This is a genomic window from Geomicrobium sp. JCM 19039, from assembly GCF_000698145.1.
GTDB lineage: Bacteria > Bacillota > Bacilli > Bacillales > Marinococcaceae > Geomicrobium_A.
Genome location: NZ_BAXB01000015.1, coordinates 57,672 through 106,758 on the forward strand (window position 1 = coordinate 57,672; position 49,087 = coordinate 106,758).

At 42.6% G+C, this 49,087-nt stretch carries 42 protein-coding genes, 1 tRNA gene, 12 pseudogenes and 2 riboswitches; of the genes and pseudogenes, 44 read left to right on the top strand and 11 right to left on the bottom strand.

Translation table 11 applies throughout. The features are described 5' to 3' along the window. Window positions 1-417: 417 nt before the first annotated feature. The 8 genes from JCM19039_RS14260 (at window position 418) to JCM19039_RS14285 (ending at window position 5,898) form a co-directional block, all read left to right on the top strand. The gene (locus tag JCM19039_RS14260) at window positions 418-1,350 is read left to right on the top strand and encodes a hypothetical protein (RefSeq protein WP_042428326.1); all 933 of its coding nucleotides are present in this window, start codon (window positions 418-420) and stop codon (window positions 1,348-1,350) included. Then, complete coding sequence (locus tag JCM19039_RS22280; RefSeq protein WP_052398826.1) at window positions 1,347-2,093, top strand: hypothetical protein; 747 nt, start codon at window positions 1,347-1,349, stop codon at window positions 2,091-2,093. Before JCM19039_RS14260 ends, JCM19039_RS22280 begins: the two co-directional genes overlap by 4 nt. A 520-nt stretch (window positions 2,094-2,613) precedes the next feature. Further along, window positions 2,614-3,159: an HAD-IIIA family hydrolase gene (locus tag JCM19039_RS14270; protein ID WP_042428328.1), complete on the top strand. Its 546-nt coding sequence runs from the start codon at window positions 2,614-2,616 to the stop codon at window positions 3,157-3,159. Beyond that, window positions 3,160-3,609: a bifunctional 2-polyprenyl-6-hydroxyphenol methylase/3-demethylubiquinol 3-O-methyltransferase UbiG gene (locus JCM19039_RS25720; RefSeq protein WP_238545068.1), complete on the top strand. Its 450-nt coding sequence runs from the start codon at window positions 3,160-3,162 to the stop codon at window positions 3,607-3,609. Next, window positions 3,576-3,875 (top strand): hypothetical protein, encoded by a 300-nt coding sequence (locus JCM19039_RS25725; protein WP_238545069.1) that lies wholly within the window; start codon window positions 3,576-3,578, stop codon window positions 3,873-3,875. Before JCM19039_RS25720 ends, JCM19039_RS25725 begins: the two co-directional genes overlap by 34 nt. Before the next feature lie 292 nt (window positions 3,876-4,167). Continuing rightward, complete coding sequence (locus tag JCM19039_RS24495; protein WP_193744252.1) at window positions 4,168-4,338, top strand: NUDIX domain-containing protein; 171 nt, start codon at window positions 4,168-4,170, stop codon at window positions 4,336-4,338. Between the two features lie 75 nt (window positions 4,339-4,413). After that, window positions 4,414-4,605 (top strand): hypothetical protein, encoded by a 192-nt coding sequence (locus JCM19039_RS14280; protein WP_042428330.1) that lies wholly within the window; start codon window positions 4,414-4,416, stop codon window positions 4,603-4,605. 201 nt (window positions 4,606-4,806) lie between these two features. Next, window positions 4,807-5,898 (top strand): hypothetical protein, encoded by a 1,092-nt coding sequence (locus tag JCM19039_RS14285; protein WP_042428333.1) that lies wholly within the window; start codon window positions 4,807-4,809, stop codon window positions 5,896-5,898. A 663-nt stretch (window positions 5,899-6,561) separates the two neighbouring features. On the opposite strand, the gene JCM19039_RS14290 is transcribed toward JCM19039_RS14285, so the two are convergent. Then, window positions 6,562-6,864, bottom strand: a complete 303-nt coding sequence (locus JCM19039_RS14290; RefSeq protein WP_042428335.1) for a hypothetical protein — start codon at window positions 6,862-6,864, stop codon at window positions 6,562-6,564. 226 nt (window positions 6,865-7,090) lie between these two features. On the opposite strand from JCM19039_RS14290, the gene JCM19039_RS22285 reads away from it, so the two are divergent. The 4 genes and pseudogenes from JCM19039_RS22285 to JCM19039_RS14310 all read left to right on the top strand — a co-directional run bounded on the left by JCM19039_RS22285 (window position 7,091) and on the right by JCM19039_RS14310 (window position 10,616). After that, window positions 7,091-7,672 carry a GNAT family N-acetyltransferase gene (locus JCM19039_RS22285; protein ID WP_052398827.1) on the top strand — a complete coding sequence of 194 codons (582 nt, stop codon included), beginning with the start codon at window positions 7,091-7,093 and terminating at the stop codon, window positions 7,670-7,672. A 127-nt stretch (window positions 7,673-7,799) separates the two neighbouring features. Further along, a pseudogene (locus JCM19039_RS14300) lies at window positions 7,800-8,425 on the top strand (DsbA family oxidoreductase). A gap of 108 nt (window positions 8,426-8,533) precedes the next feature. Beyond that, window positions 8,534-8,637, top strand: a riboswitch (purine riboswitch). 80 nt (window positions 8,638-8,717) lie between these two features. Beyond that, window positions 8,718-10,024 (top strand): annotated as a pseudogene (locus JCM19039_RS14305) (NCS2 family permease). 121 nt (window positions 10,025-10,145) lie between these two features. After that, on the top strand, window positions 10,146-10,616 hold the full coding sequence (locus tag JCM19039_RS14310; RefSeq protein ID WP_193744253.1) for a superoxide dismutase family protein: 471 nt from the start codon (window positions 10,146-10,148) through the stop codon (window positions 10,614-10,616). 115 nt (window positions 10,617-10,731) lie between these two features. Here the strand turns inward: JCM19039_RS14310 and JCM19039_RS23900 are convergent, their stop codons facing one another. The 6 genes and pseudogenes from JCM19039_RS23900 to JCM19039_RS24500 form a co-directional block, all read right to left on the bottom strand. Next, window positions 10,732-11,358: a serine hydrolase gene (locus tag JCM19039_RS23900; protein WP_152550225.1), complete on the bottom strand. Its 627-nt coding sequence runs from the start codon at window positions 11,356-11,358 to the stop codon at window positions 10,732-10,734. A 71-nt stretch (window positions 11,359-11,429) separates the two neighbouring features. Continuing rightward, window positions 11,430-12,712, bottom strand: a pseudogene (locus JCM19039_RS25730) (serine hydrolase domain-containing protein); the annotation flags it as partial. A gap of 430 nt (window positions 12,713-13,142) precedes the next feature. Beyond that, a complete protein-coding gene (locus JCM19039_RS14320) occupies window positions 13,143-13,475 on the bottom strand; it encodes a tRNA-binding protein (protein WP_042399891.1) in 333 nt (110 codons plus the stop codon). A gap of 91 nt (window positions 13,476-13,566) precedes the next feature. Next, a tRNA-Ala gene (locus JCM19039_RS14325) sits at window positions 13,567-13,641 on the bottom strand. An 83-nt stretch (window positions 13,642-13,724) separates the two neighbouring features. After that, a complete protein-coding gene (locus tag JCM19039_RS14330) occupies window positions 13,725-14,015 on the bottom strand; it encodes a hypothetical protein (RefSeq protein ID WP_052398831.1) in 291 nt (96 codons plus the stop codon). Next, window positions 14,015-14,164: a hypothetical protein gene (locus tag JCM19039_RS24500; RefSeq protein ID WP_193744254.1), complete on the bottom strand. Its 150-nt coding sequence runs from the start codon at window positions 14,162-14,164 to the stop codon at window positions 14,015-14,017. Before JCM19039_RS24500 ends, JCM19039_RS14330 begins: the two co-directional genes overlap by 1 nt. Before the next feature lie 74 nt (window positions 14,165-14,238). Here JCM19039_RS24500 and JCM19039_RS14335 point away from each other — a divergent pair, with 74 nt between their 5' ends. Further along, complete coding sequence (locus tag JCM19039_RS14335) at window positions 14,239-14,841, top strand: FMN-binding negative transcriptional regulator (protein WP_042428340.1); 603 nt, start codon at window positions 14,239-14,241, stop codon at window positions 14,839-14,841. A 15-nt stretch (window positions 14,842-14,856) separates the two neighbouring features. Here JCM19039_RS14335 and JCM19039_RS14340 read toward each other — a convergent pair whose 3' ends face one another. Next, a complete protein-coding gene (locus JCM19039_RS14340) occupies window positions 14,857-15,627 on the bottom strand; it encodes a methyltransferase domain-containing protein (RefSeq protein ID WP_042428343.1) in 771 nt (256 codons plus the stop codon). Between the two features lie 159 nt (window positions 15,628-15,786). On the opposite strand from JCM19039_RS14340, the gene JCM19039_RS14345 reads away from it, so the two are divergent. The 5 genes and pseudogenes from JCM19039_RS14345 (at window position 15,787) to queF (ending at window position 18,554) form a co-directional block, all read left to right on the top strand. Beyond that, a complete protein-coding gene (locus JCM19039_RS14345) occupies window positions 15,787-16,122 on the top strand; it encodes a hypothetical protein (protein WP_042428345.1) in 336 nt (111 codons plus the stop codon). 112 nt (window positions 16,123-16,234) lie between these two features. Continuing rightward, on the top strand, window positions 16,235-16,897 hold the full coding sequence (gene queC, locus JCM19039_RS14350; RefSeq protein WP_042428348.1) for a 7-cyano-7-deazaguanine synthase QueC: 663 nt from the start codon (window positions 16,235-16,237) through the stop codon (window positions 16,895-16,897). Continuing rightward, the gene (gene queD / locus JCM19039_RS14355) at window positions 16,897-17,322 is read left to right on the top strand and encodes a 6-carboxytetrahydropterin synthase QueD (protein WP_042399902.1); all 426 of its coding nucleotides are present in this window, start codon (window positions 16,897-16,899) and stop codon (window positions 17,320-17,322) included. The genes queC and queD overlap by 1 nt, the downstream gene beginning before the upstream one ends. Further along, entirely contained in the window at window positions 17,319-18,035 is a 717-nt protein-coding gene (gene queE, locus JCM19039_RS14360; RefSeq protein WP_042428351.1) for a 7-carboxy-7-deazaguanine synthase QueE, read from the top strand. The genes queD and queE overlap by 4 nt, the downstream gene beginning before the upstream one ends. A gap of 22 nt (window positions 18,036-18,057) precedes the next feature. Further along, window positions 18,058-18,554: pseudogene (gene queF, locus JCM19039_RS14365) on the top strand (preQ(1) synthase). A 1,068-nt stretch (window positions 18,555-19,622) separates the two neighbouring features. Here the strand turns inward: queF and JCM19039_RS14375 are convergent. After that, window positions 19,623-20,399 carry a polysaccharide deacetylase family protein gene (locus tag JCM19039_RS14375; RefSeq protein WP_052398832.1) on the bottom strand — a complete coding sequence of 259 codons (777 nt, stop codon included), beginning with the start codon at window positions 20,397-20,399 and terminating at the stop codon, window positions 19,623-19,625. A gap of 336 nt (window positions 20,400-20,735) precedes the next feature. On the opposite strand from JCM19039_RS14375, the gene JCM19039_RS24505 reads away from it, so the two are divergent. From JCM19039_RS24505 to JCM19039_RS25735, 19 genes and pseudogenes are all read left to right on the top strand, one after another. Further along, window positions 20,736-21,026 carry a hypothetical protein gene (locus tag JCM19039_RS24505; protein ID WP_052398833.1) on the top strand — a complete coding sequence of 97 codons (291 nt, stop codon included), beginning with the start codon at window positions 20,736-20,738 and terminating at the stop codon, window positions 21,024-21,026. Window positions 21,027-21,140: 114 nt separating this feature from the next. Beyond that, window positions 21,141-22,210 (top strand): annotated as a pseudogene (locus JCM19039_RS14385) (type III polyketide synthase). Between the two features lie 45 nt (window positions 22,211-22,255). Beyond that, entirely contained in the window at window positions 22,256-22,720 is a 465-nt protein-coding gene (locus tag JCM19039_RS14390) for an isoprenylcysteine carboxyl methyltransferase family protein (protein ID WP_042428355.1), read from the top strand. A gap of 105 nt (window positions 22,721-22,825) precedes the next feature. Continuing rightward, window positions 22,826-23,362: a DUF2179 domain-containing protein gene (locus tag JCM19039_RS14395; RefSeq protein ID WP_042428357.1), complete on the top strand. Its 537-nt coding sequence runs from the start codon at window positions 22,826-22,828 to the stop codon at window positions 23,360-23,362. Next, complete coding sequence (locus JCM19039_RS14400; protein WP_042428359.1) at window positions 23,363-23,548, top strand: NETI motif-containing protein; 186 nt, start codon at window positions 23,363-23,365, stop codon at window positions 23,546-23,548. A gap of 123 nt (window positions 23,549-23,671) precedes the next feature. Further along, window positions 23,672-24,211: a dihydrofolate reductase family protein gene (locus JCM19039_RS14405; RefSeq protein ID WP_042428361.1), complete on the top strand. Its 540-nt coding sequence runs from the start codon at window positions 23,672-23,674 to the stop codon at window positions 24,209-24,211. 710 nt (window positions 24,212-24,921) lie between these two features. Next, a riboswitch (purine riboswitch) is annotated at window positions 24,922-25,023 on the top strand. An 88-nt stretch (window positions 25,024-25,111) separates the two neighbouring features. Then, window positions 25,112-25,600, top strand: coding sequence for a 5-(carboxyamino)imidazole ribonucleotide mutase (purE, locus tag JCM19039_RS14410; RefSeq protein WP_042428364.1), 489 nt, complete (start codon window positions 25,112-25,114; stop codon window positions 25,598-25,600). Further along, window positions 25,597-26,736, top strand: a complete 1,140-nt coding sequence (gene purK, locus JCM19039_RS14415) for a 5-(carboxyamino)imidazole ribonucleotide synthase (protein ID WP_042428367.1) — start codon at window positions 25,597-25,599, stop codon at window positions 26,734-26,736. Before purE ends, purK begins: the two co-directional genes overlap by 4 nt. Beyond that, window positions 26,733-28,025: an adenylosuccinate lyase gene (purB, locus tag JCM19039_RS14420; RefSeq protein WP_042428372.1), complete on the top strand. Its 1,293-nt coding sequence runs from the start codon at window positions 26,733-26,735 to the stop codon at window positions 28,023-28,025. The genes purK and purB overlap by 4 nt, the downstream gene beginning before the upstream one ends. A 30-nt stretch (window positions 28,026-28,055) precedes the next feature. Next, window positions 28,056-28,766, top strand: a complete 711-nt coding sequence (gene purC / locus JCM19039_RS14425; RefSeq protein WP_042428375.1) for a phosphoribosylaminoimidazolesuccinocarboxamide synthase — start codon at window positions 28,056-28,058, stop codon at window positions 28,764-28,766. Continuing rightward, entirely contained in the window at window positions 28,759-29,010 is a 252-nt protein-coding gene (gene purS, locus JCM19039_RS14430; protein WP_042399924.1) for a phosphoribosylformylglycinamidine synthase subunit PurS, read from the top strand. Before purC ends, purS begins: the two co-directional genes overlap by 8 nt. Next, window positions 29,007-29,693 (top strand): phosphoribosylformylglycinamidine synthase subunit PurQ, encoded by a 687-nt coding sequence (purQ, locus tag JCM19039_RS14435; protein ID WP_042428378.1) that lies wholly within the window; start codon window positions 29,007-29,009, stop codon window positions 29,691-29,693. Before purS ends, purQ begins: the two co-directional genes overlap by 4 nt. Then, window positions 29,677-31,901, top strand: a pseudogene (gene purL, locus JCM19039_RS14440) (phosphoribosylformylglycinamidine synthase subunit PurL). The gene purQ and the pseudogene purL overlap by 17 nt, the downstream one beginning before the upstream one ends. Beyond that, window positions 31,877-33,294, top strand: a pseudogene (gene purF, locus JCM19039_RS14445) (amidophosphoribosyltransferase). The pseudogenes purL and purF overlap by 25 nt, the downstream one beginning before the upstream one ends. 11 nt (window positions 33,295-33,305) lie before the next feature. Next, window positions 33,306-34,331, top strand: a complete 1,026-nt coding sequence (gene purM, locus JCM19039_RS14450) for a phosphoribosylformylglycinamidine cyclo-ligase (protein WP_042428381.1) — start codon at window positions 33,306-33,308, stop codon at window positions 34,329-34,331. Next, a pseudogene (gene purN, locus JCM19039_RS14455) lies at window positions 34,328-34,899 on the top strand (phosphoribosylglycinamide formyltransferase). Before purM ends, purN begins: the two are co-directional and overlap by 4 nt. A gap of 2 nt (window positions 34,900-34,901) precedes the next feature. Then, window positions 34,902-36,437 (top strand): bifunctional phosphoribosylaminoimidazolecarboxamide formyltransferase/IMP cyclohydrolase, encoded by a 1,536-nt coding sequence (purH, locus tag JCM19039_RS14460; protein WP_042428383.1) that lies wholly within the window; start codon window positions 34,902-34,904, stop codon window positions 36,435-36,437. A gap of 11 nt (window positions 36,438-36,448) precedes the next feature. Beyond that, window positions 36,449-37,686: pseudogene (gene purD / locus JCM19039_RS14465) on the top strand (phosphoribosylamine--glycine ligase). A 269-nt stretch (window positions 37,687-37,955) separates the two neighbouring features. Further along, window positions 37,956-38,708: pseudogene (locus JCM19039_RS25735) on the top strand (MBL fold metallo-hydrolase). Window positions 38,709-38,915: 207 nt separating this feature from the next. On the opposite strand, the pseudogene JCM19039_RS14475 reads toward JCM19039_RS25735, so the two are convergent. Continuing rightward, window positions 38,916-40,039, bottom strand: a pseudogene (locus tag JCM19039_RS14475) (DUF418 domain-containing protein). Between the two features lie 290 nt (window positions 40,040-40,329). Here JCM19039_RS14475 and JCM19039_RS14480 point away from each other — a divergent pair. The 4 genes from JCM19039_RS14480 to JCM19039_RS14495 all read left to right on the top strand — a co-directional run bounded on the left by JCM19039_RS14480 (window position 40,330) and on the right by JCM19039_RS14495 (window position 44,442). Beyond that, window positions 40,330-41,202 (top strand): Hsp33 family molecular chaperone HslO, encoded by an 873-nt coding sequence (locus JCM19039_RS14480; protein WP_042428387.1) that lies wholly within the window; start codon window positions 40,330-40,332, stop codon window positions 41,200-41,202. Next, window positions 41,195-41,929 (top strand): MerR family transcriptional regulator, encoded by a 735-nt coding sequence (locus tag JCM19039_RS22315; protein WP_052398836.1) that lies wholly within the window; start codon window positions 41,195-41,197, stop codon window positions 41,927-41,929. The genes JCM19039_RS14480 and JCM19039_RS22315 overlap by 8 nt, the downstream gene beginning before the upstream one ends. A gap of 524 nt (window positions 41,930-42,453) precedes the next feature. After that, complete coding sequence (locus JCM19039_RS14490; protein WP_042428389.1) at window positions 42,454-43,878, top strand: aldehyde dehydrogenase family protein; 1,425 nt, start codon at window positions 42,454-42,456, stop codon at window positions 43,876-43,878. Window positions 43,879-43,929: 51 nt separating this feature from the next. Continuing rightward, window positions 43,930-44,442 carry a hypothetical protein gene (locus JCM19039_RS14495; RefSeq protein ID WP_042428391.1) on the top strand — a complete coding sequence of 171 codons (513 nt, stop codon included), beginning with the start codon at window positions 43,930-43,932 and terminating at the stop codon, window positions 44,440-44,442. 37 nt (window positions 44,443-44,479) lie between these two features. Here the strand turns inward: JCM19039_RS14495 and JCM19039_RS14500 are convergent, their stop codons facing one another. Next, window positions 44,480-45,361 (bottom strand): glycine betaine ABC transporter substrate-binding protein, encoded by an 882-nt coding sequence (locus tag JCM19039_RS14500; protein ID WP_042428394.1) that lies wholly within the window; start codon window positions 45,359-45,361, stop codon window positions 44,480-44,482. Between the two features lie 192 nt (window positions 45,362-45,553). On the opposite strand from JCM19039_RS14500, the gene JCM19039_RS14505 reads away from it, so the two are divergent. From JCM19039_RS14505 to JCM19039_RS14515, 3 genes and pseudogenes are all read left to right on the top strand, one after another. Then, on the top strand, window positions 45,554-46,123 hold the full coding sequence (locus JCM19039_RS14505) for a GbsR/MarR family transcriptional regulator (RefSeq protein ID WP_042428396.1): 570 nt from the start codon (window positions 45,554-45,556) through the stop codon (window positions 46,121-46,123). 132 nt (window positions 46,124-46,255) lie between these two features. Continuing rightward, a pseudogene (gene betB / locus JCM19039_RS14510) lies at window positions 46,256-47,715 on the top strand (betaine-aldehyde dehydrogenase). 29 nt (window positions 47,716-47,744) lie between these two features. Then, window positions 47,745-48,953 (top strand): iron-containing alcohol dehydrogenase, encoded by a 1,209-nt coding sequence (locus JCM19039_RS14515; protein ID WP_042428400.1) that lies wholly within the window; start codon window positions 47,745-47,747, stop codon window positions 48,951-48,953. Window positions 48,954-49,087: the final 134 nt, after the last annotated feature.

Consider the following 49,087-nt stretch of genomic DNA (forward strand, 5'->3'; position numbering starts at 1 on the left):
GGAGTTCGGCTCTTTTTTATTTTCCAATTAAACTTTTGGGTTTATGCCTTTCAAGGTGTCCTTAGTAATGATTTTCCTGATAATACTCATAAATTCACTTTTCAGGTTCAAAGGAAACGTTATAAGTTAAAAGAAGATTTTTCGATAGTTTAAGCTTGCTACTTTTGCATATGAATCAGTTTGATACTATAAATACTTATTTTATAGAAATAATGGAAATGCATCAAAATACTATTTAATCGATTTTTCATAGCTTTATTTGTTGCCTAAAATTAATCTATTTAGTTTGACATACTATTCATTTCTTAATGAGTAATTATACCCTCATTACGGTCTGCAATTTTGCATAATACATAAAATGAGTTACTATATAACTAGGCAGAATAAAATGTTAATTACTTGACAGGGGGAGAAACTATGAATGTTTTTAAATTAAATATTATAGTCGATAACGCCCAAATAGAATTAGAGGGTCAAGGAGAATTAGTTTACAAAATTTTTCAAGAGCTAAAGGAAAATGGATTAGGTAAATTAACTCCACTAACTAAAGAGTACTCTTCGAATCCAGTACTTGCTAACAATAGTGAAGAAATCTCAAACGATGTTCCAAAAACTAAGACCACCGATAATTTAAAAGAAGATCCAAGTTTGGTAAAAAAAGATTTTCCTGCGTTACAAAATGTAGTACTGCAGGGTACGCCCCAAACAGAAAAAGATTGGTTACTGGTCTATGCCGCATATTGTTCTCAGCAAGGTGAATGTTCATTCACAAGAGATGACTTGCGAGCTAAATATGATGAAACTAATCGCAAGACTATACCACGAGAAAAAAACTTTTCAACAAATGTCAAATCTTTAATTAGTGACCAGTATATCTCTGCAATTAATGATACTGAATTTAGACTTGAGAAAACAGGGTTTGAAAGGGCAAAAGTGATTCTTTTAAGTTCACCAAATAAAAGAAAAACAAAACAAAATAGTTCATCTAGAAAGAAAAACACTCCAACAAGCTATAGCCTGTTAGAATTAGATTTGTCAGAAGAACAGCGAATTTCATTTAGAGATTTTTGGGAAAAGCATAAACATCCATCAAACATAGACAAGGCTGTAATTATTGCGAACTGGTTAAAGGTGGAAAAAGAAATTAATGATTATACACCAAACCATTTCTTTACGATGTTACGTACTATTGAAGAAAACACTAGTTTTAATATTGCAGCTGCAATTAAAAATGCAAAAAACACTAAGCATTTTTTTACTTATGATGCCGACAATAAAGTATATATCTTGACTCATATTGGTGAAGATCGCGTAAAAACACTAAAAACTGCTAGAAAGGAAGATGAATGAATAATCTAAGTTCTTTTTCTTTGCATATCCCCAATCTAAATAGACGAACTGCTAGTGACTTAATACCAATTTTTGCTTACTATCTGCAAGAAATCAAAGGAGTAACTCCGTTTTCAGCATCTGACATAGCTTCTTGTTTTAATGAATTGGCTATTAAACCTTACTCCAATATTTCATCATTTTTAAGTTCAAAGGCAAAAGGAAAGACAATAATATTCCTTAAACAGAAAAAAGGGTATACTTTGAGCAAGCAAGCAAAAGATTTATTGGCAAAAGAATTGTCAATGCCCGTTGATATACCTGTATCAAGTGCTTTAATTGATCTATTTATTATAGAGGGAACTCCTTACTATATTAAAGGAATTGCAAAACAAATGGCTCAATGTTATGAATGTGGGTTTTATGACGCAACTTTAGTCCTGATGCGTAAACTATTAGAAACATTAATAATTGAGAGCTTTGAGCGCTTTGGAGTTGACAGTGCTATTAAAGATAGCAAAGGAGATTTTCTTTATTTAAGTAATCTGATACCAAAATATTTAGAATCTGATAAATGGAATACCAGTAGAAATTTAAATAAGAATATTCTTAAGATCAAAAAATATGGTGATTTGAGTGCTCATAATAGACGATTTAAAGCGAAAAAGTCAGATATAGATGAATTTAAATTTGAACTACGTCAAGTATTACAAGAAGTAATACTTGCTATTGATTATTCTAGTTGGAACAGAGCTGCTAAATAATCGAAGGGATGATTGATAATTCTCACTAAGAAAAAATCAATGTTCAAAATAGAATTTATTTGTTATTTTTTGAGTTAACGTCATTACAAAAAGATATTTTTTAAAGGTGTTCAATTCTAAAAAGCCGAATTGATTTCTCATTTCTGCTTTGTGATTTATTTAAAATTCTGTGGCACACTTTATTATCAATTTTCATGTTTTTATTGTTTTTGATATTTCCCGAAATCCTATCATATCAATGATATTGCATTATATTGTATTGGCGAAGTATTGAGTGGGAATAGTAACAGATGCCCTGAAAACCTTGGTAAAACCGAGTTTTTAGGGCTTTTATATTTTTTTTGCATAGTTGTTGTATAAATTGAAGTTTGTTGAACAGCGGATAATTTCGTTAGATTAAGAATCAAAAAATTAATGATTCTCCAACTTACCGCTCAATGTGTATACTTATTTTAAAATGGATGGTCCAATTATTACGACGTTGTAAGAGAAATCGTGTGATTGTAATGGAGGAGGATGTATGTTCCAAGAGATACAAGCTGTATTCATTGATCGAGACGGGTCAATGGGTGGAACGGGTCATTTTATCCTCCCAATTGATTTTTCGCCGTATCCATTCACCCGTAAAGCGCTAAAAAAGCTAAAAGATCACGGCGTGAAGCTATTTGCTCTAACGAATCAGCACCGGATTAGTAAGGGCGAGGCAACAGTAGCGGACTTTCGAATGGAATTCGACGAGCTGGGCTTTAATGATTCGTTTATTTGTCCTCATAGTCCAATTGAACGGTGCGGATGTTATAAACCTGAGATTGGCTTGCTTTTAGAGGCTCAAGAAAAATATTATTTAGATCTTAAAAAGACCGTTATTATCGGAGATGTAGGTTCAACGGATATGTTAGCTTCACATAAAGTGGGTGCTTACAAGATAGTAGTGGCGACAGGTTGGGGCGAGCGCTCAAAAAGTGATTATCGTCAGACTTGGCTAGAGACAGAGGCTGACTATTATGCAGAGCACTTGCTTGATGCCGTAGATTGGATACTAAAGAAGGGAAAAGGTGCTAAGTAGATGATTCCACTCGTATATGATCAAATTAATCAGTGGGGAAAAGACGATGAATTCTTTTTACAGTTATTGAAAAAGGTACAGCCGAAGAACGTAGCCGATGTAGGCTGTGGCACAGGACGGTTTACAATCCACCTAGCAAGAGCTGGCTACGATGTAACCGCAATTGATCCGAATGCTGAAGCGATTGCTTTAGCGAAGGAGAAAGAACATGCCGCCGAAATAAGCTGGATGATTGGAGATAGCGCCACGCTACCATCAGAGAAGTTTGATGCTGTCATCATGACGGCAAATGTAGCCCAGGTCTTTTTGACGGATAAAAGCTGGCAACAAACCCTTACTGACGTGTACCGCTCTTTAAAACCAGGTGGACATTTTCTCTTTGATACGCGCAACCCGAGCGCAAAAACATGGGAAGTATGGGAACAAGACCAAACCCTGATCGGGCAGTAGACGAGGCTACAGGGGACCCGCTTGAAATATGGACAGCTTACGATGGTTTTGTTGACGGTGTGTATACGTTTTATGAAACGGTTAAACATGCAAAAACAGATGAAATTCTTGTGCATGAAAAAATGCAATTAATATTTCGCACGGAGGAAGAGATTACACATTCGCTAGAGCAAGCTGGTTTCGCACAGGTGCAAGTTTATGGTGACTTTGACTGGAAAGCAGCAGGAGTGGAAACGAAAGCGTTTGTTTTTCACAGCATAAAGTAGGGCTAAGATTCTAGCTAATCGACCATAATTTGTACTAGTAGGAATAATGAATTTGGTCATCAACATTTTCACAAACTCAGGTGTTGCCATAGAGATTACATCTAAAAAACCATCAATAACGAAGCAAACAATCTCACCATTTTTGTACTTTTTACTTACTTGTTCATTAGATAGCCTCCACTACGTCAGATCTAAGAAAGGGTATACATAAATTTAGCTCACTGACGTTCTATTCTTAACAGCCCCTGTCGTTGATTAGTTCAGAAAGCATTAGAAAGTAGAGGTGGTAGAAATGAAAACAGTAACGAAAACAACAGCTTATATTACGAGAAATAAAAAGAACAAGTTTCAATTACTAACGATGGTTGAAGAAGGTGTAGAGTCATACGGAATTCAAGTTCCAGGAGGAACGTTAGAAGACGATGAAACGTTGGAGCAGTGCCTAATGCGTGAGATTGATTAAGAGTCTAAATTAAAAGCGATTGAAATTAATAAATATTTAGGCTCTCATAAGTATTATTTAGCAACGAAACAGGCAATGATTACGAGACACTATTATTTACTCAATCTAACAGAAGATTGTCCTGATGAATTCTCTGTCGTCGTGGAAAGCGACGGTATTGATAGCGGTTGGCTATACCATTACAGATGGATTGATATTGAAGAAAATCAAAAGATTAAACTAGGTGGTGAGTTAGGAGAGTACCTTGGCCATCTTTACAATAAATAGCTGTCATGAAGAAATTAAAAAGGAGCAAACCTAATAGCATTCATAAAAGGATGATGCTCGTTAACTAATAAAGAATTTGTCATATTATGTCGCATTGTCTTTATTTTAAATGGAATATATCTAATTATTAAAAATATAATATATAATTACTATACATATGTTTGTGGATGATAATCTTCACCTTGAAAGGTTGTGGATGTAGTGACGAATGACCAATCTATTATAAAAGAAATTGGTGAATGGTTCCGCTTACTATCAAACTTTGACCTCCGTGGTGCAGCAGATAAACGAGTTGAAGTTTGCGACCTGTTGAGTAGTAAGGAAACTTCTAAGCAAGTAAAAGACTATTTTCATTTAGTCGATTTCAGACATAAGGTTACTACTGGTGAGATTATTCATCGACCAGTGAAGCAAAAAGAATTAAAAAGTATTTATGCAATTACTGAGACGGATCGTGTACTGGAGTACCTATACCATTATATGGAGGGCTTTATACACTTTAATCAAGACAATTATAAAATCGCACTAAAGCATTATCGAGTAGCAGAGAAGTCTTTGCATAAAGTAAATCGTTATGAGCAAGCTGAATTTTACTATAGGTTTGGAGCGAGTCTGTACCGAATAGACCAAAATATCATTGCAATGAACTATATTAACGAAGCGTACGAGATTTTTAAAACAAGTGATAACCATCAAAGAAGACGGACGAACTGCTTGGTTTTAATGGCGTGTATACAATCAGAGGCGAAATCATTTCATAAAGCGAGCCAATTGTTTGAACACACATTAGAACTTAGTGCTCCCTATCCTTATATGAACTCTTTAGTATTGAGAAATCGAGGGTTGCACGAATATAGGCAAGGTTTCTACGAGGTGGCTAAACACTCGTTTTATGATGCACTTCATACGGGTAACCAAAGTCAAACAATCGTAGGTGAAAAGACGAAATACAATTTAGCGAACATCTATTTAAAACTTGGGGATATAGAAAAAGGTTTGTTACTACTGAATGAAGTCGAGCAAGAATTCCGATCTTGTGATTTGAATGAATATATAGGCAGATGTATGGTTACAAGAGGACTATATGCATTTGAAGACATTAACATTGATCTTGTTGATAAAGGAATAGAAGTCTTTGATCAGAATAACTTGTATTTTCAAAAAGGAGAGGTGACTGAAGAAGTATCCAATCGATTCAACGATAAGAAAGCATACGATCAGGCATTGAAGTTCATGGAAATCTCTAAGAACACTAGTATTGAACAAACTTATATGGGAATAGTTAACATATGAAAAAAATAATTTATTGAATTAACGTTCGTGATATTAATTTTTACCGTCAATGATTTTGGTACAATCACATAGGTAAATAGTGGAGACTACGTTTCTCGTTACGTTAAAGGTGATATAGAGTAATACGATCAGATCGTTATCTACATTGAAAGAAGTTAAAGTTGGTGAGTTGTAGAATTCGGTATGGATGATGAGATGAAAAGAGAAAAATGATGCCAAAAAAGTAATGCGCGCAAACGTCGTTTTCCGTGGAGGGAGTGTTTAAATCCTACGGTGAAGGTGGCTAGCGCGCTTTTTCGTATTGATTATGGCGTGTACGACGCTAGAGCGGAACTTTGGAACTGAAGTTTATGAATTACATAGTTTATCCTAGTGTTGATTACATAAATACTAGGATAGGTATGCACGTTGAAAATAGAGGTTTAGGGATAATGGTCTTTCATTCAAGGCGCAAAATAAATGAACCATGCCTAAGAGAAGTGTTTATGTTTTGATAACGCGAGTGCATTGAATGCAAGCTAGTAGTGTATATGGTTGTTTAAAAGGCGGAGGGAATGGTCGGGAAGTTTGTAAAACATAAAGGGTACAAGTCGGGTATATCTGCTAATAATTCGATCTGCGCTGAATGCAGGAGTTTCTGTAAGAGTGTTTAGCTAACCCTCATCACTTCGCCGTTTGCTTCAACACTTTTGAAATGGCTTGTAGAGCAGCAGCGACGTTCTCATTACTCTCTTCTACGTGGAGCATACGGGCGTTCATGTCGAGTTGGGCAACTTCTACATTTCCAACACGTTTCGTAAGAGCGGTTTGTTCGTTTTCAATTCGGTCTAAGCGCTCTTCCACACGGTCGAATCTTTTGTCTATTTCCTCAAACTTCTTATGCATAAGATCAAATTGCGTGATCATCGTTGTTCGTGTGTCAGTCATCAAGTCAAAAAGTTGTTGAAAGTCATTGTTTTTATCCATCCGTCAACCTCCTTTTCTTCATTATAATTGGATTGATTTAAACGAGCAATGGAAATATATAAGCGATCGCTAATGGGTTAAATCAACCTCTACGATTCTAATGAAATGTACATATGCGTAAACGAATGGGTATAATGGAAAAACATGGAACTGTTCATTGAAGAGTCGTACGTTCGTAATTGATAATGGATGGGCGCAACGCGTTGGCGATGAAGGGGTGAGGGGTATGGCGTATTTTATTGAGCGGCTGGACAGATTGAATCAACGTTTTCTACAAGAGGCCGTAGCGGTTTTGGTCATTTCTTTTCATCGTGATTTGGCGTTTCTGAATCGAACGGATGAACAATTAATCAAAGCGATTGCCCCGACATTTAGACGAGAGCAAATGTATGTGGCGATAGAAAATGACAAAGTCATCGGATTGGCAGTCTATTCTACGTTGACATCTTATTCGCAAGTCATATCACTGCGACATGCGATTCGCTCATTTGGGATATGGAAAGGATACCTCTGTTGGATCTCGATGAATCGAAAACCGATACGCTTAACCCGCAACCAATGTTATATCGAGGACGTGGCCACGCACCCTGAACATCGTAGAAAAGGGGTGGCCCATGCGTTAATGAATGTTCTGATGCAGGACGTAAACAATATGGAATATGTGCTCGAAGTAGTGGATACGAACGATGCGGCGATTTCGGTATACACGGACCTTGGTTTTCATAAATACCACGCCGTTAAAGAAAATAAGCACGTGCAAAAAACATTAGGCTATTCAGAAAGGCAGTATATGAAGCGGGCAACATGAGCAAAGGTTTTGTGCTTCATGAAAAAATGCATTACGCTGTTACGAGAAGGAGGCGTTAACGATGAACGTAGAAGTTTGGTCGGACATTGCTTGTCCGTTTTGTTATATAGGGAAACGAAAGTTTGAAATGGCTTTGGAGGATTTTGAAGGGAAAAACGATGTGAATGTAACATTCAAAAGCTTTCAGCTTGAACCAGATGCTCCGAAACATTCAGTTGAATCAATGAATGAGAAGCTCGCGAAAAAATATGGCAAGTCTGTTGACGAGATGGAAGCGATGCAACAACAAGTAGCCGCTCAAGCGAAAGAAGTCGGATTGGATTATCGGTTGGATCTCGTCCAATCGACGAATACTGAAGCGGCTCACCGCTTGACACACTATGCAAAAGAACACGGAAGATGAATGAATTAACCGAAAAGCTATTGCAAGCGTACTTTATTGAAGGAAAACATATTGGCGAAGAACAAGAGCTTGTTCGGTTAGCGGAAGAAGTTGGGTTGAAAAAAGAAGCTGTTCAGAATGTCTTGGCGAGTGGCGCATACAAAGAAGCTGTGCAGCAAGATATTCGCGAAGGGGCGGAGCTTGGCGTTCAAGGGGTGCCGTTCTTTGTTTTTAACAGAAAGTATGCCGTTTCAGGCGCTCAACCTCCAGCGGCCTTTTTGGAAGTGTTAAACAAAGTGAAAGCAGAAGAGAAGCCGAGTCCTCTAAATGTTGTGAAGCAAGGGGACGCTTGTTCAGATGAAACGTGTTAAGCAGCCATCGGGCTGCTTTTTCTATTTACGAACATATTATCCTCGTTGAATGATATTGTTCGGATTTTCGTTGACAAGCGATATGGAACGTTGGTAGAATAATATTGTACAAAAGAATACAAGATACCTCATATAACCACAAGAATATGGCTTGTAAGTCTCTACCAAGACACCGTAAATGTCTTGACTATGATCGGTATATGTTTGCACTACTTGTGCAAGTCATTTTCGGTCGTATTGCCAATCGGGGCAACGACTTTTTTTATGGGTTTTCTTAAGGGGGAACAGTCCGTTGAAGAATTATTTTAATTTTGCAGAGCATGGAACGAGTTATAAGCGAGAGACGCTCGCAGGTTTTACGACATTTTTGGCGATGGCTTATATATTGGCTGTGAATCCTCTTATCCTCGGTGATGCGGGCATGGACGCCAATGCAGTGTTCGTTGCAACCGCCATTGCTGCAGCGATTGGTTCCTTTATTATGGGGCTATGGGCAAGTATCCGATCGCATTAGCTCCAGGTATGGGATTGAATGCGTTCTTCGCCTACACCGTTGTTCTAGGGATGGGCATTGATTGGCAAATTGCTTTATTTGGCGTCTTTTTATCGGGAATTATTTTTCTTATTATTACACTCTTTAAGATTCGTGAAGTGATTATTAACGCCATCCCTTCGGAAATGAAATATGCAGCGGGCGCAGGTATTGGCTTGTTTATCGCGTTTATTGGCCTGCAAAATGCGGATATTATCGTACTGGATGAGGCAACGCTCGTTAGCCTCGGAGATTTATCAAATCCGTACACATTGCTTGCAATGTTCGGGGTTGTCATTACAGCATGTTTTATGGTGTTGAAGCTGCGTGGCGGGGTGTTCTATGGAATGGTCGCTACAGCGATTGCAGGTATACTATTTGGCTTAATTCAACCACCGTCTGGAATCATTAGTAGCATTCCAAGTCTCGCTCCGACTTTTGGGGCAGCGTTTACGCATTTAGGAGAAGTGCAATGGACAACGGAAATGATTTTGCAATTATCGATTGTCGTAATTACGTTTTTATTCGTTGATTTCTTTGATACAGCGGGGACGCTTTATGCGGTTGCCCAACAAGCGGGATTCGTTAAAGATAACAAGCTTCCAAATGCCGGACGAGCGTTACTTTCTGACGCTTCTGCAACGTCTATCGGTGCGATTCTCGGTACGTCAACGACGACAGCTTATGTAGAATCTTCAGCCGGTGTCGCTGCAGGGGGGCGAACCGGTTTCACCGCCATTGTGACGGCAGGGTTTTTCTTAGTGGCTCTGTTCTTCTCGCCACTTCTTGAAGTCGTCACGTCCCATGTTACAGCCGCAGCCCTCATCATTGTCGGCGTACTAATGGCATCGTCACTGAGACTTATCGAATGGGACCGAATTGAAGTTGCCATTCCTGCATTTCTCGTCGTTGTTGGTATGCCACTAACGTATAGCATCGCTAGCGGAATTGCACTCGGCTTTATGTTCTATCCAATTACAATGGTTCTTGCCGGAAAAGGAAAAAATGTTCACCCGATTATGTATGCGTTGTTCTTCATCTTTGTCGGATATTTGTTCTTCTTATAGCATGGATGACGATAAACACTGCACCGTGTCCCCGTGACGCTGTGCAGTGTTTTTAGTGTGCATGGAAATGGCTTTTTTGGGGGAAAATGGGAGCAGTTCAGTAGAAGAGAAGGTGTTTGAATTGAAGAAAGTAGTATGGCGTTTAGCGATGATTGCTGCGGTGCTAATTCAATCAACGGTTCCGGTGGAGGCAAGTGACCCGGTCACTTCACAACTCGTTGACCGGGAGGGTATTCCGATGGGGCTTGTCTATTTGGAACCTGATGACGCAGGGGTGCGTGTGCACGTAAGCGTGTCCGGTTTACGTCCAAACACAAATTACGAATTTCATTTTCATGAGTATGCGGCATGCGATGCACCGGAGTTTCAATCCGCAGGTGCATATTGGAACCCCGACCATGAATTATCGTCAGTGGCAGGGGAATTGCCGAACATCCGTACCGACAACGATGGCCGGTACAGCGATTCGATTGTCGCCGAACACGCCAGTCTTATAGAGGGTTCAATAAATAATCCCGTATTGCCAGCAGGTTCTTCCCTCGTTTTAGAAAGATCAGGCGCTCGAATTGCATGTGGCACGGTTGAAGGGTGAGTGTGATATGCGTGGCTTAGGGGGAGGGGGCATTAATACCCTATAACATATCTCCTCACTTCAAATCTACTTCCGACAAAATGCCCGCATATCTTTTCATATGCGGGCAAGCTTCTTAATGATCTGTCAACACCCAGCCATTCGCATCGAAATCTGTAATCCCATTTTCATCAGCACTTATTTGATCGATATACCAACCTCTGCCGTTTGATTCGCTCGTTTCATAACGAAAGCGGACGTCGATGGGTCCTGAGTAATCGGCAATTGGAAAATTTGCGGATACCCATTCCCATTTGGTTGATCCTACCCATTCGCGGTGAATGGTGTTTTGTGTGTCGTCTCGGTTGACCCGACCAGACAATGATTGCCACGTTTCACCGTCATCATCGGATACTTCAACGATTCCGTAGTCACGTTCAATGTCATTGGCAATATGAAACCACGTATCAAACGTTATGGCATCATGATCTGTCGCATCGATGGAAAAGGAGAGGGTATGGCTCGCGTTTCGTGTGTAACCAGAATACCATGCCGGTTCACCGCTTGGTGCAGATACGGGTATTGCACGAGCCGCTTGTTGTGCAACGTCATGACGGACGGTATTGATTGACCCTTCATCTCTCGTCGGGTGAACTCTGTTGGAAAGAAAGATGACGAAACTGTCCGTAATCGGATCCACGACAAATGTTGTACCGGTGAACCCGGTATGGCCGACCGCAGATGGGGAAGATAACCCACCCATGAACAACCTCGATCAACGTTCCAGCCTAGACTTTGACCGATGTGGGTTTCTCGGACGATTTCATTTCGCATCATTCGCCCCACCGTTTCTGGCTGTAAAATTTGCTCATCATCATACGTCCCGCCATTTAAAAGCATTTGTAGAAAAACCGCCAAATCATAGGCAGTGCTGAATAGCCCGGCGTGACCAGTTGCGCCACCGAGGTCATCTGCTTTTTCGTCATGCACAATGCCCCATACAAGGCCGCGCTCGTCGGTGTATTCAGTCGGAGCAATTTGCCCGAGTAGCTCTTCTGGAGGATTGAACATCGTCTCGTTCATGCCAAGGGGCTTTGTAATATGCTCATGAATATACGCATCAAGTGGTTCAGATGATACTTCCTCAATAAGTTTACCGAGAACGAGCATACTTACATCGCTATAAACCATCGTCGTGCCAGGAGTATTGATCAGTTCAATTTCTAGGATCGCATCCCACATGTCATCAACCGTATCGTATTGGCTCGTTTGAATGGAAGCGGGTACACCAGATGTATGTGTGAGTAATTGCTTGATCGTCACTTCTTCTTTGCCATGAGTCCCAAACTGAGGAAGATAATTGGCTACCGGGTCATGAATCGACACCAGCCTCGTTCCTCGAGTTGCATGACGGCTGTCGCTGTAAATGTTTTCGTTAAAGAAGCGAGATCAAAGATCGTATCCGTCTGCATCGAGATCTTTTCGTCTGAAGGTAACTCTTCTCCGTCAGCGTCAAAACGATAGGCATCACCGTATGCTTCATGTTGAACAATCTTCCCGTCTTTTCCCACAAGAGTGACTGCACCAGGGAATAGCTGATCGGTTGTCATGCCGGCATGGACGATCGAATCAATCTCATCGATAAATGAGGTGGTTAAGCCTGCTTCTTCGGGTGGGTGATAGGCGAGTGTGTGTGATGTGTCACGGTTGTTCCAATCTTGATCAAAAGTGGCAATCGGCGTTTCATCACGCAATAAATAGAGATCGGATTTTTTTCTGAGAAGCTCGTAAGCGGTCGTACTCATTCGGTTTTGAGCGTGGTAAAGCGCAAGGTCATCTTTGAAAGCGAGCATCGCTTCGGTGAGTGCATCGGTATCATTCGGGTCAATCATCATGCGCATGACGACGAGTTGACGCTGCAAATCATTATGTACGCGTGCATCCATGAACCCATCGTGACGTTTGAGATGTTCAATGAGAAGTTGTACGTCAGAAACCTTTGTCGGTTCGGTCGTTTGTTGCGCGGTGTCTACTGTGACCGAGTTCGCTTGAACGTCGGCTGTGAGCGGAGCAAAAGCAATGAGCAAAATCCAACATAATATGAGTAGGTGCTTCATCGAATTCCCCTTTTCCACATAAATTGTAAATACTATTCTTAATATTTACACACAGGATGTTCTGAACGTCAATCAGCAGGGAGAATATTTTTGAAAAACAGGTCCGAGGATACGGGACGATAATCAGATCATCCATCGGTGATTCGGGGTGTGGAGGGAGTGACTTGTGAGCGTGTAGTTGCTGAGTGGGTGGTTCGGTTAGATCGACTAGCTGTTTCCAAAGAACCGCTATTGGAAGCAGATTCAGTCGCATATGAACGTTTTCCCCACGTTTGCTTCCAATCAATAGACGTCTAGTTCCAAACACGCGATATTGGAAGCAGATCCTAACTTTGTAGCGCTCGTGAAGTCTTAGATTTATATGCGGCCATGATGGAACCTTGAGGTTAAAAGAAAACTGACTCGTTTGAGCCAGTGTATTGACGGATGGTTAGCTAATCGATGTGCCATTGGCAACAGGTTCATCAGGAGATAAGAGAATGACATCACCTTTTCCTGGAACAGCACCGAGGACAAGCACTTCTGAGGTGAAGCCAGCAATCTTTCGAGGTGGAAAGTTGACGACGGCGGTCACTTGTTTTCCGATGACCGCTTCAGGTTCATAGCGATTTGTTATTTGGGCGCTAGAATGTTTGATACCGATCTCGTCACCGAAATCGATGCTCATTGCAATGGCTGGAACCTTTGCTTTTGCTAATGGCTCAGCGGTTTTTACTGTTCCAATTCGAATGTCTAAAACTTGAAAGTCATCAATGGTAGCCACAATCATCCACTCCTTTTTCTCTAGTCTACCTTAGTAAAATAAAAAACGCACCTTCTCGTTTTGTACGAAAAGATGCGTTAGTCACTATGTATGGTGGAGCTGGAGGGATTCGAACCCTCGACCTCTTGTCTGCCAGACAAGCGTTCTCCCCCTGAACTACAGCCCCGCGTTTATGTATGAACCTATATTAATATAACAGCTCTCGCTATTTTTCGTCAAGAGAGTACAAAAAATAGCGAGTCTCTTCACTCAAATAACACCGTACTTGTGCAACAACTCCGATTCATCCCCGGTAATCCAACCGAAATTTCGGTTCTCCTTTTTGAAATTGCAGCAAATAGTTGGCACGAAAGGAACGTGAATGGTCTTGTCGTTTACAACATAACTCGCTTGCCACTCGGTGTGAGCAACCCCGTGATGAGCATCAATGATGTTCAGTTTGACGTGTAAGCATTGCATCGCTTTTGTGCCGATTGATCGGTAATATTCATAGCCTTGTTTCATATTTACTTGAAGTGATTCATCGTTATCCCCGGTCATTACCCCATTCGGTTGGCAGCGATGAAAGAATCTGTATAAAATGACGCAAAGTGACGCATATCCATCTCGCCATTCAGTGCCCCGTTGAAAGCTTGTTCATATTTCGTGAATAATTCGTTTGCGCGATCGAACATTGTTTGTTCATTCATGATGTTTCCTCCTTATTGGATATATGGTTTAAACGCGATATGATTGTAATGAATCTTACACTCGGGAGGCGGCCATGTACATTCCTAAGCATTTTGCAATGAAGAACGAAGATGAAGTCTATGCTTTTCTGCAGCAATATCCGTTTGCTTCTCTCGTTTCAGTAGATGTAGACGGTATACCTGAAGCGACACACGTACCGCTCATTCTAGATGAAAATAAAGAGCATTTGATCGGGCACTTTGCAAGAGCCAATCATCAATGGAAAACGATTGAAGGGCAGCGTGCACTTGCAATTTTCATCGGTGCACACAGCTATATTTCTTCTTCATGGTATGAAACCGAAGAAGCGGTGTCTACATGGAATTATGAGTCCGTACATGTGTATGGGACGATGGGATATTTACGAGATGATGAGCTGCACGACGCATTAAAACAACTCGTGCTCACTTATGAAGACACATTTCTGGAAGATAGCGACTATATAGAAGGCATGAAAAAAGGCGTTGTTGGCTTTAAAATGAAAATAACAGAATTGCAAGGGAAATCGAAACTGAGCCAAAACCATTCACGAGATCGCCAGCGGCGTGTGATTGCAAAATTGGAACAGTCGGAGTGCGCAGATGACCAACAGATCGCGAAGAGAATGAAGGAAAATGAGAAAAATAAAGAAGAATAACCTGAACATATCAGGTTATTCTTCTTTATATGCACTAAAACGTAGGCGAACGTAATCGGCATACCATTGGTCACCGTCACGAAGGGCCGGTTCAGCAAATTGTATGGTTCGTTCTAACACTTCTTCACGAATTTCAGGTTCGAGAGGTTGCAAAAGTGGATCAGCAAAGTTTTGCATCCAAATCTTCAGTCCTTCTGCACCGTTGACGAGCGGTGTCGGACGATTGAAGTAGACAGCTTTTTCTACGACAAAACCGTGCTTCTCTAGTAGAGACGTGTACTCTCCTAAACTCGGGAAGTACCATGGGAAAATCGTCGGCATCGGTTCTTGCCCAATCTCTACAAAAGCCATATTCACAGCGGCAATAATGGTTGCGATGTTATCTTGAGCACCCATCTCTCCAATAAACCGACCACCTGGCTTTAGTGATTTAGATACCGATTGAAGTACTGGATCAGGTTCGGTCATCCAATGAAGCGCCGCATTTGAGAAAACAGCGTCAACAGGCTGGTCGACTTTGAATTCTTTCGCATCGGCTACTTCAAATGATAGGTTTGGATACTTTGCCTTCGCCGTTTCAACCATGGAGCTAGATGAATCAATTCCGTGAACGGTTGCGCCGAGTTGGGTAATGCGGTCAGCGAGCTCGCCCGTACCACAGCCAAGGTCAATAATGGTTTCCCCTTTTTTAGGAGCTAACCACTCTTCTAATAAGTCTTTGCCATACCTGGAAACGTAGGCAGCTGTATCGTCATAAAGGGAAGGATCCCATACTTTTGCGTTCATGAACACCACTCCTCTTTAATTACATAGTATATGGAAAATCTACGAAAAAGCCAATAGAAATGATGCAAAGAAATCCGACAAAAACTGAAACGGGTACGCGTTCTAATCTAGTAGACATCGACATAGAGTGTACGAGATACGGTTTAGGAGGAGTTACTAGTGAAACAGACACCTATCTATTGGATCACCGGTATGCTGCTTGCGATGTTGTTATTGTACGTTCCGATTCACTATATCTCTACGGTCCATCAAGAACGGGCGCTAGAAGCGAGTATTTTTGAGGAATCAAATTGGCAGTATTATACGTACCAATATCTCGGAACAGGCACACGATATACATCAGGCAACCCTACGTTTTATTTAGCTCATAACGGAGCGGGGTACTTTGTCATACATGTTGCTCAAAATGATCGCCAAGTGGAAAGAATTACACCGATTTCTACAGATCAAGAGCAGCTCTTAGAAATCGTCGACCGCTATGAAATTCAAAGATAACGTGGGAGAAACTGTCACAAAAATGAGGGTCGCATACGTCTTTATTTTTATGAAAAATACCTGTATGATAATATAGATTGACTATTTTACTGATAGAAAGGAGGGGTATGTGATGAAGCGTGAAAAAGCAGTCGTCGTTTTTAGTGGAGGACAAGATAGCACAACTTGTCTTTTTTGGGCATTAGAGCGTTTTGAAACGGTCTATGCGGTTACGTTTGCGTATGGTCAGCGTCATAGTGAAGAATTGAATGTCGCAAAGGCGATCGCGAAAGACGTAGGCGTCGAGCATCATATTCTTGATATGGATCTGTTGAACCAACTTGCTCCAAATGCACTCACTCGTTCAGATATTGAAGTGACTGATGGAGGAGAGGGTGAGTTACCGAGCACGTTTGTGCCAGGCCGTAACTTGCTTTTCTTAACGTTTGCTACGATATTTGGCCAGCAACGTGGGGCGAATCATATCATTACAGGTGTGTGTGAGACCGATTATAGTGGCTATCCTGATTGTCGTGATGGGTTTGTTAAATCTTTAAATGTAACGCTAAACCTTGCGATTGACGACACTTTCGTTATTCATACTCCTCTCATGTGGCTGGATAAAGAAGCAACGTGGAAGTTAGCGGATGATTTAGGTAGGCTCGATTATGTACGTGAGCGGACATTAACATGCTACCACGGTGTTCAAGGTGATGGGTGTGGCGAATGTCCAGCATGTGAGTTAAGACAACTTGGGCTAAACAAGTATCTCGAGCGTAAAGGCAGTGATCGCTAATGCTTCAGCAGTTTTACCCGCAAGTACAACATGACTATCGTTATGAGTTGAATAAAGATATGCACTTTGCTGCTGCGCATTTTATTGACGATCCGAGTGCCGGCATTTGCCAAGAAATGCACGGACATACGTATTTTGTAAATGTGACCGTTGCTGGAGATGAGCTTGACAGCACTGGATTTTTAATAAATTTTAAGGAACTAAAAAAACAAGTGCATGGTCGTTTTGACCATTCACTTCTTAATAAACATCCGGAGTTCAAGGCAGGTATACCGACGACAGAAGTTGTGGCAAGTGTCATTTGGGACCAAGTAGATGAACTGTTGTCCAAAGAGGCGCACCGACCGTTTTGTCTGCAAGTCATCGTGAGGGAAACCCCAACAAGCTATGCGATTTATCGTCCGAAACAGGAGGAGCACCGATGAAAATTCCTGTATTAGAGATCTTTGGGCCGACGGTTCAAGGAGAGGGTATGGTTGCAGGGCAAAAGACGATGTTCGTTCGTACAGGTGGGTGTGATTATAGTTGCTCGTGGTGTGACTCAGCATTTACGTGGGATGGCAGTCAAAAGGCAGAAGCGCTATCGGCAGAAAATGTGTTGGAACGTTTGGACGACACCGGTGGAGATCGTTATAATCATGTAACGATTTCTGGTGGAAACCCAGCGCTCCATAAAGGCATTGGTGAGCTCGTAGAACTTCTTACAGATCGAGAAATACAAACTGCGGTGGAAACCCAAGGGAGTTACTGGCAAGACTGGCTCCTCAGTATTGACGATGTGACCATCTCACCAAAGCCACCGAGTTCGACCATGGTTACGAACTTCGAGCAGTTGGACTTGTTTGTCGAGCGGTTATCAGCGCGAAGTGAAGGTTCGCAATCGCTCAAAGTCGTGATCTTTAACGATGGAGATTTGGCGTATGCGAAACAGGTACATCAACGGTATCCGCACATGCCTTTTTATTTGCAAGTCGGTAATGACGATTTGCATGAGAATCAACCAGAGAAACTTCGGGACCACTTGCTTCATCGTTATGAATGGCTTGTAGACACCGTAATGGAAGACAGAGAGCTGAACAATGTGCGTATGTTGCCGCAAATCCATGCACTCATTTGGGGCAACAAGCAAGGCGTGTAATTTGAAATAAAGGAGCATCTCCATGGCTGGCAGAGGAAAAGAAGACTTACCAGAAATCACACAGCTTGGGAATCAAGGGACCGCATATTCTTTTGAGTATGATCCAGCAGTTCTTGAGACGTTTGAGAATCAACATCAAAACCGGGATTATTTCGTAAAGTTTAACACCCCGGAATTTACGACGTTATGCCCGATCACAGGTCAACCGGATTTTGCTACGCTTCATATTAGCTATATCCCTGACGTAAAGATGGTCGAGAGCAAATCGTTAAAATTATACTTGTTTAGTTTTCGTAATCATGGAGATTTCCATGAAGACGCGATTAACATTATCGTCAACGATCTCGTTGAATTAATGGACCCGCGTTATATAGAAGTATGGGGGAAATTTACGCCGCGAGGTGGCATCTCGATTGACCCGTATGTGAATTATGGCAAACCGGTACGAAGTTCGAGAACATGGCAGAACAACGTTTGTTATACCATGACCTTTACCCTGAAACGATTACTAATCGATAAATGAATAAACGCACACGGCCAAGCGCCGTGTGCGTTTTCTTTTGGGTGTAGCTGTATAAGGGGGATAGGCGGCACAGACCGGTCGCGCCGCTTTCCGTCGGTGGGCGCTGGATAACCGTTTGAGTTTTTGCGCCTGGACTCATTTGGAGAGATATTGGAATCCAGTGGCGATCTAGATTAGTTGCACTAACATATTTCTGCAAGAACCAATGGTAAGCTTGGTAAAGTGAAAACTGTGCTCGAGTTCGGGAAAATCGCAGGAAAAGCGGTATTTTCTCATAAACGTGGGAACAGTTCACAAAGTCACGTGTACATCCTCGCTCTGAAGTATCCACAAGCTGTCGTCACGTGCCGCGCCGAACCGAGTGCGGTTTTGTTTCGGCCCCCGGCGGGGCGGACGTGTCGTTGGCACTTCAGCCTGGAATCTGCGCGCAAGTTGGAACAAACTGCGCAGGAGTTTAGCGGAATGAGCGCCAAAATCGTTAAACTAGGCAAACTTGCGCGCAAAATGGCACCCAGCCCCGCGCTCCCCCTCCAACCCAACACCCAACAGCGCAAATCAGGTAAATCTTACGTTCATTCTATCTAGATCGTTTCGGGTGCGATCCAGAACACCAATCTCCTAAATATCCCCAAATGTTATACAACTAGAGGTGTTTATGAGTAAACACCTCATCAACTATAGAAGAGTGATAACACGCTTCTTTCATGGGTCACGTGCGTTTTCTTTTGGCGTTAAAATGCATTTCGGTTTACGACCTGGCCGGTTGCTTCATAGAATCGGGTTCTAAAGCGGGGATCCATCATTCATTTCCGGAATGGTTGCATAAAGAGTTACAGAGAGTGACCGACCTTGTCCTCTATGAAAATCAATGCGCAAGCGGTTCGCGTCCTTTTATAGATGAATATAGGCTTTTTTGTTTCCGAACAAATATGAGAATCGTGATGTGCGGCACAGACCGTGCGCTTCGACGTCATCACATTTCGGCAATAACACAACAACTAGCTTACCGTTTATAAACGGTATAGATATACTTGAAGTTGCCTTATGCTATTTATGAAAAAAGTTCATAGAATATATCGCCAATCAGCGTTTCGCTTATTTCTCATTAGACACGTCGAACAATTCTGCAACTGTGACAAACTGAAAGCCGCTTGTTGAAGTCTTGGAATCAATTCGTTTAAAGCTTCAGGTGAATTGACCGTAAGAGATGGTTCATCTACGCCATCGTGTAATAGGATAACCCCGCCTGCGGTCGTGTCTGCGAGTACGCGCGCTGTCACCTCTTCTGCAGAAATTTCTTGCCAATCGTTTGGATCAACCGTCCAACCCACTGCATAATTGCCCATTTGTTCGAGACGTTCCATTTGTGAATCGAGAATCATGCCATACGGCGGGCGAAAGAGTGTGGGTTGATAGCCGACGAGTTGCTCGATGATCTCGTCTGTTTGCTCAATTTCAGTTTGCATTTGATCGGCAGTTAAATCCGTCAAATTAGGGTGGGAAAACGTGTGATTTCCAAGTTCATGACCTTCTTCTTGAATGCGGCGAATGTAGTCAGGGTTTGCTTCGGCCCGTTCACCGATGACAAAGAATGTTGCTTGAACTCCGTAGTCTTCAAGTGTATTCAACACGGTTTCTGTAAAACGGGGATCAGGTCCATCATCAAAGGTAAGTGCAATCTGATTCGTATCGGGGTTGCCTCTAATCAAAATCACACCTGGGTATGCATCTGCAAGTTCAGGAAGTGTCTCTCCTTGTCTCGCTTCGTCAGGTTGCCCGTTTACAATAGTAGGAATTGCGCATAGGAGAAGCGCCATTATGGTGATCCATGTACGTTTCAATCATTTCATCCTTTCAAAGAAAGTTATGTGTACCCTCGGAGTATGCCCTGGTTGAGAGGGGATTACTCTCGAATTAAAGATTAATGGGAGGTTACACTCGTAACAGATAATAGAGAGCGTAAGGGGCCAGGGGTTTGACACAACGGGGGCATTCCTGCGATTGGAGGAATGGCGATGTATCGTTTTGATTGCATACAGATGTCAGTATTGTGAGAAAAAGTAAAGCAAAATCAAAAATCTGCAGAACCTCTAGGCGATGGCTGGATTCGTTGATATGATGTTCACAGCTAACAACACGAGGTTAGCCAATATGAAACGAATGAGGAGTGTTTGATCATGAATAAAAAACTTCTATACGGTGCACTATCGGCAATCCTTTCAGTAGGTATGTTAGCGGCATGCGGGGAAGATGCCCCAGAAGATCCAGAAGGTGGCATTGATGAAGCGCCTGAAGAAGATGGTCTTGACGATGAGCCAATGGATGAACCAGCAGATGAGCCTGCAGAAGATCCACTCGGTGAAGATGATGAAGATCCATTAGGTGAAGACGATGAAGATCCGCTAGGTGAGGAAGACGATGAAGATCCACTTGGCGCAGATGATGACGAAGAAGACGACGAAGTATAATAGAACGATAGATGAAGGGCATTGACCACCAGCAATGCCCTTTATTTTTTTGTACATAAATCTTCCACTTTTGGTGATGCTTAGAATAAAGTCATGCGCATTGAGGTGGAGAGGTTGTCGAAAATAGAAGCGATTGCAACAGTAATGCCCGAGAACAATGTATCCCAAACAGAAATTGCATCGTTTGCTAGACGGATATTTAAAGATCGATATAAAGATATCGATCGGCTGTTGCAAGTGTTTGATAATGGTGACATTGTGAACAGGCAGTTCGTGATGCCGATCGATTGGTATGCAGAGGCCCATTCCTTCGGAGAGAAAAATGATACGTTCATCGAAAAAGCTGTTGATCTTGGACATGAGGCGATTTCGAAGTGTTTGCAAGACGCACAGGTGACGATGCTGAGATTGATGCCATTTTTTGTGTGACAAGTACGGGGGTGTCTACCCCGTCTTTGGATGCAAGAATTATGAATCGGCTAAACATGAGTCCACACACAAAGAGAGTTCCACTTTGGGGGTTAGGTTGTGCAGGTGGTGCAGCTGGATTGTCCCGCGGATATGAGTATTGCCGCGCATTTCCAGAGGCGCGAGTGCTCATTCTTTGTATTGAACTATGTAGTTTGACATTTCAACCGAACGACCAAAGCAAAAGCAACTTGATCGGCACATCTTTGTTCTCTGATGGGGTCGCTTGTGTATTAATGCAAGGGGAGAAAGTGAAGTCCCGGCATACGCATGTGCCTGTCATTACACATACGAGGTCGACGCTCATGCCTGATTCTTTACGTGTGATGGGGTGGGACGTAAGTGATACCGGATTACATGTCGTTTTTTCAAGAGACATTCCTTCAATTGTGACCGACTGGTTAGACGAGAACGTGATTAGCTTTCTATCCGTCATTGACCGCTCAAAAGAGGATATCGATCAGTTCGTTGCGCATCCAGGGGGGAAAAAAGTTCTTACGGCGTATGAACAATCGCTTCAGTTTCCTAGCGAACATACGGAACCGGCGCGAGAGGTGCTGAGAAATCATGGCAACATGAGCTCACCTACAGTACTTTACGTGTTCAAAGAAATTATCGATCGTGGACCATCAGTCGGAGAACAAGGTTTGGTGACGGCACTTGGTCCAGGATTTTGTTCTGAATTATTGTGGGTTGAATGGAGAGAAGAGCGATGATTTTATTTCTCATTGTGATGAGTTGGGTCATATTTCAACGAGTCGTTGGAACTTCAAGTTGCGAAGCGAAATGAGCGACTGACTAAAGATGAAGGTGCGATCGAATACGGAGCCCGGCACTATCCATATATGGTAGGCATGCACGTATTATTTCTCGTAACTTTAATCAGTGAAGTGTTCTGGCGAGGATTTCCTCTCTCCCCGGTATGGCAGCTATTACTTCTCGTGTTTCTTGCTATACAAGGATTACGGTTATGGGTGTTGTTAACATTAGGCCGTTTTTGGAACACAAAAATCCTCGTCGTTCCCGATGGAAAACGTGTGGAAGAAGGCCCTTACCGGTTCTTGAAGCATCCGAACTATGCGGTTGTCATTCTTGAAATTCTCATCCTGCCATTGATTTTTCAAGCATACATTACGATGGCTGTTTTTTCGGTGTTGAATTTTTTGTTCTTGTACTTCGTGCGGATTCCAAAAGAAGAAGAGGCGCTTGGAATTCCGAAGAAATAAACGTCGTTCATTGTCGGAAATAGCGTTTTTTATCCCCTATTCGTTTGTTCCATTTCATGATATATTTTGGCGGAAATGAAATCTAGGGGGTAAGGGCGCCGCCGAATGAATGAGTTAATGGAACATGCGTGGAGTGTCGTTTTCATTATATTTGCGATTAATATTGTCTACGTTAGTTTGTTAACGCTTCGTTTAATCTTAACCTTGAAAAACTTAAAACTACTGGCAGCAAGTGCAGGGATGTTTGAAATTGTCGTTTACGTGACCGGTTTAGGCATCGTTTTGGATAACATGACATCCGTCTTTCACGTGACGGCCTATGCACTCGGGTACGGCATTGGTGTGATTGTAGGCATGAAGATTGAAGAAAAGCTCGCCCTAGGCTACATTACAGTGAACGTCATCACGAAAGAATACGAGCCAGACATTCCTAACCAACTGCGTGATAAAGGCTACGGAGTAACCAACTGGGTGGCATACGGACGAGAAGGCGAACGGTTAATGATGGAGATTTTGACTTCTCGTCGAAGTGAGAAGCTACTTTATGATACAGTGAAGTTACTTGATCCGAAAGCTTTTATCATTTCCCATGAACCAAAAGCATTTTTCGGCGGGTTCTGGGTGAAAGGATTGCGAAGATAAATGGCCCGAAAGAAAACATTTGAAGTTGTAGACAATGAAACGATTGGTGATTGTTTAGCGAGAATTGACGAAGAAGGCTATCGACCCGTAAAGCGAGTAGAAAAGCCAATCTTTACGGAAGATCGTGAACAAAATGTAACCGTTAAAGCGCAAAAGATTGTGTTTGAGGCGGTCGCTAAAGATTAGACGTTCAACGGATCTGAGCTTGTCTTCAAAAAAGCTCAGATCCGTTTATATGTAGAGAAAAAACAAACTATATTCTATTTGTAAGTTGATTCCACTTAAAGAATATAAAGCAGAGGCGATTTTATGTGTGAGAAAAGACGTGTTGTCTTATTTATCGCGGTTAGTTTAGACGGTTATATTGCGACTGAGAATGAACAACTTGACTGGTTATTCGAAGTAGATGGTGAAGGCGACAATGGGATTTCCGCCTTTTATGAAACGGTTGACACGGTCTTGATGGGCAGAAAAACGTACGATTGGGTTAAAAAAGAAACGATTAACGAAGGCTTTCCTTATCAAGATAAACGAACATTCGTGTTTACAAACCAATTCCTTGACGGTGAACCGTCCGTTCAGCGTGTTCATGAAGATCTTGACTCGTTCGTTAACCAATTAAAACAAGAAAGTGGAAAGAACATTTGGCTCGTCGGTGGCGGTGAGCTCGTTTCTTCATTCTTGAAAGCAGATCTTCTCGATGAAATCACTGTAACGGTTGCCCCGAAACTAATTGGTAAAGGCGTACGGTTGTTTCCGGAAACGGATTCAAAACATAACTTGTCATTAAAACAAGTGCAGACGTTTAATCAGTTTGTAGAATTGCATTATGTGGTTGACCGATTGTAAATGCAACTAAATACATAAGTTGAACGTAAGAAATTCACTGAACCCTATGGTTGAGTTCGCTCTTTACGGGTGGACGCCTAGATTTTGTCTGTCGAAGTTCACTTCGACAGCTTCCGGTGCCGAGAAGGGTAAAAAGACGTGAGCAGTGGTGCTCGTTGAGCGCAAGGACCTTTGCGACCTCTGACTCTCTTTTAAGTGATAATCCAGCCTTGAAACAGTACACTTTAGGGCCTCAACTGTCACGTATATTTCTTATTATTACAGTTTACGAGTATAGGTGCGTATCCAATTTGAAAATGATCACTTTTCCTTGCCTAACCGCCTCTTAAATTCGTTTATTCGACACTTGAACTACTATATATTAACCCTAGCCAGTAGGCAGAGAAGTGAACCGGTGGTTCCCTTATGCTCTGTAGTAAAAGTTTCCCCTGTGATAGGAAGTAAGAACCAAAAGTGAAAAACAAGAAAATCCAAAGTTCATTCTACATAGATGAATGGGATACCAAACGAACCGGTTCGTTTGGTTTTTTAGTGGAACTTGTTGGATTCGTGAAATACCCTTTCAGGTTAAGAACGATGCTTAAAGCGGTCGTCGCTCACCTTATTTAGCCAATATCCGAACGATCGATTATTAATCTTTGTAAATATTCGAGTTTACATTGACAATTAATCTGACGCATACTACGATAGAAGAAGAGTAAGGCATTTCATTGATCTTTCACAAGATACCTCATATAAATTCGAGAATATGGCTCGAAAGTTTCTACCTGGCTACCGTAAATGGCTGGACTATGAGGAGACAAATGGTTGTCGTACGTCTATGGCAACATGTCTCCTCCCGGTGCTCGAATGAATAAGACAGCGGGTTCTTTGATATGCCTAAAGATAGGAGCGTTTAGAATGACTGTTGATGTTGGCGTAATCATGGGAAGTACATCCGATGACCCGACGATGAAGTTGGCGGTACAAATTTTAGAAGAATTACAAATTCCTTATGAGAAACGGATTGTATCGGCCCATCGTACGCCTGATTATATGTTTGACTACGCATCATCTGCAAGAGAACGTGGATTGAAAGTCATTATTGCAGGTGCCGGCGGTGCTGCACATCTTCCTGGAATGGTTGCTGCCAAAACAACGTTGCCAGTAATTGGTGTGCCTGTACAATCCAAGACGTTAAGTGGATGGGATTCACTACTAAGCATCGTACAAATGCCAAAAGGCGTACCGGTTGCGACAGTAGCGATCGGTGAAGCAGGAGCTGAGAATGCTGGATTGCTTGCAGCACAAATGCTTAGCGTTTGGGACCGAGAGCTTGCACACAAGCTAGAAGCAAGAAGAGAAGCGAAGAAAAACGATGTACTTGCCAATCAGGAGGTACAATCATGATTACACCTGGCCAAACGATCGGTATTCTAGGTGGCGGACAACTTGGCAGAATGATGGCACTCGAAGCGAAAGCGATGGGATATCAGATTGCCGTGCTTGAACCTGTAGCTGGATCTCCTACAGCACAAGTCGCAGATATTGAAATTGTCGGTGCGTATAACGACGAAGAAGCAGTAAAGCAATTAGCCGAAGTGAGTGATGTCGTTACCTTTGAATTCGAAAACGTAGATGCGAACACCGCAACCATTTTGCAAGAAGCTGGAAAGTTGCCCCAAGGGATAACGTTATTAAAGACAACACAACATCGCTTGCGTGAGAAAGAAGCGTTAGAAGAAGCGGGATTAACCGTCGCGCCGTACAAAGCGATCACGTCTGCGGATGATTTAAAAGCAGCAATTGATGTTTTAGGCACTCCCGCCGTTCTTAAAACGTGTAGTGGAGGCTATGACGGAAAAGGGCAATACGTGATTCATTCAAGAGAAGAAAGCGATCAAGCATTTCAAGAGCTCTACCGTAAGGGTGTAGAACTTGTTGTTGAAGGATTTGTTTCTTTTGAAAAAGAGATTAGTGTTATCGTTACGCGCAACCTAATAGGTGAACTTAAAACCTTCCCAGTTGCTGAGAACATACATGAAGATAACATTCTTAAACGAACGATTGTGCCTGCAAGAATTAGTGTAGACGCAAAAAAGCGAGCGGTACAAATGGCAGAAGCGTTTGCGAACAGCATTGAACTTGTCGGTACGCTTGCCGTAGAAATGTTCTATACAACGAGCGATGAGATTTACGTGAACGAACTTGCGCCAAGACCACATAACTCTGGACATTACACGATGAACAGTTGCAATGTTTCCCAGTTTGGGCAACACATTCGCGCAATTTGTGACTGGCCGCTCGTGAAACCGAAGCTGTATCACCCAGTAATTATGGACAACATTCTTGGTGAACATGTGGAACAAGCAATAAAGATGATTCCGGAGTTTACAGATGCATTCCTTCATCTTTATGGGAAAAGCGAGGCTCGACCTGGACGAAAGATGGGTCATTTGAACATTACCGCATCAACGGTTGAAGAAGCGCTAGAACGATCACTACAACTACACATACGTACACATACAATGGAGGCAACACAATGATTGAACGCTACACACGAGAAGAAATGGGAAGTATTTGGACGGAGCAAAATCGTTTTCAAGCATGGTTAGAAGTTGAAATTGCCGCTTGTGAAGCTTGGGCTGAGCTCGGAGACATTCCAAAAGAAGATGTTGAGAAGATCCGCAAAAACGCTTCATTTGATGTAGATCGTATTCACGAAATCGAAGCAAGTACACGTCACGATGTTGTCGCCTTTACACGCGCAGTATCTGAAACGCTTGGTGAAGAGCGTAAATGGGTGCACTACGGATTAACGTCAACAGATGTTGTTGATACAGCACTTTCGTATCTTTTGAAGCAATCGAACGAAATTCTGCGTGCAGATCTTGAACGCTTTATTGATGTTCTCGGTAAAAAAGCGAACGAACATCGTTATACGTTAATGATGGGACGTACACACGGCGTTCATGCTGAGCCAACGACATTTGGATTGAAACTCGCACTCTGGTATGCAGAAATGAAACGAAATCTTGATCGCTTTGATCAGGCAGCTGAAGGTGTACGTGTCGGTAAGATGTCAGGGGCGGTCGGAACGTTTGCGAACATTCCACCAGAAATTGAAGCGCACGTATGCGAGCGATTAGGAATTCAAACTGCGCCAATTTCAACACAAACGCTTCAACGAGATCGACACGCTCATTACGTATCTACACTAGCGCTCATTGCGACGAGTATCGAGAAGATGGCTGTTGAAATTCGTAACCTCCAAAAAACAGAGACGCGCGAAGTTGAAGAGTTTTTTGCAAAAGGTCAAAAAGGTTCATCTGCGATGCCACATAAACGAAATCCTGTTGGATCAGAGAACATGACCGGTCTTGCACGTGTGATTCGTGGTCACGTTACGACAGCATTTGAGAACATGCCACTATGGCATGAGCGTGATATTTCTCATTCATCGGCAGAGCGCATCATTTTGCCAGACAGCACGATATTACTAAATTACATGCTAAATCGTTTTACGAAGATTGTTGATGAGTTGACGGTCTATCCAGATAACATGAAAGAAAATATGGAGAAAACGTTCGGCTTAATCTATTCTCAACGTGTTTTGTTAGCACTCATTGACCGTGGCATGGCACGAGAAGAAGCGTATGACATCGTTCAACCAAAAGCGATGGAAGCTTGGGAAACGCGCGTGCCGTTTCGAACGCTTGTCGAAGCAGAACCGAAGATTACAGACGTATTAACAGGTGCAGACCTTGATGAGTGCTTCAACGAAAAACATCACATGAAAAATGTCGACGTATTGTTTGAGCGTGTTGGGCTCTAAAACGTAGATGAACTTCTGGAGGGAAACGGTATGACACTTCTATATGAAGGTAAAGCGAAACAATTGTTCACAACCGAGAACAGTGATCAACTTCGAATTCAGTACAAAAACGATGCGACCGCTTTTAATGGCGTGAAACATGACATCGTTGAAGGAAAAGGAAGACTTAATAACGAGATTTCATCATTGTTTTTTCCGCTTCTTGAACAAGGTGGTATTCCCACACACTTTATTAAACGCTTAAGCGAAACCGAACAACTTGTGACACCAACAACGATTATTCCTTTGGAAGTGGTCGTTCGAAACATCGCTGCTGGAAGCCTTGCAAAGCGCCTCGGTTGGGAAGAAGGCATTGAACTAAAACGTCCGATTGTCGAGTTTTATTATAAAGATGATGCTCTTGGTGACCCGCTTGTTACCGAGGAGCACATCTCCCTCTTAGAAGCAGCATCGACGGAACAGTTGGAAGAAATGAAGCGTTTGGCATTGCTGACAAATGATACGCTTCTTCCAATCTGTGAATCTGCGAATTTGTTGCTCGTTGACTTTAAATTAGAGTTTGGCATAACAAAAGAGGGTGATCTCATCTTAGCGGATGAAGTATCACCAGACACGTGCCGTTTTTGGGATCGTGACACAAGGCAGAAATTAGACAAAGATTTGTATCGGTATGAACTCGGTTCACTTACAGCAGGGTACGAAACAATATTAGAGCGCATTGGAGGCGTTGTTCATGGTTAACGTGCACGTATACATCACACTTAAAGAAGGCGTATTGGATCCACAAGGTAAAGCGGTAGAACATTCTTTATCATCACTTGGCTACGAAGGAGTCGAAGAGGTGAGTGTCGGAAAGTGGATCCAACTGAAAGTGAAAGATGGCGAAGGATTAGAGACACGTATTGAAGCGATGTGTGAACAACTTCTGGCCAACCCAGTGATTGAGAACTACACTTACAAAGTAGAGCGGGAGGCAACGGTATGAAGGCCGCTGTCATCGTTTTCCCAGGATCAAACTGTGATACCGACATGTTTCACGCCGTGAAAGATTTCACCGCTGCTGAAGTGGTTGAATTTGTTCCTCATACGGCTAATAGCGTAGCCGATTACGATGCAATTTTTATTCCTGGCGGATTTTCATATGGTGATTATCTTCGTACTGGAGCAATCGCACGCTTTGCACCTGTTATGAAGAGTGTGAGTAAAGAAGCGGCAAAAGGAAAAACAATTGTAGGCGTTTGTAACGGATTTCAAATTCTTCAAGAAGCAGGCTTACTCCCAGGTGCAATGAAGCGCAATAAAGACTTGAAATTTATTTGCCGTACGGTCGGTCTAAAAATTGAGAATCATAACACTCGTTTTACATCGGAATATGCAAAAGGAGATGTGCTGCAAGTTCCGATTGCTCACGGTGAAGGAAACTTTGAATGCGACGATGAGGCGCTTCAAAAGTTACATGATAACAACCAGATTGTTTTCACGTATGTGAACGATGTGAACGGATCAAAATCTCAAATTGCCGGTATTCAAAACGAAGAGGGTAATGTTCTTGGAATGATGCCACATCCAGAACGCGCGATGGAAGCATGGCTTGGTAGTGAAGACGGACGTCAATTGTTTACGAGTGTTTATCGCCATTGGAGGGAAATGAATGTTGTTACAAACTGAACCAACACCATCACACATTAAAGAAGAGAAACTCTATCAAGAGATGGGCGTGAAAGATCACGAGTACGAGCGAATTGTGAATTTAATCGGCCGTGAACCTAATTATACCGAGATCGGTATGTTCAGTGTACTTTGGTCAGAACATTGTAGCTACAAGCATTCCAAACCATTGCTTCGCCAATTCCCTGTTGATGGACCCCACGTCCTACAAGGCCCTGGTGAAGGTGCTGGTGTTGTAGACATCGGTGATGACCAAGCCGTCGTTTTCAAAGTTGAAAGTCATAACCACCCGTCAGCGTAGAGCCATATCAGGGGGCAGCTACTGGTGTAGGTGGGATTTTGCGTGATGTGTTTTCAATGGGGGCGCGTCCCATTGCGCTACTTAACTCGCTCCGTTTCGGTCCACTAGATACACCACGTGTACGTTACTTGTTTGAAGAAGTTGTTGCAGGGATTGCCGGTTATGGCAACTGTGTAGGTGTACCGACCGTTGGTGGTGAAGTGCAATTTGATCGCTCATACGATGGCAATCCACTTGTGAATGCGATGTGCGTTGGGTTAATCGATCATAGCAATTTGCAAAAAGGCGTCGCTGCAGGTGTTGGAAACACGGTCATGTATGTTGGCGCAAGTACAGGCCGCGACGGCATTCACGGGGCAACGTTTGCTTCAGAAGAACTGAACGAAGAGTCTCAAGCGAAGCGTCCATCGGTTCAAGTTGGTGATCCGTTCACGGAAAAGCGAGTACTTGAAGCATGTTTAGAGCTCGTTGAATTGGAGTCACTCGTCGGGATTCAAGACATGGGCGCAGCGGGTCTTACGAGTTCTTCTGCAGAAATGGCAAGCAAAGCAGGTTCTGGCATTAACATGAACCTCAATCTCGTACCACAACGTGAAACGAATATGACACCATACGAAATGATGCTTTCAGAATCACAAGAGCGGATGTTACTCGTCGTGAAGAAAGGTCATGAGTCTGAAATTGAAGAGATTTGCGAAAAGTGGGACCTAGATGTCGCATCGATTGGAGAAGTAACCGATGATCGCAATCTGACGCTCTATTTTGACGGTCAAGTGGTTGCTGATGTACCGGTAACGGCATTAACAGACGATGCTCCAGTTTATGAAGTTGAGTCAATTGAACCGGTTTCATTTAAAGAGAACCAAGCAAAAGACTGGAAACCAGCGTCAATCACCGATTACAACGAAACACTCAAAGATCTATTGCAACGCCCAACAATCGCTTCTAAAGAATGGGTGTATGATCAATACGATCATATGGTACAAACGAATACAGTTGTCGTTCCAGGATCTGATGCAGCGGTTCTTCGCATTCGTGGAACGAAAAAAGCGCTGGCGATGACGATGGACGGTAACAGTCGCTACATTAAGCTGGACCCAGAAAATGGTGGCAAGCTTGCCGTTGCAGAAGCTGCGCGTAACATTGTCTGTTCAGGAGCGAAACCACTTGCACTCACGGACTGCTTGAACTACGGCAGCCCAGAACAACCGAACATCTACTGGCAAATGAAAGAATCTACGAAAGGCATGAGTGATGCTTGTCGTACGCTTTCAACGCCAGTCATTAGCGGAAACGTCTCGCTTTATAATGAGACTTCAGGGGAAGCGATTTATCCAACGCCGATTATCGGTATGGTCGGTCTTGTTGAAGATACGGCTCACATTACGATGCAACAAGCAAAACAAGCCGGAGACCTCGTTTATGTCCTTGGTGAAGGTTCAGCACACTTTGGTGGTAGCGAGCTTCAACTGATGCAAGACGATGAGATTTCCGGTATTGTGCCAAAAATTGATTTGGATGTTGAAGCGAGTCGTCAACAGCTTGTACTACGTACGATCCAAGCCGGAGTTGTTCAGTCGGCACACGATTTAGCAGAGGGCGGTTTAGCTGTAGCACTTACAGAGAAAGTCATGGGCACATCTTTAGGGCTCACTGTAACGCTTTCAAAAGACGCAAACACGCTATTCTCAGAAGCACCGTCACGGTACGTGTTTACGGTTAAAGCAAGTGATGCAGATCAGTTTGAATCACTCATGCCAGAAGCACGTGCAATTGGTCATATAACAGACGATGCACAAGTGATTGTGAACGATGATTATGGTCAGTCATACATCAACGCGTCAACTGAAGAATTAACTCGCATTTGGAAGGGAGCCATTCCATGTTTGCTGAAATCAAAGGCTTAAACGAAGAGTGTGGACTGTTTGCGATTTGGGGCCACAATGAAGCGGCACAGCTTTCTTACTATGGTTTGCATAGTTTGCAACACCGGGGGCAAGAAGGTGCAGGCATCATTCTAGCGATAAAGAGCAATTGTATGCACACAAAGGTGTTGGGCTTCTGACTGAAGCATTTGGCCCTGGAGACATTGAGCGCTTAAAAGGAAATCATGCGATCGGACACGTACGTTATGCAACAGCAGGAGGGGGCGGCATTGAGAATGTTCAGCCGCTTCACTTCCGCTCAGAAGACGGCGGCATGGCGATTGCGCATAACGGAAATCTCGTGAACTATCAAATTCTAAAAGGTGACCTTGAACGTAAAGGCAGCATCTTTCAAACGACAACGGACACAGAAGTGTTGGCTCACTTGTTGAAGCGCCAAAGTTCTACGAACCTTCGTAAACAACTTCACGCGGCACTCCCTCAATTAATTGGAGCTTACGCGTTTGCAGTGATGACTGAAAAAGAACTGATCGTTGCCCAAGATCCTCATGGACTTCGTCCACTTTCACTCGGGCGAATTGGTGATGCGTACGTTGTTGCTTCTGAAACGTGTGCGTTTGACATTATCGGTGCAACGTATGAACGGGAAGTCGCTCCTGGAGAAATGATTATTTTCGATGAGAGCGGGATGCATTCTTCTCGCTTTACTGAAGCTGAAGATCGTGCGCTTTGCAGTATGGAGTACGTTTACTTTGCTCGTCCGGATTCAAATTTAGATGGCATTAACGTGCATACAGCGAGAAAACAACTCGGTAAGCAGTTGGCCAAAGAAGCACCGATTGAAGCTGATGTAGTGACGGGTGTACCTGATTCATCCATTTCAGCAGCTATTGGGTATGCAGAACAAACGGGCATTCCATATGAGCTTGGTCTCATTAAAAATCGTTATGTTGGTCGTACGTTTATTCAACCTTCCCAAGAACTTCGTGAACAAGGGGTTAAGATGAAGCTCTCGGCGGTACGCGGAGTCGTTGAAGGCAAACGAGTCGTCATGATTGATGATTCAATCGTCCGTGGGACAACGAGTAAACGAATTGTTCGATTATTAAAAGAAGCCGGTGCAAAAGAAGTCCACGTAAGAATTAGTGCACCGCCAATTATTCGTCCGTGTTTTTACGGCATTGATACGTCAAGTCGTGGTGAGCTTGTTGCAGCGAACTTAAGTATAGAGGAAATGCGGGAAATGATGGGTGCTGATTCTTTAAGTTTCTTAAGCGTAGACGGCTTGAAATCAGGAATTGGCCGCGATGATTCACAGCCAAACTGTGGACAATGTTTAGCGTGCTTTACAGATGTATACCCGACGGCAATTTTTAATACAAAAAAAGAACTTGTAACCGTAGGCATGGAGTAGGAGGAATCGCGTTGAGTGAAGCATATAAACAAGCTGGTGTTGATGTTGGAGCTGGTTATGAATCGGTAAAACGAATGAAAAAGCATATCAAGCGTACGGAACGCCAAGGGATTATGGGTACGTTTGGTGGGTTTGGAGGAATGTTTGATCTTTCAATGCTGAATATGAAAGAACCCGTCCTCGTTTCAGGAACCGATGGAGTTGGAACGAAGTTAATGCTCGCATTTGAAGCGGATCGTCATGATACCATTGGGGTCGATGCGGTAGCGATGTGTGTGAACGACATTTTAGCACAAGGTGCTGAACCATTGTATTTCCTTGATTACATTGCTACGGGTAAAGCCGATCCTGCACGGATTGAACAAATTGTCAAAGGTGTAAGTGACGGCTGTGTGGAAGCTGGAAGCGCATTAATCGGAGGCGAAACAGCAGAAATGCCAGGCATGTATGATGAAGATGAATACGATCTTGCAGGTTTTGCGGTTGGCGCAGTAGAGAAAGCGAACATCGTTACGAATGAAGACGTCAAAGAAGGCGACGTACTCATTGCTTTGCCATCATCGGGTGTTCATAGCAACGGCTTCTCGCTCGTACGTAAGCTAATTGCTGATCATAATTTGAACTGGCATCGGACGTACGAACCGTTTCATCGACCACTCATTGAAGAACTACTCACGCCAACGCGCATTTACGTTCGTGACGTTCTACCGATTATTCAACAAACCGATGCGATTAAAGGCATGGCCCATATTACAGGTGGTGGTTTGTATGAGAACATTCCACGCATGTTGCCAGACGGTCTTAGTGCAACCATTGCCCCTAGTCGTTGGGAACGGTTGCCAATCTTCTCGTTTTTAAAAGACGTTGGGCAATTGGCTGATCATGATTTATATGGAACGTTTAACATGGGAATTGGTTTCGTAATGGCCGTGCAAAAAGAAGACGAACAAGTCGTACTTAATCGTCTAGAAGGTGCGGTCACGATTGGCGAAGTAACGGTTGGCGATACGCTCGTTATCCAAGGTGTAAACTCGTGAAGTTTGCCATTTTCGCATCAGGATCAGGAAGCAATGCTGAACAGATCTTAAGAGCGGTTCAAAACGATGAATTAGACGGTACACCCGCATTTGTGTTTAGTGACCAACGTGATGCAGGGGTTCTCTCAAAAGCACAACAGTACGAGGTAACGACATATCAATTCTCTCCAAAACAATTTGACTCAAAAGCGGTTTTTGAGCGTGCATTGCTTGAAAAGTTACAAATCCACGAAGTGGAATGGATTGTACTCGCAGGCTATATGCGCTTAATTGGTGAGGTTTTGCTTTCAAACTATGAAGGGAACATCATCAACATCCATCCGTCACTTCTACCACACTATCCAGGGTTAGATGCCATTGGCAGGCGATTGACGATGGTGCGAAGGAAACTGGAGTGACCATTCATTATGTCGATCGTGGGATGGACACAGGACCGATCATTGCACAAGCAGCACTTGCGATCCATCCAAACGAATCGAAGCAACAACTCGCTATGCGTATTCAACAACTTGAACATCAACTGTATCCAAAAACGCTACAAACGGTTTTTAAGGAAGGGGAAGCTTAACGATGAAACGCGCAATCATTTCCGTAAGTGATAAAACAGGAGTGGCATCTTTCGCCAAACAACTTCTTGAACTTGGTTTCGAAATTATTTCCACAGGCGGTACGAAAAAAGCTTTGCAAGATGCTGGGGTTGATGTGATAGGAATCTCAGATGTGACTGATTTTCCAGAGATTTTAGAAGGTCGTGTAAAAACGTTGCACCCGGCCATCCATGGTGGATTGCTTGCAAAGCAACACGATGAAAAGCATATGAAAGCTCTTGAAGAACAAGGAATGGCTCCGATTCATCTCGTCGTTGTCAATTTGTATCCTTTTAAAGAAACGATTAAAAAGGAGAGTACAACGTTTGAAGATGCAATTGAAAACATTGACATCGGTGGACCAGCGATGCTTCGTGCATCTGCGAAAAACCATGAAAGTGTAACGGTTGTAACCGACCCGAACGATTACGACGTTGTTCTTGAAGAGCTTTCGAAAGGTGAGGTAAGAATGACGACAAAACGTCGCCTTGCGGCAAAAGTGTTCCGTCACACAGCGAGTTACGACGCCTTAATTGCTGAATACTTAACGAGAGAAAGTGGCGAGAAATATCCAGAAAGCTTAACGCTCACATACGAACATAAAGAAACGCTTCGTTACGGAGAAAATCCGCATCAACAGGCAGCGTTTTATGAAACACCACTTCCCACTTCTCCGTCACTAGCCAATGCGGTTCAATTGCATGGGAAAGCACTATCGTACAATAACATAAATGATGCTGACGCAGCGCTTGCAATCGTCTCAGAATTCAAAGACACGGTTGCAGCGGTTGCGGTAAAACATACAAATCCATGTGGTGTTGGCATTGGTGAGACGTTAGAAGAAGCTTTTAATGAAGCGTATGAAGCCGATGCTGTTTCGATTTTTGGCGGAATTGTTGCGGTGAATGAAACGATCGACGTTGCAACAGCAACGAAGCTTGCAGACATATTCTTAGAAGTGATTATTGCTCCAGATTACAGCGAAGATGCACTTGCCATTCTACAAAAGAAAAAGAACATTCGTCTTCTGAAAGTAAACACAGCAACAAAGTCAAACGACGCACAAATGATTACGTCCGTTCAAGGTGGTCTACTCGTTCAAGATGATGATCGTGCTGGGTTTGACGATGCGAACATTGAAGTCGTAACCGATCGTGAGCCAACCGAAGCAGAGTGGAAGAGTTTGAAGCTTTCGTGGAGCGTTGTCAAACACGTAAAATCCAATGCAATTGTACTCGTTAATGGTGATCGTACGGTCGGTGTAGGTGCTGGACAAATGAACCGTGTTGGCGCATGTGATATTGCCGTCAAACAAGCTGGTGAGTTATCAAAAGGAAGCGCCCTTGCATCCGACGCCTTTTTCCCGATGAAAGACACTGTTGAAGCTGCGGCATCAGCAGGGGTTACTGCCATTATTCAGCCAGGTGGTTCGATTCGCGATGAAGAATCGATTCAAGCAGCAAATGATGCGGGCATTGCGATGGTATTTACCGGCATGCGCCACTTTAGACACGCATAGGAGGACCAAAGATGAACATTTTAGTCGTTGGGAATGGCGGACGTGAACACGTATTGGCTTGGAAATTCGCACAAAGCAAGCGTGTCAACACGGTTTACGTGGCACCAGGCAATCCAGGGATGGAAGACGTTGCCACATGTGTAACCATTGATAGTACCGATCATGAAGCACTCATTCATAAAGCAAAAGAGTTAGACGTTGAATTAACCGTTATCGGACCAGAAGCGCCACTTGCAGCAGGGATCGTTGATGCGTTTAAAGAAGCGGGATTAGTCGTGTTTGGCCCGAGCAAACAAGCAGCTCAAATCGAAGGCAGTAAAGCGTTTGCGAAGGACCTCATGCACCGTTATGAAATTCCAACAGCCCAGTACGGGGTGTTTACCGAATTTGATGATGCCATGCATTATACGAAAGAACAAGGTGCCCCGATTGTCGTTAAAGCAGACGGTCTTGCTGCTGGTAAGGGGGTAACGGTTGCCACAACTATTGAAGAAGCTGAACGCGCCTTACGAGATATTTTACTTGATGATTCTTTTGGCTCCGGAGCAAAGTCGTCCTTGAAGAATTTCTTGAAGGCGAAGAAGTATCAATTCTTGCACTCGTCAATGGCGACACGGTCGTGCCACTTGCTGAGTCACAAGATCATAAACGTGCGTTTGATGCCGATCTTGGTCCAAATACAGGCGGGATGGGGGCGTATTCACCTGTACCTCATATTGATCAAGCGCAAATTGATCGTGCAATTGAAACGATTGTACTTCCAACCGCTAAAGCAATGATTCAAGAAAGCACACCCTTTACGGGAGTTCTTTACGCAGGATTAATGATGACTGCTGACGGACCAAAAACGATTGAATTTAATGCCCGTTTCGGTGACCCTGAAGCACAAGTTGTTCTTTCACGTATGGAAAGTGATCTCGTTGATGTGATCCTCGCTGTTTTAAATGAGGAGACACCGACAATTGAGTGGAGCGATGATGCCGTTGTTGGCGTTGTACTTGCGGCTAACGGTTATCCTGCACATTATGAGAAAGGACTACCTGTACCGACTCGTCCGAGCGGTGAGTTATTTTATGCTGGCGTATCAGGTGAACGTGACGGCTTGAAAAGCAATGGAGGCCGGGTCTACATCGCCATCGGAAAAGCAGATACGATTCAAGAGGCACAAGCACAAGCATATGAGCACATTGAAAATCTAGATACGAATGGATACCATTATCGCCGTGATATTGCTTATCGCGCTTTCTAGTAAAGATAGTTCTACCCTTTAAAATAACTCATTAATTCCTTTCAATGGTTGGTTCGCATTAGTCATAAACCTTGATGAATTCAGGTGTGACTAAGGTTTTTTATATGAGTGAAATTCTGCCAATGAATGGTACGATGTAATTATGTATATGAAGGAGGTTTCACCCAATGGTAAATGTGAAGTAAACGAGAAAATCTATAAATGTTTCAATACATGTAGGTTTTCTCAAACGATAATTGCCAAGATAATTATGTTGAAGGAGAAAACTTATGTTGCAAAAAATAACAGCAAATACGTACTATTTAATAAATGATGATAAAAAAGAGAGACCGGCGTTAGGTGTGATTTCTGGAGAAAATGCAAGTTTAGTCGTGGATGCAGGGAATTCATCGTTACACGCGCAAGATTTGATCAGTGAAGTGAAACGGTTACGGTTACCCCCAATAAAATATGTCGTTGTGACTCATGCACATTGGGATCATTTTCTCGGTGTGAATGAATATGAAGCCTCTCTCATTGTGAGTAAGAAAACGAATGAGAAACTTCAATTTTGAAAGAATTGCTCTTTTTCAGATGAAGGTTTAGCTGAAATTGAACGTGAACAAAATGTAGGTTCAATCTTTTCAGAAGTAGTAAAAACGGAGTTAAATGATAGAGATACTTTCCAACTAAAAGATGCGGATGTAATTTTTGATCACCAACTGACGATTGATTTGGGGAATATGCTTTGTGTAATCGAAGAGATGGCTAGCACACATACAGAAGATGCAACTGTAGTCTATAATCCTAAGGAAAGAGTCGTTTTCTTCGGTGACGCAACCTACGGTAAAACAACGGAATCGTTATTTCACTATAGTCACAAATCTATCGATGCCATGATAGAGGATGCGAAGAAATACGAAGCGGATTGGACTGTTCTTGGTCATGAATCAGTTTTCGATAATGAAGAGATGGATTTATATTGGCGCGAGTTAGCTCCTCTTCGAGAGCAGCTCACACACGTTCTTTCGCCGATTCCATAAATACTTTCCGGTTACTTGAAGGAAGAGAGCCAACGGATAATGAAATGTTATTTATAGAAGCATTCGTTAACGATGTTTTAATTGAATCAAAGTCATAATGAACGAAAAGAGCTCCCTTTTAAAAGAGGGGAGTTCTTTTCTATGGCATTAGAGATTTGGTTAAGCAAAATATTCGGTGAGAATGCTTTGCAATTTAACCGTATCCGATCATGTGTGCGGTATTCCGTTTCGATGTACGAGTTTTCGAAAGACAAATTCTACAGGCCCTTGCTTGCCAAGATGAGCGAGTAAGCTCGCAAAAATCAAGCTGCTGAGCCAGACAAATAATGCAATGATAAATGCGCCGGTATATCCAAATTGAGTACCAAAACAAACCCTACATTGGATAACAAGAGGACGAGCATCCCTTCCTGATAAATAAAGAAACTTAATGAGCGTTTTCCCAAAGACGCAAAGTGCGCAGTGATGGAGCTTTTTTGAAGCTTAAGCATAATTAGGGCAACAAGTACAATATAGCCTAGCCCGCCCAAAATACCGACAAACATATGAAGAATAAAGAATGAGATGAAAAGTGTGTCCGAAACTGTAATGATACTAGTTTCTGCTAACGCATAAGGGAGTGCACCTACAATTGAGAACAATACCGCGGCAATGGCAAAGGGCGTGAAGGAACGTGCGTATTTATCAGGCTGCTGAATCCAACCTTTACTCTCCACCCAGGCACCAATGAGGATGACGAGTACGAAAGGATATAAAAGCAACTGGAAAAGTACGACAAAAGGAAAACTGAAGAGCCCGGTAATAACCATTTCGAGGTACGTATTGGGCAACCCATCATCTGCAAAAAGTATCGATGTACCACTGAAAAACCAAATCAATGGCATTACGATGAGCGTAACGACACCCGCGTAAATCATGGCTTTCTTTTTACGAGTAGCATGAAAGAGAATCGGGATGATGAGCAATCCAGTAAGACCATAAAACGCGAGAATATCCATTCCCCCGATAAAGACGAGATGAATAAACCCAAACAACAAAAGGAAAGACGATCTACGCTTGAGCATTTTCTTAATGGTGCTTTCTGACAAGCCTTTGTTACGATAACGTCGAACGGTAAGAGCAAGACCGAAGCCAAAAAGCACAGAGAACATGACAAACGCTCGACTGTCAACGAACAAAAGGGTAAGCAGGCGCACGAACCCATCGGTCTCAGGTCGAGGTTCTGATGTGAAAGCGATTGACAATGGTGCATGAGCAATTGCAATTAAGAGGAGCATGAAACCTCGACCAACATCCGGGACGAGGTAGCGCGTGGCAGTATTAGAAGCCATATGTCAACACAACTCCTTTTATTGAATGAATTGAGCGAGCATATGTGAAAAAACGAATTCAAGTATATTTGTGTATTGAAACTAAAAAATATTATGTATTTGACTTTAAATTATACCTCAAGTTTAAACATATTGATATTTTGCATGGAACTTTGAGTAATCGAGATAGCGTCAATGGAGTAGAGGCTGTCAAACAAAAGAGGAATAATATGAACAATTTTTTCTTGAACCTTACGTTACGTAATGATTTATAGTTAAGATTAATTAGCTAACGTAAGGATTGAATGCAAATGCAAAACCGAATTATTAAAGCGTTAATTTTTAACAAACAAGTAAGGCTTTATCTGTTAAACAACACTCACTTACTAAATGAAATTCTACACATGAATCAAGGCTCTAACATCATTAGTAAAGAAGCTTTGGCTAACTCCATATCGGTTATGAGCATGCTGTCTGCAACGCTAAAAGGAAATCAGCGCTTGAGTGCTGCTCTCTCATTTGACCAACCTAAAAGCAAAATCTTTGTTGACACAGATGCACATGGAAATGTGCGTGGCTATGCGAATGATTTCTTATTATCGTCATCAAAAAACTATTCGACTGTTAAGGAATTGATCGGTTTAAAAGGATCAATCAGAATGATAAAGGCCAATGATTTTAATCAATTTACAGGGATTACCGATATGCCTTATCAAGATTTAGATCGTGATTTTTCTCATTACTTTAAACAAAGCGACCAAACAGAAACGTTGATTAAAACAACGATTCATTGGCAAGGAAATAAAGAGATAAAAAACAGTTATGGAATATATGCGCAATTACTTCCTCAATCACCAACACACCTTTTAAATAAGGTAGAAGAACATTTTCAATCTATACAATGTGTATTAAATGAACCTAAAACTTTAATTAACAGTGAAATTTTCAGCTTACTAAACCAGTATTTTGGTGAAGGAGAGATTATTGGTGAAAGTAACGTCCAATTTTTCTGTGGCTGCTCCAAGGAAATGTTTTTTGGATTGTTACATTCAGTAGATGCGGCAGAACTAAAGGGTTATCTTCACTCTCGTGATCCAATAATATCCACATGTAATAGATGTGGTAGAAATTACTCGTTCAATGAAGAAGAAATTAAACTCATTTTGGGGGAATTAAATGGCTAAGTACTGGAAGATAGGCGAAATTGCTGAGATGACCGGATTGTCTATTAGGACATTAAGGTATTATGACCAAATCAAATTATTGAGTCCTTCTGAATACACACATTCAGGACACCGTAGATACTCACGTGAAGATTTACAAAGATTGTTAGAAGTTCTATCTTTTAAGAAAATGGGGCTTTCTTTAGAAGATATCAGCTCATTAAAAGAGCAAGGAAACGCTTCATCGATTGTAGAGATCTTAAGTAACCAAATAGAAAGGATGAAATTGGATATAAAGATTCAGCAAAATCTTTTTGAGCAGTTACAAAGCGTGCAGAAAGAATTAGCGAATTCCAAAGAAGAACGTATTTCGATACACAGTCTAACAACATTATTCGAACTCATGAAAGTGAATCAAGCAAAGTATTTTAATCAAAGACAAATTGACAGCATGAGACAACATTATCAAGAATTAGATGAAGCCGCTATTCAAAAGGGAGAAAAGGAATTTAAGCTTGTTTTAGATGAATTACGAAACAGGAAAGAGCGTGGGTTAACAAGCTCGAATGCTGAAGTTCAAAGCTTAGCTCGGAGGTGGCAAGCCATTATTGATTCCATTTCTCCAAATGATCATGAATTACGGATGAGTGCAGAACGCTATTATGCAGAAAATCCTGAGATTGCGATGAGCGTTGGCATTGAACCATCTCTCTATAAATACATTCAGGATGCTTTAAACGATAATTAGTTTTCCTCTGCTGTACTCAACGAACGGGTACCACTTAACCTTTCCTTCGCAAAGCGTGTGACTCAAACTTGAAAGAAGAAAGTAGGTTTTGGAAGGAGAGAGTCGTTCATTTTCTTTAAAAGCATTCGATCTGCTTCCATAAATACTAGTTTGGAATGAGATGTCCATCGATTGGAAGCAAAACGAGGACAAAACGGGCATAATAGGTGATTCTGTTTCCAATCCATGCTCTTTGGAAGTAAACAACGTTTTTAGCTATCTTAAGCGTCGATAGAGAAATCAACCGGTTCTCCTGCCTTTTAAAAGACGGTGGAAATCAACCACCAACCGTTTGAAACTCAAATTGATTAGAAAACCTCAAATTTCTTTGAGAAGATGCCTTGTTCCGTCCCTCTCGTAATGATTCCTCTAGAAAACACTACCGTGCGTTCGATGTATCCATCTCTAACCAATTGTATATGGGATGTTTAATTCTATGTTGAGCGGGAACACCTCTTGTACAACCAAAGGAGAGTGGAACGATCATGTTTAAACACGAGAATAAACTATTTATAAACGGTGAATGGATTGATTCAACGAACGATGAAACGATTGATGTCATAAATCCAGCAACAGAAGAAGTGATTGGGACTGTATCAGCGAGTACGAAAGAAGATTTGGATAAAGCAGTGAAAGCTGCTAGGGATGCACTGCCCGCTTTTTCAAAATCAATAAAGAAAGAACGCATTGATCTCTTAAATCGCATTGCCGATGAGTATGAGAAACGTAAAGATGAGTTTATTGATGTTATGACAATGGAGCTGGGTGCACCAAAAACGATCTCTGAAAATGTTCATTATGAAATGGGTCTTGCTCACTTTCGTACGGTAGCGAAAGCACTCGAATACTTTTCGTTTGAAGAAGAGCGTGGCGACCATACGATTGTGAAAGAATCGGTCGGTGTGAGTGGTTTAATTACACCGTGGAACTTTCCTACGAATCAAACGTCAACAAAAATTGCTGGCGCGTTTGCGGCAGGAAGTCCAGTTGTGTTAAAGCCGTCTGAAGAAACACCGTATGCGGCAATTATGCTAGCAGAGATTATTGACCGAGCAGGTGCACCGAAAGGCGCATTTAACCTTGTAAATGGTACTGGAGCGACGATTGGGGATGCGATTAGCTCTCATCCTGATATCGATTTTGTATCGTTTACCGGATCAGGTCCTGTCGGTACACGTGTCATGCAAAACGCTTCAGAAACGATTAAGAACGTTGCCCTTGAGCTCGGTGGCAAATCACCTCTTCTCGTCCTAAAAGACGCTGACGTTCAAAAAGCAGCGCAGTCTGCTGCTGAACACATGATGCTAAATAGCGGACAAGTTTGTTCAGCCGCAACAAGAGTGCTCGTTCCGAAAGAAATGAAAGCCGATTTTGAGCGTGAGCTTGTCACGTCATTAGAAGGCTTCCCAATGGGCGATCCACAAAATACGAGCAATTTTACTGGGCCGTTAATTTCCAAGAAGCAGTACGACACCGTACAATCTTATATTAAAAAAGGTCAAGAAGAAGGTGCTCGGATTGTTCAAGGTGGCGAAGGCAAACCAGACGGTCTTGAGACAGGGTATTTCGCAAAACCGACAATCTTCTCTGATGTGACGAACGATATGGTCGTTGCCCGTGAAGAAATCTTCGGTCCCGTCACAACCATTATTACGTATGATGGTATTGAAGAAGGTTTACAAATTGCCAACGATACCCCATACGGCTTGGCAGGTTACGTCGCTGGTGAAGATGAGAAGTCGCTGAAATATGCAGCAAGTCATATTCGTGCCGGTCAAATTACCATAAACGATGCAAAAACGGACCACTTTGCTCCGTTTGGAGGCTTTAAGCAATCCGGAATCGGTCGCGAGTGGGGCGACTTTGGCATTGAGGAATACCTTGAAGAAAAAGCGATCATGGGAGTATAATAAAACGCCGGAGGTGAACCCTTCGGCGTTTTTAACCTTGGAGGGCTTAGCATGCATGTGTATCATGTTTACGGGCCACATGAAAATAATGATGGAATCCATCGCGCATTAAGAGAAGGAATGACGTCTCAAACGATTTCCAAGTGGAATTCAAGAGGGGGTGGAGCCCTCTTCCCACACCTTATAAAGAAGGTACAACGAGGAAGTACCGATGATTGGATGGATTTTGGTCAATCTTTCGCAATACATTTATCAGCAGAAACCTTTAAAAACGATGTGCGTTTTCCGTATTCTTCAGATCGGATAATTGCATTCAACATTGAACGAACCGTTGACTTATTTGCATATATAGAAGAAGAGGGCATGGGCAGTGAATACACGCCAGGAATGTTTACAGATCACCTCCCTTCTAAACAAAGGCTTATGGAACAATATTGGAACAGTCGAATGACGTTGGCAGATTATCTATTGCACAAACCTTATAAGGAAGCGGAGTATATCTGTTTTGATTACATCCCTCCTTATTTAATAGAAGGTTATATTAATCAAAAAAAGTGGCTATGAGAATGTTGTTCATTCCCATAGCCACTTCTGGCACTACTTATTCTTCAACATCTAACCATTCATCAACCGTTTCACGGTTATCATCAATCCATTGTTCGGCAGCTTCTACTTCATCAATTTCTTCTTCAGAGATCTTGAGCATTACTTCGTTCATATCCTCAGTCGTCCAGTAGAAGTTATCTAGGATTTGGAATGCAACAGGGTCGTCCTCTTCAAGACCTTCACGGACGATTGTGCGAATCTCACCGTCTTCTTGGTAGATGCCTTTTGGATCTTCAAGAAACTTTAAGTCATGGGTATTAAATTTCCAGTGTGGTTGCCAACCTGTTACAACAATGGGTTCTTCATTTTCGATATGTGTCGACAATTCTTGAGTCATAGCAGCATCAAAACTGGATTGTAGTTGAACGTCATCAATTTCGTATTCCTCTAGTACCGTTTCAGTCGTTGAGTTCACACCAGCACCAGCGTCGATGCCAGTAATGTGAGAAACGACAGAACCATCGAGTTCTTCAATGCTATCAATATCCATATACGTTGGCACAGCTAGACCCGTTTGTGCACCTTCTAAGTTTGGCCCGAGATCGACGACCTGATCACCAAACTGCTCATAATCATGCTGCATATCATCAGGTAGCCAGCCAGCAATATGTGCATCGGCTTCTCCTTCTGCAACACTTGCCCACATGACGCCTTGCTCAACGGTCGTTATCGTCACATCATAGCCCGCTTCTTCCAATACAAGCTTCATGACATTGTTAGACGCAATTTCAGAATCCCAAGTAACGTAGACGAGCTCGATTTCTTTGTCTTCTTCTGCCGTCGCGCTTGTGTCTTCGCCATTGTCTGTACCGTTATCACCGCAAGCAGCTAGTGCTAATGCGGATACACTTAAGAGTGGAAGTTGCCACTTCTTCATGATTCGAATCTCCCCTTCAGTTAATTCCGTTTGTTTAAAACAAATTAAACATTATGTACAGACTATCATAGATCACTAATCTGTCAACTTTTAAACTACTATATCATAAAAACAAACTTGCAAATGAATGAAAGGATCGATATACTTAATTTTGCGTTCGTTCGAAACGTTTTAAATAAAAGGGGTGCTACTATGTCAGAACCAACAGCAGCTCACGAAGAACTAGAAGAGGCACACGCACAAATTAAAAATGGCATCGCAGATACAATGGATATTTACGGCGTCAACCGATCCGTTGGCCAACTGTACGCAACGCTCTATCTAAGTGATGAGCCAATGACATTAGATCAGTTACGAGATGAGCTTGGTATGAGCAAGGGCAGCATGAGTCTTGGAGTACGTAAACTTCTAGATGAGAAGATTATTCATAGAGTTTACCGTAAAGGTGAAAGAAAAGATTTGTATCAAGCTGAACAAGACTTTTTTCAATTTTTTATTTCGTTCTTTACTCGCCGGTGGGAACGAGAAAAGAATGTAAACTTACATGCAATTAAACAAGCACAGCCGAGATACAAGAAGATTATGGAAGACACAACCGCCCCAGACAGTGTAAGAGAAGAAGCGACGTATCAGTACAATAAGATTAATGAATCGCTCCAATATTATCGCTTCCTCGATATTCTAGTTGAAGAGTTCGAAGAGGGCGATCTTGCGCAGCGGCTATTGGAAAAGCATGAAGCGAAAAAGAAAGAAGGAAGCTGATCATCTTGATTGGCTTCCTCCTTTCTTTTTTTGTTTTTCTTTGACAGGATAAAAACGGCATGTTAAGTTATAAACATAGAACGTTTAATATATATTAAACAAATTAAAGGAGTGAGTTCCTTGAACGTAAACATGTACATTAATGGAGAGTGGACCGATGCGGTTCACGGTTCTAAACGAGACATTATAAATCCTTACAATCAGGAAGTTATTGCAACGACTTCAGAGGGAACACGTGAAGATACTGAACGAGCGATTAAAGCCGCAAGAATTGCTTTTGATTCTGGAGGGTGGAGCAACACACCAGCAGGAGAGCGCGGAAAAATTGTGAATGAGATTGGAAGGCTCATTCGAGAAGACAAAGAAGAGCTAGCTCGTCTAGAAACTTTGGACACAGGCAAGACGATTGAAGAAAGTCGCGGAGACATGGACGACATTGCCGATGTATTTGAGTACTTCGGTGGATTAGCAGATAAAGATGGCGGAGAAGTCATCCCAAGTCCAATCCCAGACTCAACGAGTAAAGTCGTTCGAGAGCCAATTGGCGTATGTGGCCAAATTACACCGTGGAATTACCCATTGTTGCAAGCTGCGTGGAAGTTAGCGCCAGCACTTGCTGCAGGAAACACACTTGTCATGAAGCCAAGTGAAATTACACCACTCACAACAGTACGTGTGTTTGAACTTTTTGAACGAGCAGGTCTGCCAAAAGGAGTAGCCAACTCGTACTCGGAGCGGGAGCAGAAGTCGGAGCGCCTTTATCGGAGAGCTTGGACGTAGATCTTGTTTCATTTACAGGCGGTATTGAGACAGGGAAAACGATCATGCGTTCAGCGAGTGACAATGTAAAGAAAATCGCACTTGAACTTGGTGGTAAAAACCCGAACATCGTGTTTGCGGATGCGGACTTTGAAACAGCCGTTGACCAAGCGTTAAATGCAGCCTTTTTCCACGGAGGTCAAGTATGTTCGGCAGGTTCACGGTTACTCGTAGAAGAATCGATTCACGATACGTTCGTTGATGAGCTCATTAAACGAGCAAGCCGTATCAAGCTTGGAAATGGATTTGATGACACGACTGAATCGGGTCCCCTTATTTCAGCAGAGCATCGCGAGAAAGTTGAAGGGTATATTGACGTCGGTATGAATGAAGGGGCAACACTTGCTGTCGGTGGTAAACGACCTGAAGGCAAAGAGTTTGAGAATGGGTTCTTCTTTGAGCCAACGATCTTTACAAACTGCACGGCTGACATGCGCATCGTACAAGAAGAGATTTTTGGTCCGGTCATTACTGTGGAGACGTTCACAACAAAAGAAGAAGCCATTGAGCGAGCCAATGATACGATTTATGGCCTTGCCGGTGCTGTATTCTCAAATGACATCGCCAAAGCAGAAGAAGTAGCTGAACAACTCCGCATGGGGACGGTATGGATTAATGATTTCCACCCATACTTCGCACAAGCGCCATGGGGTGGGTATAAGCAATCTGGATTTGGTCGTGAGCTTGGCAAGATCGGACTCGAAGAATATACAGAAGTGAAGCATATTTTCCGTAACCAGAAACCAGCCCCAGTGAAATGGTTTAATTCCTAATATATCTACGATGAAGGAGAGATTTAGACATGAGTATGCACATGAAAGTTGAATCAATGCTTGGCTATCATACATTTGAGGTACCTACAGCGATTAAGCACGGAATCGGTGCCATTCAATATTTAGGAGAAGAAGTAAAAAATCTCGGCGCGTCAAAAGTCATGCTCGTTACGGATCCGGGAATTTATAATGCAGGCGTGACAAAGCCTGTTGAAGAAAGCTTAAAGGCAGCTGGAGTTGATGTAGCCGTATTTAATCGCGTAGAACCGAATCCTCCAACGCGTTTAATTGGTGAAGGTTCAACATTCTACAAAGAAAACGGTTGTGATGGACTCGTTGCTGTAGGCGGTGGATCTTCTATGGACACAGCAAAAGCTGTTGGGGTAGAAGTTTCTCATGAAGGTACGGTATTGGATTATGAGGCTGCAGAAGGCAAGAAGCCACTTGAAAACCGCATTCCACCACTGGCAACCATCCCAACCACAGCGGGTACAGGTTCAGAAGTGACACAGTGGGCAGTAATTACTGATGAAAAGCGTGAATACAAGTTTAATACAGGGGGGCCGTTGATCGCTGCACACTTGACGATCATTGACCCGAAACTCCATGTTTCTATGCCACCACACGTTACCGCTATGACAGGCATTGATGCCATTGCTCACGCAGTGGAGTGCTACACGATGAAATATGCACAACCCGTAACAGATGCTGTTGCGCTTCTAGCGATCGAGTATGCTGCAACATACATTCGCCGTGCGTTTGCGGACGGTGAAGATCTTGAAGCTCGTTACGGGATGTCTCAATCTGCGATGCTTGCCGGTCTTTCTTACGGTAGCGAATCTGCAGGAGCTGCGCATGCGATGAGTCAATCACTTGGTGGAATTGTGCCGGTCGCACACGGACAATGTGTGGCAGCGATGATGGGACCTGTTATGGAGTTCAACTGGAAAGGTGCACCAGGTCGCTTTGCAAGAATCGCACAAGCTTTCGGCATTAATACTGCTGATCTGTCGACTGAGGAAGCTGCAAAAGCAGCCGTTGACTATATGTATAACCTCGTTGAAGAATTGGAAGTTCCGACGCTTGAAGAACAAGGCGTTGACCCAACACAAGTCGAGCGCTGGTCAAAAGCTGCCATGGATGATCCGCAAACGATTGGAAATCCAAGAGACCTTACCGTTTCTGATTACGAGTGGATTTATAAGCGTTGCTTCAATCAAGTTGAGAAAACAATATAATGAAAAAAGCCGACCGTCTCACTGTGAGACGGTCGGCTTTTTTTGAGAATGAAACTATATGGGATGAACTTAATATTTTGCTTATTTGCCCTATTGACTTTTGCTTACCAGTACAAGCGGATGATTGCACTCCA

Excerpts from the sequence above, each read along its gene's own strand:
- purE (WP_042428364.1), top strand. The coding sequence starts at position 25,112 with ATGACTGTTGATGTTGGCGTAATCATGGGAAGTACATCCGATGACCCG.
- JCM19039_RS14270 (WP_042428328.1), top strand. The coding sequence starts at position 2,614 with ATGTTCCAAGAGATACAAGCTGTATTCATTGATCGAGACGGGTCAATG.
- JCM19039_RS25725 (WP_238545069.1), top strand. The coding sequence starts at position 3,576 with ATGGGAACAAGACCAAACCCTGATCGGGCAGTAGACGAGGCTACAGGG.
- purS (WP_042399924.1), top strand. The coding sequence starts at position 28,759 with ATGGTTAACGTGCACGTATACATCACACTTAAAGAAGGCGTATTGGAT.
- JCM19039_RS24495 (WP_193744252.1), top strand. The coding sequence starts at position 4,168 with ATGAAAACAGTAACGAAAACAACAGCTTATATTACGAGAAATAAAAAG.
- JCM19039_RS22280 (WP_052398826.1), top strand. The coding sequence starts at position 1,347 with ATGAATAATCTAAGTTCTTTTTCTTTGCATATCCCCAATCTAAATAGA.
- JCM19039_RS25720 (WP_238545068.1), top strand. The coding sequence starts at position 3,160 with ATGATTCCACTCGTATATGATCAAATTAATCAGTGGGGAAAAGACGAT.
- queC (WP_042428348.1), top strand. The coding sequence starts at position 16,235 with ATGAAGCGTGAAAAAGCAGTCGTCGTTTTTAGTGGAGGACAAGATAGC.
- JCM19039_RS14405 (WP_042428361.1), top strand. The coding sequence starts at position 23,672 with ATGTGTGAGAAAAGACGTGTTGTCTTATTTATCGCGGTTAGTTTAGAC.
- purK (WP_042428367.1), top strand. The coding sequence starts at position 25,597 with ATGATTACACCTGGCCAAACGATCGGTATTCTAGGTGGCGGACAACTT.
- queD (WP_042399902.1), top strand. The coding sequence starts at position 16,897 with ATGCTTCAGCAGTTTTACCCGCAAGTACAACATGACTATCGTTATGAG.
- JCM19039_RS22315 (WP_052398836.1), top strand. The coding sequence starts at position 41,195 with ATGGCTAAGTACTGGAAGATAGGCGAAATTGCTGAGATGACCGGATTG.
- JCM19039_RS24500 (WP_193744254.1), bottom strand. The coding sequence starts at position 14,164 with ATGAATGAACAAACAATGTTCGATCGCGCAAACGAATTATTCACGAAA.
- purC (WP_042428375.1), top strand. The coding sequence starts at position 28,056 with ATGACACTTCTATATGAAGGTAAAGCGAAACAATTGTTCACAACCGAG.
- JCM19039_RS14490 (WP_042428389.1), top strand. The coding sequence starts at position 42,454 with ATGTTTAAACACGAGAATAAACTATTTATAAACGGTGAATGGATTGAT.
- JCM19039_RS14400 (WP_042428359.1), top strand. The coding sequence starts at position 23,363 with ATGGCCCGAAAGAAAACATTTGAAGTTGTAGACAATGAAACGATTGGT.
- queE (WP_042428351.1), top strand. The coding sequence starts at position 17,319 with ATGAAAATTCCTGTATTAGAGATCTTTGGGCCGACGGTTCAAGGAGAG.
- JCM19039_RS22285 (WP_052398827.1), top strand. The coding sequence starts at position 7,091 with ATGGCGTATTTTATTGAGCGGCTGGACAGATTGAATCAACGTTTTCTA.
- JCM19039_RS14340 (WP_042428343.1), bottom strand. The coding sequence starts at position 15,627 with ATGAACGCAAAAGTATGGGATCCTTCCCTTTATGACGATACAGCTGCC.
- JCM19039_RS23900 (WP_152550225.1), bottom strand. The coding sequence starts at position 11,358 with ATGGGTGGGTTATCTTCCCCATCTGCGGTCGGCCATACCGGGTTCACC.
- JCM19039_RS14260 (WP_042428326.1), top strand. The coding sequence starts at position 418 with ATGAATGTTTTTAAATTAAATATTATAGTCGATAACGCCCAAATAGAA.
- purQ (WP_042428378.1), top strand. The coding sequence starts at position 29,007 with ATGAAGGCCGCTGTCATCGTTTTCCCAGGATCAAACTGTGATACCGAC.
- JCM19039_RS14335 (WP_042428340.1), top strand. The coding sequence starts at position 14,239 with ATGTACATTCCTAAGCATTTTGCAATGAAGAACGAAGATGAAGTCTAT.
- JCM19039_RS14505 (WP_042428396.1), top strand. The coding sequence starts at position 45,554 with ATGTCAGAACCAACAGCAGCTCACGAAGAACTAGAAGAGGCACACGCA.
- JCM19039_RS14280 (WP_042428330.1), top strand. The coding sequence starts at position 4,414 with ATGATTACGAGACACTATTATTTACTCAATCTAACAGAAGATTGTCCT.
- JCM19039_RS14330 (WP_052398831.1), bottom strand. The coding sequence starts at position 14,015 with ATGACCGGGGATAACGATGAATCACTTCAAGTAAATATGAAACAAGGC.
- JCM19039_RS14290 (WP_042428335.1), bottom strand. The coding sequence starts at position 6,864 with ATGGATAAAAACAATGACTTTCAACAACTTTTTGACTTGATGACTGAC.
- JCM19039_RS14495 (WP_042428391.1), top strand. The coding sequence starts at position 43,930 with ATGCATGTGTATCATGTTTACGGGCCACATGAAAATAATGATGGAATC.
- JCM19039_RS14480 (WP_042428387.1), top strand. The coding sequence starts at position 40,330 with ATGCAAAACCGAATTATTAAAGCGTTAATTTTTAACAAACAAGTAAGG.
- JCM19039_RS14500 (WP_042428394.1), bottom strand. The coding sequence starts at position 45,361 with ATGAAGAAGTGGCAACTTCCACTCTTAAGTGTATCCGCATTAGCACTA.
- JCM19039_RS14515 (WP_042428400.1), top strand. The coding sequence starts at position 47,745 with ATGAGTATGCACATGAAAGTTGAATCAATGCTTGGCTATCATACATTT.
- JCM19039_RS24505 (WP_052398833.1), top strand. The coding sequence starts at position 20,736 with ATGAATAAAAAACTTCTATACGGTGCACTATCGGCAATCCTTTCAGTA.
- purB (WP_042428372.1), top strand. The coding sequence starts at position 26,733 with ATGATTGAACGCTACACACGAGAAGAAATGGGAAGTATTTGGACGGAG.
- purH (WP_042428383.1), top strand. The coding sequence starts at position 34,902 with ATGAAACGCGCAATCATTTCCGTAAGTGATAAAACAGGAGTGGCATCT.
- JCM19039_RS14395 (WP_042428357.1), top strand. The coding sequence starts at position 22,826 with ATGAATGAGTTAATGGAACATGCGTGGAGTGTCGTTTTCATTATATTT.